Origin of the sequence: Paraburkholderia haematera (genome assembly GCF_905220975.1) — a bacterium.
Classification (GTDB): Bacteria; Pseudomonadota; Gammaproteobacteria; order Burkholderiales; family Burkholderiaceae; genus Paraburkholderia; species Paraburkholderia haematera.
Window position 1 is genome coordinate 1 of sequence record NZ_CAJNBK010000021.1, and the last position, 56,458, is coordinate 56,458.

Below are 56,458 nucleotides of genomic sequence, written 5' to 3' on the forward strand. Positions count from 1 at the left end.
AGCTCAGGATCGGGTTTCACTCGTTTGTTGCGTTTCGCTACGGTCATCGTCGCTCCTGTTACTGACAGTCTCCTGCCAAATGACCGTTTACACAAAACTAATTACACCCTCGTGCCGCCCCGCACAGGGGCAACGCTAATAAACCACTAACAAAGCAAGGAAAGGCCAAAAAATCAAAGCAAGGAAAGGCCAAAAAATCCAGATCAAGAAAAACCCTTGCCTGCAAGGCACCCAACCCCACCGAGCGCCGCACAGGCAAAAACCCAAATCACTTCCGCATGGAATCCACATCAACCACAAACCGATACTTAACATCACTCTTCAGCATCCGTTCGAAAGCCTCATTGATCCCCTGCATAGGAATCACTTCAATATCCGAAGTAATCCCATGCTCCCCACAGAAATCGAGCATCTCCTGCGTCTCGGCAATCCCGCCAATCAACGAACCAGCCAGCCGGCGACGCTTGAAAATCAGATTGAACACCTGCGGCGACGGATGATCGTGCTCCGGCGCACCGACCAGCGTCATCGTCCCATCACGCTTCAGCAGATTCAAAAACGGATTCAAATCATGCTGCGCAGCAACGGTATTCAAAATGAAATCGAAGCTGTTGACATGGGCTCCCATTTCTTCAGCATTCTTCGAAATGACAACCTCATGCGCACCAAGCCGCTTCGCATCTTCAATCTTCGACGGCGACGTCGTAAACAACACGACATGCGCGCCCATCGCGCGAGCCAATTTCACGCCCATGTGACCCAGGCCGCCAAGACCGACAATCCCGACCTTCTTGCCAGGACCCGCACCCCACGTGCGCAGCGGCGAATACGTCGTGATACCCGCGCAGAGCAAAGGCGCCACACCCGCCGGGTCGAGATTCTCCGGCACCCGCAGCGTGAATTCTTCATCCACCACCAGCTGCGTCGAATAACCGCCGTAAGTGTTTTGACCGTCAACCCGGTCCGCACCGTTGTACGTGCCGACAAAACCGTTCTCGCAATACTGCTCGAGACCCTCTTCGCAACTGGCACACGTACGGCACGAATCGACCAGGCAGCCCACGCCCACCAGATCGCCTACCTTGTACTTCGTCACGTCTGGACCAACCGCCGTGACGCGGCCGACAATTTCATGACCCGGCACCACCGGAAACACCGTGTTCTTCCATTCATTGCGCGCCTGATGCAAGTCGGAATGGCACACGCCGCAAAAGAGGACGTCCATCTGCACGTCATGGGCGCGTAACGCGCGGCGCTGGATTTCGAATGGGGCGAGCGGCGCGGTAGCGTCAGTCGCTGCATAGGCATAAGTCGTGCTCATGGGTAGCTCCAGCAAAGAGGGTGATGTCGCAAGGCGCCGACGATTGGCGACGCGTGTCGCCAATACGGCTAAACCCTGTTGTGAACCGGGATCACGGCGCAAGCGGTGGTCGACGTATTCACCGAAAAAGTGAACGGACAACCGAGCCCGGCGCGGCGCGGAAAATGTTGATCCGGCAGGGTTCCCATAGTAGAAGCCGGGAGCGAACCGGGGAATACCCGAAAGTCTTGAAGATTTGCCTAAAACTCCTGGCGGTGAGCGCAGTAGGTCGTTTGATGCTAAATTTCAAGCATTATTCTCTTGCGCGTCACTATACCGTCATGTCAACCCGTTCCGTTGAACCCACATCGATCGATGGCGACCCAGTCGATGGAAAGCCCGTCGATCGCGCTCCATTCGATCCTGCCCAGCAACGTCTGCTCGAATTGTTCGACGCGCTCGCGCCCAACCCCGGCATCACGCGTTCGAGCGTGGAAGGCGTCAATCTGATGCGGGCCAATACTCCGATGCCGCGTCTGCCCGTGATGTACGAGCCGAGCATCGTGATCGTCTGCCAGGGACGCAAGCGCGGTTATCTCGGTGATCAGGTGTTCCAGTACGACGCGCAGCAGTACCTGGTGCTGTCGGTGCCGCTGCCCTTCGAATGCGAAACCGAGGCGAGCCCGGAAGTGCCGTTCCTCGGCATCTCGGTGCGTATCGATCTGACCATGGTGGCCGAGTTGCTGATGGCGCTGAATGAAACGCAGGGCGCCGCGCAGAAGGAGCCGCTCGGCATCTATTCGACGCCGCTCGATCCGGCCTTGAGCAATGCCGTGCAGCGTTTGATAGAGACGTTAGCCTCTCCGCTCGACGCGCGCATTCTCGCGCCTGGCGTGGTGCGCGAAATCTGTTATCGGGTGTTGACGGGCGAGCAGGGCGACGCGATTCGCGCGGCGCTCACGCATCAGAATCATTTCGGCCGCATCGCCAAGGCGCTACGGCGAATCCACGCCGACTATCACGGCCAGCTCGATGTCGATACGCTCGCTTCTGAAGCGGGCATGAGCCTCGCCGTCTTTCATGCGCAATTCAAGGCCGTAACGGCAACTTCGCCGATGCAATACGTGAAGACCACGCGTTTGCATCACGCGCGTTTGCTGATGGTGCAGGACGGTTTGAATGCCGGCGCGGCCGCGGCGCGCGTCGGTTACGAAAGCGCCTCGCAATTCAGCCGCGAGTTCAAGCGGCTGTTCGGCCTGAGCCCGGTCGATGAAGTCAAGCGCATGCGCAGCTTGTACGATGCGCCGCCGCCACGGGTAGTCAAACCGGTCGCGCGTTACGTGACCGCGGTCTAGGCGCACGCGTGCCGGCAGCGTTATCGACGCGTCATAACCCGCTGAACCAGTTGTACCCCTGGTCTTCCCAATAGCCGCCGGGGTTCGTGTTGGTCACGAAAATTGCCGCGATGTGCTTCGGATTCTTGAAGCCCAGTTTGGTCGGCACGCGCAGCTTCAGCGGGTAGCCATATTTGGCCGGCAGCGGCGCGTCGCGGAAATCGAGCGTCAGTTGGGTTTGCGGATGCAAGGCCGTCGCCATGTCGAGGCTCGAGTAGTAACGGTCCGCGCATTTGAAGCCGACATAGCGGGCGCTCAGATCGGCGCCAATGCGTTCGAGGAACGTGCGAAACGGCACGCCTCGCCATTGCCCGATCGCACTCCATCCTTCAATGCAGATATGCCGCGTAATCTGTGAAGCCTGTGGCAAGGCGCGCAGTTGATCGAGCGTCCACGTGCGCTTGTCCGACACCAAACCGGACACTTCCAGTTGATACGTCGAACCGTCGATATCCGGCGCGTCGAACTCCGGATAGAACGCGTTGAAGGGGAACGGGTCGGTGATCTCGCTCGCCGAATAAGTGGGCGCGAGCTTGTTGCGATCGAACAGCCATCCTTGCACGCGATCGTTCCAGCGTGACATGGCCCACAACACCTTGTCGACTGAATCGCCGTCCTGCATGTTGCAACCCGAGAGCATCGCCAGCGCGCCGATCGAAAGCGATGAGCGCAGGAACAGGCGCCGCTGCAGGCGTTCGATTTGCGGTTTGTGGTCGGCGAGAACAATGTGTGTGCTGCGCGAGTCCTTGCGTTCTGGTTCGCTCATGCCTCGCTCCTGTCGTGCGTGGCGAATCGGGCGCGGCCGGTCAACATCGGCAGAAGCGTGCGCGGCACCAGCAGCACCAGCGCCAGATGCACGACAACAAAACCGACCATACCCGCCATCGCGACAAAATGCACGCGGCGCGCGAAATCAAAGCCGCCGAATAGCGCGGTAAGCCACGAGAATTGCACCGGTTTCCAGATCGAGAGTCCCGAGGCGACCAGCAGCACGCCAAGAAACAACACGAACAGATAGAGCGCGCGCTGCACCGCGTTGTATTTGCCGGTATCGTGCGGCAGCTTGAACCGCATCGCCAATGCGGCATCGTGTACGACATCGCGCGGATAGACGGGCAGGAGCTTGCGCCGAAAATGCCCACGTCCGATGCCATACGCCAGATACAGCAGGCCGTTCGCGCACAGCAGCCACATCGCTGCGAAATGCCATGCGATCGAACCGCCCAGCCAGCCGCCGACAGTCGCCCACACCGGAAATTTGAATGGAAAGAAGGGCGATGCGTTGTAGATCGCCCAGCCGCTCATCACCATGCAGACCATCGCAAAAGCGTTGATCCAGTGCGTGATTCGTACGACGAATGGGTGGACGATAAAGGGCGCTTGCGGTTCGGGCATGGTGAGCGGTGATGAGACAAAGAAAAATCGGACGACCGCGCCATCGAGGCACGCGGCTGTCCGAGCGGCTGAAACGCGAACGGTTGAAACGCGCCGTATTACATCGGCGGCGTTAAACCGTGCTCGCCGGCCGAGATGAAATTCGCCGCCATGGTGCCGTCGGCTTCTTTATGGGCGAACAGCACGACCTTCGCGCCCGGCACCAGCAGCGAGCGGTCACCCGGTTCGAGGGCGACGATAGGCACGTCTTGCGGAATCACGATCTTCTTTTCGCCGTCCTTGTACTTGACGGTGATCGTGCGGCCGTTGCTGACCACGAGAGAACCCACCGTGCCGTTGGTCATTGTGCTGTTCGAGCCGAGGTCCCACGGGCGATGACCTTCGCCGGAGCCACGCATGCTGGCCGGGAAGACGTGCACTTCGAGCGCTTTCAGCGTGCCGTCAGGCTGCGGGATCGCGGCGGTGCCGACGTAGCTGTCCGGCTTGATGTCGTTCACATTGGCGAGCGCGACGCCGCGAATCGGCGTGTCGTTGGCGAGCTTCACGTCGACGTCCCGGCCGTCGCGCGTGTGGACTTTGAGCACGTCGCCCGAAAGCGCCGTCACCGTGCCGCGTACGCCCGTGGGCGGGGCGCTCTGGGCTTGTGCGGCGGATGCTGCGGCAAACAGCGAGGCAGCGACGAGCGCGGGGGCGACGATGGCGCGCATCGCGTTAGCGGAAACAATCTTCATGAGTCTGCTCTGGGTGGGTGAAGGATAGGGGCAGATTAGGCGCGCGAGTGGCTCCGCAAAGTGACGGACGGATGACAAAAACGTCATGAACGGAGCGGCGCGGCCACGTAGAATGGCCCGCATATCCACGTCCACATTCATGACCCGCGCCCACGGCGGCGCCCGGGTTGGAAAGAACAGATCCATGAGCATCCTCGTCATCGAAGACGATCCGAAAACCGGCGACTACCTGAAAAAGGGGCTGCGCGAAAGCGGCTACGCGGTCGACCTCGCGCGCACCGGCACGGACGGCCTGCATATGGCGCTCGAACACGCTTACGACCTCGTGGTGCTGGACGTGATGCTGCCCGGCATCGACGGTTGGGAAATCATGCGTGCGTTGCGGGCGCGGCGCGATCTGCCTGTCATATTCCTGACCGCGCGCGATCACGTCAGCGACCGCATCCGCGGCCTCGAACTCGGCGCCGACGATTACCTCGTCAAACCGTTCTCTTTCACCGAGCTGGTATTGCGCATCCGCACGTTGCTGCGTCGTGGCGTGATCCGCGAGAGCGACGTGTTCGAGATTGCCGACCTCAAGCTGGACGTTTTGCGCCGCAAGGTCACGCGCGAAGGCGTCGAGATTCCGCTGACCAACAAGGAATTCATGCTGCTGCATCTGCTGGTGCGCCGGCAGGGCGAAGCGCTATCGCGCACGCAGATCGCCTCGGAAGTGTGGGATATGAACTTCGACAGCGACACCAATGTGGTCGATGTCGCCATCAAACGGCTGCGCGCCAAGATTGATCATCCGTTTGAAAAGAAGCTGATTCATACGGTGCGCAGCATCGGCTATACCTTCGGCGACAGCTCATGAAACTGTGGACTGACCGTTCGTTGACGGCTCGCACCACTGTGCTGTTCGCCGCGATCGCGTGCGTGGTGATCGGCACGCTGGGCGCGTATTTCTATCACTCCGCGCAGCTGTCTTTGCAGCGCCGCGCGGACGTGGTACTCACGGGCCGTGTCGAGCATTTCAGCCGCATCGTGCGCGATCTTTATTCGGTGAGCGAATTGAAGAGCAGGCCTTTGCTGTTCGAGGGCATGCTCGGCGCGGAGGCGGACGTGCTGCTGTTTCGCCGTCCAGGCGAGGCACCGTTTATCGACGTGAATCCTGGAAACATCGCGGTGCCTGCTCTGGAGGCCGGCGCGGAGAACCGGTTGCCGACGCTCCCGGATATCCGCGAGACCCGGTTGCCGGACGGCGTGCCGGTTCATTGGGCGATCGCCACCGTCAAAGCACGCGAGGACGGTAGCGAGGTGGAAGTGATTGCCGCGCACCCGATGACGCAGGAAGTGCGGATGCTGGCCGCGTATCGCAATCGCATCGTGTTGGCTACGCTCATCGGCATGCTGGCCGCGACGCTGCTCGCCTACTACGTGTTGCGCCGCGCGTTACGGCCGGTGCGCGAGATCGCCACGCGGGCGGCGCAGATCAGTCCGGCGAGTTTGTCGGTGCGTCTCGACAGCGAGGCCGCGCCGGTTGAATTGCGCCAGCTCACGCACGCCTTCAACGCCATGCTCGACCGTCTTGCCGACGGCTATCAGCGCCTCTCGCAATTTTCCGCCGATCTGGCGCACGAGATTCGTACGCCTGTGGGAGCCTTGATCGGTCAGACGCAGGTGACGCTCGCCAAACCGCGCGACGTCGACGAATATCAGCAATTGCTCGAATCGAATCTCGAAGAGCTGGGCCGTTTGAGCCACATCGCGGAAAACATTCTGTTTCTCGCGCATGCGGATCATGCGGCGCTGTCCATCGACCGTGAGCCGGTCGATCTGCACGACGAACTCGTCAGGATCGCAGACTATTTTGAAGGCCCTGCCGACGAGCGCGGTATGCGCTTTACCGTTGAAGCTCAGGGTGTGGTGTCGGTCAATCCGATGCTGTGCCGGCGGGCGATCAACAATCTCGTCGTCAATGCGGTGCGGTACGGCACGAACGATACGGTTGTGCGTTTGAGCGGCACACAGGACGAACGGGGCGCGACGGTGGTGGTGGAAAACGACGGCGCGCCGATTCCCGACGAGCAACTGAACCGCCTGTTCGACCGCTTCTACCGCGCGGATGCGGCGCGCAGCGCGTTCACGGAATCGAGCGGGCTGGGGCTCGCAATCGTCAGCGCGATCATGCAACTGCACGGCGGCACCGCGCGCGTGGTGTGCCCGGTGCCGGGCGTGGTGCGCTTCGAATTGCGCTTTCCGGGCGCTTGATTGTCCGCGCGTCCGCGCGGGTTCAATGCGCGGTCAATCCCGGCCGCTTCAAACCTTCTTCAGATACTCGGCCTTCAGCATGAAGTTGCCTGCGTCCATCTTGCAGTCCACTTCATGATCGCCGCCCACGAGGCGAATGCTCTTCACCTTGGTGCCCATTTTCAGCGTGATCGACGAGCCTTTCACTTTCAGGTCCTTGATCAGCACCACCGCGTCGCCGTCGGCCAGCGGATTGCCGTTGGCGTCCTTGACGATGCGTTCGTCGGCCTCGTCAGCGCTTGCGGCGGCGGCTATCGGCCATTCGTGCGCGCAATCGGGGCAGACGTAATTTTCACCGTCCGGGTATGTATTTTCCATCGCGCATTGCGGGCAGGCGGGAATCGTCGACATGATTTTCTTTCCAGACCGCGGCGCACCGCGGAAAACGTCAGGGATAAATTCAGGGCCGGCGAGTATAGCGGACGTTGACCAAGCAGCAGTCACCCTGTGAACGGGAAGCTGTTTTAGCGCAAACCGGTAATGGCGATACCGGGATGATTGCGCAACTGGTTGCGGCGGCGCTTCGCCGATACGATGAAAGCCTCTCATCCCAACCGCCAGGACAACCGCTATGAAACGCTTCCATATCGCTTTGGCCGTCACCAGCCTCGAAGCTTCCATCGAAGATTACACCCGCCGTCTCGATCAACCGCCCACCGCGGTCGTACCCGGCCGTTACGCGATGTGGCGCACCGATCTGCTCAACTTTTCGATCAACGAGATGCCGGATAAGGGTGGGCAGCTTCGGCACGTCGGCTTCGAGGACGATGCGGTAGAAGGGTACTCGAGCAGCAAGGACGTGAATGGGCTCGAATGGGAGCTGTTTTCGGTAGAGGAGCAGGACCGGCGTATCGTCAGCACATACGGCGAGGCGGTGCGGACCGACAAAGGCTGACGCGCCTTTCTGCCTGGATGCAGCCCGAATGCCGGTATTTGAGGCTGCCGGGTGCGGCCCTATGCGGCCCGGATGCACACGGGCGCGGCTTCCCGAACACCGCCCTATACTTGCAGAGTGCCTGACGAGCAAATGCCCTTCACAACGCTTTGTCGGCCGCTGCAAAGCGGATCCGGTGTCCCCACTTCACCCAAGGAGTCGCGCCATGGTCAAACTTGCCCTGTACGTTCGTCTTGAAGCCAAACCCGGCAAGGAAAAGGATGTCGAGGCCTTTTTGCTGAGCGGCTTGCCGCTCGTCGAGGAGGAGCCCGCCACTACGGCATGGTTTGGTCTGAAGCTGGGCGCGTCCACGTACGGCATCTTCGACGCCTTCCCGGACGAAGCGGGCCGTGAGGCGCATCTGAACGGCAAGGTGGCCGCCGCGCTGATGGCGAAGGCCGGTGAGTTGTTCGCCACGCCGCCCAGCATCCAGAAGGTCGACGTGCTGGCGTCCAAACTGCCGGGCTGATTGAGCGCCTAATCCTCCGAAACGGCGCGGCCCTTTCAACTATCTTCAACAGTCGAAAACCGCCGCGCCCCGGCGTCAGTCGCCCGGCGCGCCCGCGGCCGGACGGTTCGCGTAGTGCGCGCGCTTTTCCTCATACATCAGCAGATCGGCGCGTTGCACACCGGCTTCGAGGCGATCGCCGCGCTGGCAGGTCGCCGCACCCATCGAAAAACTCAGCAGCGAACCCGGATAAAACTGGTTGTTCAGATCGACCAGCTGGCGGATCGCATCGACCATTGCGGCGCCGCCGCGTTCGTCGGTGTCCGGCAACAGGATCGCGAACTCGTCGCCACCGATGCGCGCCGCGTGAAAGGGCGCGTCCGTCGCCTTGGCAAGGACTTCGCCGGCGCGCCGTAACAACGCGTCGCCGGCCGCATGCCCAAGCTGATCGTTCACGCGTTTGAGGCCGTTCAGATCGGCCATGATGATCGTCACCGGCCACGGACCTTTGCGCTCCAGCCGGTTCAGTTCATCGACGTAGAACGAGCGATTGCGCAGCTTGGTCAACACGTCGTGCTTGCCGAGGAACTCCAGGTACGCTTCGGCCTTCTTGCGCGCCGTGATGTCGGTGAGGGCCACCAGCACCAGGTCCCAATTGCGCTCATGGCCCGGTAGTACGGAAAATTGCAGGTGCACGTGCACCTCGTTGCCATCGAGCGAATAGTTGAGCACTTCGCGCTGCTGAAACAGCTTGCCGTCCCAGAGATCGATCAGCTGTTCGCGGAAATGCGGCCGCATGTCGTCGCGGAAAACGTCCGGCAGGCGCGCCAGCAGCGTTTTTTTGTCTTCCGCCGCGAACATGTCGAGCGTGTGCTGGTTCACGTCGAGCACGTGAATTTCCTGCATGCAGCGCTCGACAAACTCGGGATGCACGTCGGTGAACACCCGGAAATCGCTGATGCCGGCTGAGCGCGCGTCGTCGAGCAGACGCTTGACCGCGCTGAAATCTTCTACCCACAACGATACCGGCGAATGTTCGAACAGGCCGCGCACATACTGTTCCGCGAGCGTTACGCGATGCCGCGCGCCTTCGAGTTCGGTAATGTCTTCGACCGAGACGAGCACGCGGTCCCAGCGGTCTTCATGGCCGGGCAGGACGGCGCCTTTGAGCAACACGTCGAGGCGCCGCCCGCCGAGCGTGTAGTTGACCGTCTGGCTCGTGAATTGCGCCTGGCCCGCCCACAATTGGCATAACTCTTCGAGGTGGGTCTTGAGCATGTCGTCGCGGAACACGGCGGCGAGATTGCTGGTGAGCGCTTCGAAATCGGCGGCCTCGAATTGCGTCAGCGTTTTCTGATTGACCTTGATGACGCGGATACTGTGCGCGCATTCGGCGACAAGGGCCGGATAGGCGGCGAAATGGGCACGCAGATCCGTCACACCTTGCGCTCTCCACGCGTCGAAAAGCGCGCGCACGCCGCTAAAGTCTTCCAGCCAGAGCGAGACAGGCGCGAGTTCGAACATTTCGGAATCGTCCCCCGATCCTCCAAGGGGATGTCCTTCGGGGCGGGGGGCTTCCTGCGGGGCGTCGTTGGCGGGCGCTGAGCCGCGCGGGAGGGTATCCAGCATGAGATTTCCGTGGTCGGCGTTCGGGCTAGTTTAAAGCGGCTTGGTTCGGCTCAAAAGAAAGACGCATGACGCATAGAATTCGGGCCGGTCCATTCATGAAGATAACGGCGTGGTTCGGATGGACTTTAGTCTGCGTGGCAGCAGGTTTGCAACAGGGCGTTTCGCTCACGCCGGTTTTGGGCCGTCCAGGGCCGCTTCCGATCGCCTGTGACCGCCTGTGATCGCTTGCCAGCAGCGCTGCGGGCGGCTTGTTACACTCACTCGTCGTGTCTCCCCTCCGTCACCGTCTTAAGAAAAAAAGCCCGTCATGAAGCCCTCCCTGCTGGTTTTGATCCCCTTGAAAGACGCAAGCCGCGGCAGTGTCGAGGCCGCTTTCGACATCGTTTATGCACCTGATGCCACTCAGCGAGCCGCCGCGATCGCCACGCATGGCGAGACGATCCGCGCCGTGCTGACCAACGGCACGAACGGTCTGACGGCCGCCGAAATCGACCGCATGCCGCAGCTCGAGTTTGTCAGCGCGCTCGGCGCCGGCTATGAAAACCTCGCCATCGACCATGCCCGCTCGCGCGGCATCGTGCTCGTCAACGGCGCGGGCACCAACGATCACTGCGTGGCCGATCACGCGTTCGCTTTACTGCTGGCGGTGGTGCGCGATGTGCCGCAACTCGATCAGGCCACCCGCGAAGGCGCCTGGCGCGACACGTTGCCGATGCGCCCGAACGTGTCCGGTAAGCGGCTAGGCATTGTCGGGCTCGGCAATATTGGCGAGAAGGTCGCGCGGCGCGGCGCCGGGTTCGATATGGAAGTCGGTTATCACAATCGCAAACCGCGTGACGGCTCGCCGCTGCGCTATTTCGACAGCGTGCGGGGCCTCGCGCAGTGGTGCGATTTTCTGGTGGTGGCGACGCCCGGCGGTGCCGGTACGCGTCACCTGATCGGCGAAGCGGTCCTGGAAGCGCTCGGGCCGGACGGCTTCGTGGTCAACGTCTCTCGCGGCAGTGTGGTGGATACCGCTGCGTTAGCCGCAGCGCTCACTGCCGGCGCGATCGCCGGTGCGGCACTCGACGTCTACGAAGGCGAGCCGCATCCGCCCGAACCCTTGCTGACGCTACGCAACGTGGTCCTGACGCCGCACGTGGGCGGCCGCTCGCCGGAGGCGATCACGGCTTCGGTCGACAATTTTCTGGCCAATGCGGCGCGGCATTTTTCCGGTGAAGCGGTGCTCACGCCGATCTGACGTGTGAAGGCTAATTGAAACTATCAGCCCAGCGGATAGTTTCTCTCGAAAATCACGATTTCCCTTGTGGGCCTGCGGCGAATAGGATGGTCGGTATCGAACCCACACCGCTTCGACACAACCGGAGCAGCGACGGAGATCCCGTATGGAACACCACGCCCGGACGCAGGACGAACGGCTCGAGATCAAGACGACCACCTGCTACATGTGTGCCTGCCGCTGCGGTATTCGCGTGCATCTGCGCGAAGGCGAAGTGCGCTATATCGACGGCAACCCTGAACATCCGCTGAACCAGGGGGTGATCTGTGCCAAGGGTGCCTCCGGCATCATGAAGCAGTACTCGCCCGCGCGCCTGACCCAGCCATTGATGCGCAAGGCGGGCGCGGAGCGCGGCAGTGCGCAGTTCGAGCCGGTGTCGTGGGAGGTCGCGTTCGACGTGCTCGAAAAGCGCCTTGCCACGATTCGCGCCACGGACCCCAAGAAATTTGCATTGTTCACCGGCCGCGACCAGATGCAGGCGCTCACCGGCCTCTTCGCCAAACAGTTCGGCACGCCTAATTATGCGGCCCATGGCGGCTTCTGTTCGGCGAATATGGCGGCCGGCATGATCTACACGATCGGCGGCTCGTTCTGGGAGTTCGGCGGCCCCGATCTCGACAGTGCCAAACTCTTCTTCATGATCGGCACGGCGGAAGATCATCATTCGAATCCGCTCAAGATCGCCATTTCGAAGTTCAAGCGCGCGGGTGGCCGCTTCATCGCCATCAATCCGATCCGCACCGGCTATGCGGCGATTGCCGACGAGTGGGTGCCGATCAAGCCGGGCACCGACGGCGCACTGTTCATGGCGTTTTTGCACGAACTGATTGCCGCGAACGCCTGGGATCACGAGTTCGTGCAGCGCTATACGAACGCGGCGGAACTCGTCGATCTGGATGAAGCCAGCGAGAATTTCGGCCTGTTCGTGCGTGACCCCGACCGGCCGGCCGGCAATCCGCTGTTTCCGCAGAATCATCTCTGGTGGGACGCCGCCTCCGCGCGCGCCGTGCCGCATCATGCGCCGGGCGTGACACCCGCGTTGGACGGCCGCTATACGCTTGCCGACGGAACGCCGGTCACGCCGTCGTTCGCGTTGCTGCGCGAACGCGTGGCCGACTGCACACCCGAGTGGGCCGCCGGGATCACCGGGATCGCGGCGGATACGATTCGCCGCCTTGCCGGCGAAATGATCCAGACGAGCCGCGACCACCGGATCACGCTGCCGATCCGTTGGACCGATGCGTGGGGCGAGACGCACGAAACGGTGACCGGCAACCCGGTCGCCTTTCACGCCATGCGCGGGCTGGCCGCGCATTCCAACGGCTTCCAGTCGATTCGCGCACTGGCGGTGCTGATGTCGCTGCTCGGCACGATCGACCGCCCAGGCGGCTTTCGCCATAAGTCGCCGTTTCCCCGCGCGGTGCCGCCGTCGGCCAAACCGCCGAACAGCCCCGACGCCGTCAAGCCGAACACGCCGCTCGCCACCGGGCCGCTCGGCTGGCCCGCCGCACCCGAAGATCTGTTCATCGACGAGAACGGCGGCCCGGTGCGGATCGACAAGGCGTTCTCCTGGGAATATCCGCTCGCCGTTCACGGCCTGATGCATAGCGTGATTACCAATGCCTGGCGCGGCGATCCGTATCCTATCGACACGTTGCTGATTTTCATGGCCAACATGGCCTGGAATTCGTCGATGAATACGATGAAGGTGCGCGAGATGCTCGCGGACAAGCATGCGAACGGCGAGTACAAGATTCCGTTTCTGGTGGTGTGCGATGCGTTCCAGTCGGAGATGACGGCGTTCGCCGATCTGATCCTGCCGGACACGACCTATCTCGAGCGGCACGACGCGATGTCGATGCTCGACCGGCCGATCTCCGAATTCGACGGTCCGGTGGATTCCGTGCGCGTGCCGGTCGTGCCGCCGACGGGCGAGTGCAAGCCGTTCCAGGAAGTGCTGATCGAACTCGCTTCGCGGCTCAAGTTTCCCGCTTTCACCACGGCCGAAGGCACGCGCAAGTTTCGCGACTATCCCGACTTCATCATCAATCACACGACTGCGCCCGGTTCCGGCGTGGGTTTTCTGATCGGCTGGCGCGGTAAGGACGGCGACAAGGCGCTAGTGGGCGAGCCGAATCCGCAGCAGTGGGAACAGTATGCAAAGAACAACTGCGTGTTCCACTATCGCTTGCCAGAGACGCTTCAATACATGCGCAACTGCAACGGGCCGTATCTCGACTGGGCGGTGAAAAACGGTTTTCGTAAATTCAACGAGCCGATCCTGATCCAGTTGTACTCCGACGTCATGCAGAAGTTCCGGCTTGCCGCGCAAGGACGCACCAGCGGCAGGCAACCGCCGGAGCACTTGCGCGCGCGCGTCGAGAAGTACTTCGACCCGTTGCCGTTCTGGTATGCGCCGCTCGAAAGCGATTCCACCGATGTGGTGCGCTTTCCGCTCGCCGCCGTGACGCAGCGGCCGATGGCGATGTATCACTCGTGGGACTCGCAGAACGCGTGGCTGCGGCAGATTCACGGTGAGAACTATCTCTACATGAATCCGCTGATGGCGGCCGAAAACGGCATCGCCGACGGCAGCTGGATCTATGCCGAATCGCAATGGGGCCGCGTGCGCTGCATGGCGCGCTTTAGCGAGACCGTCGAACCGGGCACGGTATGGACGTGGAACGCGATTGGCAAGGCCGCGGGCGCGTGGAATCTCGGCGCCGGCGCGAACGAATCGCAGCGCGGCTTCCTGCTCAATCACCTCATTACCGATGAGTTACCCGGCGGTGATGAAGGGGCGGCGCGCCTCTCGAACTCCGACCCCGTGACAGGCCAGGCCGCATGGTACGACGTGCGCGTGCGCATCTATCCGGCGGAAGCGGACGCGCGTCATACGCTGCCGCAGTTCGACGCGATGCCCGCGTTGCCGGGATCGAACGGGGTGATCTCGCGGATCGTGCAGACCTACTTCGCGGGGCGCGGCGAGTTCGCGGCGCGGCTGCGCGGCGCGACCGGGCGCAAGTGACGCGCGATTCACACTCGGGCAACAGCGCGACGAAGGCGCAATGAAGCGTGCAAGCAACGCAATAAAGCAGTAAGGAGCCTTTGATGACTCAGATGGCATTGGTAATCGACCTGAACGTATGCGTGGGATGCCAGGCTTGCGTGACGAGTTGCAAGGAGTGGAATACGTCGGGCGAATCGGGCAGTCTCGCCGACCTGAATCCCTACGACGCGGACCCGTCCGGCACATTCTTCAACCGCGTGCAGAGCTTCGAGGCCGGCAGCTTTCCGAACGCCGAGACGATCCATTTCCCGAAGTCGTGCCTGCACTGCGAGGACCCGCCGTGCGTGCCGGTCTGTCCGACCGGCGCGAGCTACAAGCGCAAGGAAGACGGCCTCGTGCTGGTCGATTTCGACAAATGCATCGGCTGCAAATATTGCGCGTGGGCCTGCCCTTACGGCGCGCGCGAACTCGACGAAGCGCGTAAGGAGATGACAAAGTGCACGTTGTGCGTCGATCGCATTCATGATGAAAACCTCTCCGAGCGCGATCGCCAACCGGCTTGCGTGCTCGCGTGTCCGACCTCCGCGCGGCTGTTTGGCGATATCCACGATCCGGAGTCGGTGGTGTCGAAGGCGATCGAGGAACGCGGGGGTTATCAGTTGATGCCCGAATGGAACACGAAGCCGGCGAATCACTATTTGCCGCGCGTCACCACGTCGGCCTCGGGCTGCGGCAGCGATGGCTGCTCGTGCAAATCGACCGGCTCGGCAATGGATTTGCCGGACTCGTTCGACGAGAAGCTTGAGCGCGGCGAACTGCATCTGGCGTCGATGGCGACGCGCATCGAAGGGACCTCACGATGAATCCTGCTTTCTCCGTGGTTTTTCTCACGACATTGAGCGGCGCGGCTCAAGGGCTGCTGATCGCGCTCGTTGGCGTGGAGGCGGCCGCGCATCTGGGGCTGATCGCCGCGCCAACCGATGCGTTCTATGTCACCGGCGCGGCGCTGTCGGTCGTGCTGGGCGGCTTGGGACTGATCGCGTCGTTCTTCCATCTCGGGCATCCGGAGCGCGCGTGGCGCGCGGTCGCGATGTGGCGAACCTCGTGGTTGTCGCGCGAATGTTTATGCCTGCCGGCGTTCCTCGCCTGTGCGTTTTTCTATGGCGTCGCGCACGGGATCGGCTCGCCGTGGTCGCTCGCGATAGGCGCGCTCGGCGTGCTGGCGAGCGCAGCGCTATTCGTCTGTTCAGCAATGATTTACGCGTGCCTGCGCTTTCTGCAGGAATGGGCCACGCCGCTCACGCTCGTCAATTTTGTGCTGCTCGGTTGTGCCTCCGGGTTCACGCTGGCTACCGCGCTGACCGCCTGGTTCGCGCCCGCGCTGACGGCGGGGCTGGCGCTCTGTGCCTGTGTGCTCACACTCGCCGGTTGCGCGAGCCGTTCGGCATCGCTCATGCGCAATGCCAGGCTGCGGCCGAAGTCCACCGTGCAGAGCGCGACCGGCATCCACAATCCGAAGCTCGTGCAGGTCTCGCGGGGCTTTACCGCCGGCGCGTTCAATCTGCGTGAGTTCTTTCACGGCAAATCGGCCGGGACGTTGCGGGGCGTCAAATGGGGTTTCCTCGTGGCCGCGTTTGTCGTGCCTGTTTTGCTGATGGCGCTGGGCGCAGGCCTTCACCCAATCGGCATTTCGCTCGGCTTGCTGGCCGCCGCGTGCCTCGTGCAATACGCCGGCCTCGTGGCGGAACGCTGGTTCTTTTTCGCCGAAGCAAAGCATCCGCAGAATCTGTATTACGCGAGAGTCGGCTGATCGGCGAGCTGCGCAGTTGGCAGGTCGCGCAGTTGAGCACGATCAACCAGCCACGCAGCCGTTCCAGGCGGTCTTTGCTAGCGACTCACCCGCACGCACCCACTTCGCCACACGCCGTGCAAAAGTCGCAGCCATCCTTGCGGATCACCGCATTCGCACCGCACGAGCCGCATTTGCGTCCAAGCATGGTATGCAACCCTTGCGCACCGCCGGCTTGCATCAACGCTGCCTCGCCAGCCTCACCAGCGTCACCCGGATTCGGACGGATACCGAAATCCGCCGTCAAGGCTGTCTCTGCCTTCATCTGCCCGCGCGGCAAACGCGCCAGCATGCGCGAGGGCACCTGGTTGCCTTCCGCGTCGAGAAAGCCGCGCCGGTGCAGAATCTGCTGGATCGCAAAGGCCAGCGCCGCCACTTCGGAATCGTGCCAGCGCGGCGTGCGATGACCGTCGAGACGCTGCACCTCACCGAGCCGCACTTGCCCGCGATCCCACGACACCTTGCGCATATCCTGCAAGTTGCGCGCGACAAAACCGCCGCGAGCCGCGAGCGACAGCGAACGCATCGTCGCCGTGATCCATTGCTGCGATTCGTCGCGCTGACCGGTCGGAATGAAGAACTCGATAGGGCGCTCGATCGTGACGTCTTCGCCGCCGAGCCGTCCCGTCACTTCGATAAACGACACTGCGACGTAAAGCGACTTCTTGCCGGCTTGCGTCAGGTACTCGACTTTCTCGATGATTGCCGGCAACTCGCCCTTGGGCCGATGATCGATCGCGATCCGCAGCGGGTCCTGATCGGTCTCGGCCAGCGTGTCGTCGGCTTGCGGCGGGCTCACGCTCAGCACCGCGCCCAGCGTTTCATTCGGGCGGTATGTGGCGAGACCCTTGAGACCGTTCTTCCACGCGTCGAAGTAGAGGCTTTCGAAGGCTTCGAACGGATAGTCCGCCGGCACGTTGACCGTCTTCGAGATCGAGGTGTCCACGTACGGCTGCACGGCGGCCATCATGTCGAGGTGGTCGCGCGCCGACATCTCGAGCGCGCTGACAAAGTAGTCCGGCAGCTTGTTCACATCGCCGCCAAGTTCGCGATAGAGGCGATACGCGTAGTCTTCGACGTCGAACGATTCGCGGCCGCCGTCGGCCATCACCTTCATGCGTGTGTAGGTCCAGGAGAAGGCCGGCTCGATGCCGTTCGACGCGTTGTCGGCGAACGCGAGGCTGACAGTGCCGGTCGGCGCGATCGACAGCAAATGACTATTGCGGATGCCGTCCTGACGGATTGCATCCTTGATGTCGTCGGGCAGGCGCGAGGCGAACGTGCCTTCTTCCAGATAACGCCCGGCGTCGAACAATTCGAACGCGCCGCGCTCGCGCGCCAGTTCCACCGACGCCCGATAGGCTTCGTCGCGCATCAGCCGGGCAATGCGCACCGCGAAGTCGCGGCCCTCCTGCGAGTTGTAGCGCAGACCGAGCATCACCAGCGTATCGCCGAGGCCGGTGAAGCCGACGCCGATGCGCCGCTTGGCGCGCGACTCGTCATATTGCTGCTGCAGCGGCCATAAGGTGACGTCGAGCACGTCGTCGAGAAAACGCACCTGGATGCGGGTGCGTTTGGCGAGACCGTCCCAGTCGAATGAAGGCTTGCGGCCTTTCAACTGCGCGAACGGGTCGAGCACGAAACGGGTGAGGTTCAACGGTCCGAGGTTGCAGCAGCCGTAGGCCGGCAGCGGTTGTTCACCGCACGGATTGGTGGCGCGGATGGTTTCGACCGCGCGTAGGTTGTTGTCTTCGTTCATGCGCGAGATGAACACGATGCCGGGCTCGGCGACGTCGTAGGTGGAGCGCATGATGCGGTCCCAGATCTCGCGTGCGGGCCGTTCGCTGTAGACCCACAGGCCGTCTTCGCGTTGCCGTACATCGCCTGCCGCGCGCAGCGCGGGCGACGGCTCGGCGCGGTGCACGAGCGGCCAGGGCTGATCTTCTTCGACGGCGCGCATGAATTCGTCGGTCACGCCCACCGACACGTTGAAGTTGTTCCAGCGGCCCTTCGAATGCTTCGCCTCGATGAACTCGATCAGGTCGGGGTGATTGCAGTCGAGCACGGCCATCTGCGCGCCGCGCCGCGAGCCCGCGCTTTCCACGGTGCGGCATGAGGCGTCGAATACGTCCATGTAGCTGCACGGTCCGGACGCCGACGAACTGGTGGTGTGAACGCGGGCCCCCTTGGGCCGGATCGCGGAAAAGTTGTAGCCGACGCCACCGCCGCGGCGCATCGTTTCAGCGGCTTGCAGCAGCGCCACATAGATGCCGGGCAGGCCTTGTTCGTCGACGTCTTGAATCGCGTCGCCGACCGGTTGCACGAAGCAATTGATCAGCGTAGCGGCGATGCCGGTGCCGGCCGCGCTCATGATCCGCCCGGCACCCAACGCGCCATGCCGCAGATTGTCGACGAAGAGCGCTTCGACCGACTCGCGCAGCGCCTCCGGCTCCGCCTGAGCGACGCCGCGGGCAACGCGGTTGAACACGTCGTCGGCCGATTGCTCGTCGCCTTTCGCGTATTTCTCGAGCAGAACGTCCAGAGAGAATTGTTGCGGTGCAACTAACTGGCTGGGGAGAGTCTCTGCGGCGCGGGTTTCCGGGGTGTCTTCTGCCATGGTGTCGCCTCTCGTTTGCCGCGAGACGGGCTGCGGCGCGTTCGAATGGGTGCGGGGCATTCATTAAACGGTGCGCGTCTGGCAGGCGTGGTGACCTGGCGCAACGTGGAACACCTTAACGCACGTGGCGAAGCGCCGCAATCGGGCTTTTGGGGCGGGGACGCGGAGAGGCTTGGGACGGCAGGCGCCGTAAGCGCACGGCAGCAGCGCGCCGTCGAGGCAAAAAATTCAGGCTTCAGCCAGCTCGCAGAACACCTCGGCACAGATCATCGCGGAAGCATTCGAAGGGGCCGGCCGTTCAGCCGGTTTAAACACCGCGTCACCGCGGCGGATCTTGCGCCGCGTGACCGCGCACGTTCCCGACGTATGCGCCGAGCGCCGCCGCCACCGCTGCTCGCCATAATGACAGCGCCCCGGTTCGACCCAGCGGATCACCAGCGTGTTGTCGGAGCGCTCGAGAATTTCGATACGTACGCCATTGGTACCGTCAAGGGGGATGGACTCGAGGGTCATCATCGTCGGCTCCGTATTGTGGTGTGCCGAATTTAGTCCCGTGCGCGCCGGATAGCCATTGTGCCGCGGTTGAAACACTGTTCTCCAAATAGCAACAATGAAACTTGACATTCACGCTTGCCCGAAACGGCGGGGCTTTGCGGGGCTTATGCGTTATGAATTTGCGATAGCGTGGATTTTTGCAACGCAGTGTTGTACGCAGCGCGACGAGAATGCCGCCTGCAAAGGGCGCCGGTGCTTCCTTTAAGATGTCGTTATTGATGAGCGACCGTGCGATGCAAGTGTAGCGGGTTTGCATTTTTCTGGACGGCTCGCGCGCACATCCACAAGACCCTTAGAGCCTTCATGACTTCACGCCCTCCCGTAACGCCGCCCGAATCACCCGAACTGCCCGAATCACCCGAATCCCCGGTGCCGCCTGCTTGCCTGAAAAAGCAGAAACCGGCCTCACTCGTTCTATACATCGCACTCGTGTTGCTGGCGTTGTGGGTCGTGCGCGATTTCATTGCGGTCATGGCCTGGTCCGGCGTCATCGCGATCGCGCTGTGGCCGCTTCTGAAAAAGATGGACGGCATCCGCTGGTGCACGGGCCGCACGACGCTGATCGCCGCGCTGCTGACACTCGTCATCGCATTGCTGGTGGTGCTGCCGGTCGGTATCGGCATTACGCAGGCGCTGCGCGAAGCCCACGACATGAGTGAATGGTTCAAGGCCGCGCAGGAAAACGGAATTCCGCTGCCGGGCATCATTGAGCGCTTGCCGTTCGGCGTGCAACAGATTTCAGCCTGGTGGCAAGCCAATCTCGCTCAGCCGCTGCGCGACTCGGCGGCCATGAAGGGACTGCACAGCACCACGGTGATGACGCTCGGCCGCCACTTCGGCGCGCGCGCGGCGCACGGCGTGATGGTGTTCGCGTTCATGCTGATCACGCTGTTTGTGATCTTCCAGGCGGGGCCGCGTCTGTCCGGCTCGCTGATGAAAGGCGCGCGGCGGGGTTTCGGCGACGACGGCGCGCAGTTGCTCGAGCGCATGGCCGCGGCGGTGCGCGGCACGGTGTCCGGCCTCGTGGTGGTGGGGCTCGGCGAGGGCGTGTTGCTGGGTGTCGCCTATTTCGTGACCGGCTTGCCGCATGTCGCGCTGCTCGCGTCCATCACGGCGATCGCCGCGATGCTGCCGTTCTGCGCACCGCTCACGTTCGGCCTCGCGGCCTTGTGGCTGTTCTCGCAAGGCTCGGTGGCCGGGGCGATCGGGCTCGTGGTGTTCGGTTCGGTCGTGGTGTTCGTCGCCGAGCATTTCGTGCGGCCGGTGCTGATCGGCAACTCGACGCGATTGCCTTTCCTGCTGGTGCTGTTCGGCATTCTCGGCGGGGCGGAGACGTTCGGTTTGCTCGGCCTGTTCATCGGGCCCGCGCTCATGACCGTGCTGGTGGTGCTGTGGGCTGACATCGTGCAATAGTTGCACGCAATTTGCCGGCGTAATCAGGATTGCTGAATCGCCGGGTTGGCGGAACTGGCGAGCTTACTTTTCCTGATCGCGTGCAGGTTGTTTGACGCAGCCCAGCGTATATTTCAGCGCGGCGGGCAGCAGCGCGCTCCAGACATCCCAGGTATGGCCACCGTCGATGATGCGTAACGCCGCGGGATTTCCCGCCAGCCGAAGATGCGTGTAAAGCGACGACGCATCGGCCTGGATCGCGAGGTCGTCGTCGCCGGCGGCGATGAACATCGGCAGGCGATACGGCTGGCTCATGTACCGCTCCCATTGCGCCGGATAATTGAGCGCATGCCAGACGTGCGGGTCGAACTGCCGGTCGCCGAACACGCCGACGCGGCGCGCCGCCGAAGCGAGCGGCGGCTCGTTCGGATAGATCGCAGGACTGAGCAGGAGTGCGCCGCAAAAGAGCTCGGGTTGCGTGATGGCGTAGCGCAGCGCGCCGAAACCGCCCATCGAAACGCCGCCGATCATCCGGCCGCCGCGCTGCGTTGCGACCGCGTAGCGCGTTTCGATCTCAGGCAACAGATCGTCGAAGAACGCGGTCTCCATCTTCTCCTTGCGATCGACATACCAGTCCGTGCCGCCTTGCGGCATCACGATCACAACCGGCGGCATCTCCTTGCGCTCGATCAGTGCGTCCGCGCTCGCCTGCAGGTGGCCCTGCGTGAGCCAGTCGTTGGCGTCGCCGTTGTTGCCGTGCAGGAGGTAGAGCACCGGAATGCGTGCGGCGTCGTGGCGATAGCCGGTGGGCAGATAGATCATGTAGGCCCAGTCCCGGCCGAGCGCTTCGGAATGGAAGCTTCGGCTGATGATGGTGCTGGCGCTCGCCGGCGCGCCGACAGCAGCGCATAGCGCGAGGAGTGCGGAATGTAGGAATAGACGCATGTCAGTGTAAGAGGCGGCCGCGCGGGTCGGGCGCGGTCGTCATGCTAGCAGTATCGGCAGTGGAAATCGGAAAGCGGCAAGCGGCAAGCGGGAGCGCGGCAACTGGTTGGGCAGGCAAGCGGCAAACAGCAACAAGGCAAACGGCTTCACAGCAAAAGCTCACGCGCGCATACGCACGCCGCTCGCTCAGGGCGACGTTCTGAGGCGCAAGCTCCAGATGCGCGCGGTGAAGCGCTTGAGCGGCTCGGATGCCCTCGCGACGGCGAACAGTGCGCCGACGGCACAGGTATCCGCCACCAGTCCAAGGGGATAGTTCAGATAGCCGTCGGTCGCGGCATACAGCAGAGAATCGACGACTAGCGAAATCACGGCGCCCGCGATAAAGCACAGCAGGCCTTTGCGGCCGATCATGCCGACCCACGGCATCCATTGCGCGAGCTTTCTTGCCCAGCCGAGTTCGATCAGGTTTGCGACGAGCCAGGCGATCGCAAGAAAATTGACTGCGCGCAGGTACGAGAGGTTTTGCTTGAAGCTGCCGTCGAGCGGCTCGCGTTCGATAAACAGCTTGTAGTAGGCCGCGGCGGCGACCACGGCGAGCGCCAGCGCGCTGACCAGCCAGCCAAGACGATGCGCGCTGATCCGCTGATAAATGGGCTGGCAACGTGCCAGCACGCCGAGCACGAACAGCAACTGCCAGGCAAACGGGTTGAAATCCCAGTGCATGTCCGGCGCGGCGGGCAGATAGGCGTCGATAGCCGGTGCGCCCGCCCACAAGGCAACGCTGCCGGCCAGCAGCAGCCACGGCTTGCTGCGCGCGAGCGGCAGGATCATGGGTACCAGCAGCGCGAAGAACGTGTACATCGGCAACACGGAAGCGAGATACGGCTGACGGCGGAACAGGAGGATGTCACGCAGGGCGGACACGGGGGCGTCCATCAGATCGTCGAGATCGGTGGTGGCCAGATTCGGACCGTCGATACTGAATGCGCTTAGCACCGCGCTGACCAGCAGCATCAAGCCGGCCGTGATGAGGAACGCACGATAGATTTCGAGCGAGCGCCGCAGGAAGCGGCTGCGCGCGGTCGCCTCGTTACGCCGTTCGGCGAGCGCGGCATAGGCTGTCGCCGTGGCGAAGCCGCCAAGGAACACGAAGACCTCGGCCGCGTCGCACAGCGCATACGCATGCAGCGTGACGCGCGACAGAATGCTGCCGCCGATGTGATCGACGACGATGATCAGGAGAACCAGCCCGCGGAAAAAATCGAGCTCTATCAGGCGGGATTGCGACTTTTGCATTGTGTAGCGCCAAAAGCAGCCCCGTGCGACGGCGCGCTAGTCCAGCGCGTCAGGCGTCTCACAAAGCTTTTTGAAATTGGATTGGTGTTGCGGCGGGCGACCAACCGCGGGGCGGTCATACGCGGATGGCCGCACCGCGTCGCCGCTTGAACCGGCCATGCGAGGCTCGGTGCAGAGGCCAGTAAAAATGACCCGTTTGACGGCGCCGAGTTCCGCTGCAGCGCCGCAAAAGCTTTCGATTATATTTCTTTCCATGACAAAGCCGCTACGAGAAGTGCGGAGCGGGGCGGCCAATCGGCCAGCCGGCTTAAGTCCGCTCGGCGCGGCGCCGTTTACCTGAATAAGCGCGGCGAAAGAAGAGGCTGATGCATGCAGTGGAGATTTCGCAACGTTTTGAGATATGCGCGCGACACCCGATGGACGGCGACGTAACGGCGTGTGAGGATTTCCTGAAAGCGCGTCGGGGTCGATAACGCCTCAAGAAGCGTTAAAAAAAGCGGTCGGATCGAGTTGTCCCATTGCTCGAGCTCAGGGAGATCTTCATGAACAAGCAAGTGTTCGCGCTGGCTGTCTCCACCGTTTTGTCCGCCGCTTCGTTAGCGATTTTCTCCCCCCCTGCTTTTGCCCAGACGAGTGTGACGCTGTATGGCGTGCTCGATGAAGGCATCAACTACACCAATAATGTCGGGCGCGGCCATGTCTATGAACTCGCGAGCGGCTATGCGCAAGGCAGCCGCTGGGGCTTGAAAGGCGCCGAGGAACTGGGCGGTGGCCTGAAGGCGATCTTCCAGCTGGAAAACGGCTTCGACGTCAGTTCCGGGCGGCTCAACCAGGGTGGCCGGATGTTCGGCCGCCAGGCGTTCGTCGGTTTAAGCTCGCAGCCGTACGGCACATTGACGTTCGGCCGCCAGTACGACTCCGTGGTCGACTTTCTGGCGCAAACGACAGCCAACGGCAACTGGGCCGGCTATCTGTTCTCGCATCCGTACGATAACGACAACACCGACAACTCATTCCGCCTCGACAACAGCGTCAAGTACACCAGCCCGTCGATCTCGGGCTTCCAGTTCGGCGGCGTCTACAGCTTCAGCAACGACACCGGCTTCGCTAACAATCGCGCGTACAGTTTCGGCGGCCAATACGCCTATGGCGGACTGCTGGTGGCCGCGGCGTATCTGCAGGCCGACAACCCCGGCAACGGCTCAAACGGCGCGATCACGGCGAACGATGCCAGCTTTATCGCCGCCCGCATGCGCGTGTTCGGCGGCGGCATCACGTACACCTTTGGCCCGGCCACTGCCGGTTTCGTGTACACCAACTCGAACTACCTGGACCCCACCGGCAACGGCTATCTCGGCGTGACGCCGCTCGTGCCGCCGGGTGTGTTGTTGAACTCGCTGAAGTATCAGAATTTCGAGGTGAACGGCAAGTATCAGATTTCGCCGACGCTGTTCGTCGGCGCGCAGTATGTGTACACGATGGAAACCTACGACGCCTCGAGCGGCGGCGTGAAACCGAGAATTCATTCGTTCGGTTTGATGGCGGACTACAACCTGTCCAAGCGCACCGATGTGTACATTCAGGGCGAATATCAGCAGGTGACAGGCGACCCCACCTATTCGATTCTGGACGATGCCTTTACGCCCGGCACCCAGGCGCCGTCATCGACGTCGAAGCAGGTCGTGGTGCGCGCGGCAATACGGCACAAGTTCTAGGGACGGCGGCAGGGCGAGGCGGGGGGACTCCCGGCGGGGCACGGCAGATTCAGTTCATGACATAGTTCTGAATCAGAATACCGATGACCACGCCGGCGGGAATGCCGAAGGTTCTGCCGCGAATCGTCGCGCTCAGATCTTCGTCGAGTACGAAGCTGCAGCGGCGCTCACGCCAGACGGTTTTATAGGCCAATGGCTTTGCGTCGACAATAACGAGGGAAATGAGCGCGGTCAGGATGACCTGCTCGAGAGCGTGCAGCTTCGCAATAAACGGCGAAAATTCACCGGCATTGCAGAGCAGCACCATCACGACCGCAGCGACCAGGGCGCCGAAAAAGAAACCACCCATGAATCTGTTCGCTGAATTAAGAGAATCCACTTAAACCTCAAATCATCCGCCGGCTTTATCGAACCGGCGGAAGTAAAAAAATATGCTGACGGAAATGACTTTCCGTTTAAAGACTTGCCTCGCTTTGGCAGCAAGGCTGACAGGCTTTAAAAGGACCCGTAAGGATATTTTTTTGACGCTCTTCGGCCTATCGTCCTTTTCCTAAAGTCGTGTGGGATCAGTCTGAACTGGCTGGCGCGCGGCCAGGCCGCTGACAGAACAACCGTAGCGGTGGCAGGGCGCTCGCCACGGTGTGCGTCAGCGCCCATGCCTGTCACGGTGACCGTGGCGGGCCACCGGCGAGCTGCCGCTTACGCACCGAACAGATTCAACTTTGCGTACTGCAGCAGCATGATGGTCTTCCCGTCGACGATCTCGCCGCGCTCGACCATCGCCAGCGCTTCATCCACCGGCAACTCCAGCACCTCGATATCTTCGCCTTCGTCGGCAATCCCGCCGCCCGCGCCGACTTTTGCCACCGCATCGTATTCAGCGACAAAAAAATGCAGCTTTTCCGTCACCGAACCCGGGCTCATGAAGGCTTCGAATACCTTGCGCACTTCATGCACCCGGTAGCCGGTTTCCTCTTCGACTTCGGCGCGAATGCGTTCCTCGGGCGAGGCCGCCTCCAGCAGGCCCGCCGGCGCCTCGATCAGCATGCCGTGATGGCCGTTGACGAATGCCGGCAGGCGGAACTGCCGCGTCAGCACCACCGTGCGGCGGTGCGCGTCGTACAGCAGCAAGGTCGCCCCGTTGCCGCGGTCATAGGTTTCGCGGCTCTGGCGCTGCCAGCTGCCGTCCGCGCGTTGGTAGTCGAAGGTGGTTTTCTTCAGCACGTACCAGTCGTCCGATAGCACTTTCACGTCGACAATCCGCACCCGCCCGGCAATTTCGTTCATGACTCGCATCCTGTCCTCGCATCTGGTCCTGTTGGGAAACGCGGTCTGCACCGCATGCGATTCATGGTATCGTGCAGTATCGTGCAAAAACAAGAAAATTCGTGCAAATTCTCAACTTGCTGACAGGACCGCCGCCGTGCTCACATCGCAAAGAAAACAGTTGATTCTTGAAGCGCTCAAGCGTGACGGCCAGGTAATCGCCAAAACCTTGAGCGCGGCGTTCGACGTCTCCGAGGACACCGTCCGGCGCGATTTGCGCGAACTCGCCGCTGAGGGGCAGCTTCAGCGCGTGCATGGCGGGGCCTTGCCGGCGTCGCTGGCGGCGGTGGATTTTGCCGGGCGCGAGCAGATCGAATCGGCGTCGAAAGCGGCGATCGGCCGGGCGGCGGCGGGCCTGATCGGGCGCGGCCAGATTGCGTTCGTCGACGGCGGCACGACAGCCGTGCAACTGGCGCGTCATCTGCCGCGCGACTTGCGGGCGACGATCGTCACGCACAGCCCGAGCATCGCAGTCGAGCTCGCGGAGCACACGGAACTCGAGGTCATCATGATCGGCGGGCGCCTGTTCCGGCATTCAATGGTCAACGTGGGTGCGGCGGCCATCGAATCACTCAGTCACATTCGCGCCGACCTCTATTTCATGGGCGCAACCGGCGTGCATCCGCAAGCGGGTCTGAGCACCGGCGATATGGAGGAGGCCTGCGTTAAACGCGCACTCGCGGAACATGCGGCGGAAACGGTGGTGCTGGCGTCGGCGGAAAAACTCAATGCGGCGTCGGCGTACCGGATTGCGGACGTGTCGGCGGCCAGCACGATCGTCGTCGAGCGGCATACGCCAGAGGCGCTCACCGCGCCGTTCGAGGCATTGGGTATCACGATCTTGCGTGCCTAGTTAAGCGTCATAAACCCGCTGCCATAACGGTCCATACCCAATCTCTTATCTGCGAGATAACGGACAAAAATTAACGCACCGTGTGTCCAAACAGCGCGATAATCCCGGCCCTTGCCCTCGGTAGGGCAGGGAAAAAGGCAACTCACGGTAGTTCAAGGTCAATCAGATCGACTGCGGCATGGCCGAAGGTGTGGCCGCTGCACGTCGCCGGTACGTTCTGGCGCGCGCAAGTGCCCGCGCTTCGAATGCCTCCCTCGTGGTTTACCGCCGTTCAGCGCAGGTCCACCGCGTGTAAGCTGGTATGCGGCCGCGCCGCGCCGGCCTGTGTTCCGCGTTCGTCCTGCCATCGGGTTGCCGCTGTGTTCACTAAAGGAGAAGTCCATGGGGAAACTCGACCTTTCGCGTCGTAGTTTTCTGAAGGCCAGCGTGTTGGCGGGTGTGTCGGTGTATATCGCGCCGATGGGCAGCCGCGCATTCGCTGCGTTGTTCGAAGAAAAAATTCTGACACCGGTTCAGTGGGACGCCGCCAACGGCCAGGCGAAATTCCGGATCGACGGGATCGCCAAGGTGACCGGCTCGAAAGTGTTCGCGCGCGACATCCGCGCCGCCGACATGCCGCACTGGCCGCAGCAGCAGTCGCACGCCTTCATCCTGCGCACGACGCAAGCCGACCGCAGCTACGAAGGCTTCGACCTGACGCTGCTCGGCGACGAACTGAAGCCTGACCGTGTGGTCACGGCGGCCGATCTGACGCGCGACGGCCTGATCTTCCCGGCCTTCTACGGCGACGACATGTTGCTACCGCCCGGCAAGACGCCCGCGTATCTCGGCCAGGCGGTTGCGATCCTGATCTATCACGACTTCGCGCGCTTCCGTTTCGCGAAAGACAAACTGAAGTTCCAGGATCAGATCATCCGTTATGGCGCGCAAACGGGGCCGCTCGAACGCGATCCGTGGGGCACGTTCCGCTTCGTGCGCGTCGGCGGCAAGACGCCCTATGACGAGGACATCTTCTCGAGTCTGAAAGACGCGCCGGTGTTCCCGAGCATGATGCGCAAGCACCAGCCGGTGTGGCCGGACGGCGTCGAACACGGCAAGCTCGACGAACAGGGCATGTTCCATGCCGGGCAGATCCAGCAGGAGCTTGATCATCCGTCGGCGGACTGGCTCGTGCTGGAACGCGAGTACAACACGCAGTCGATCGACACGGCCGCGCTTGAACCCGACAACGCGAACTGCTGGTACGACGCGGCGACGCAATCGCTGCATATGGTCGTGCCGACCCAGGCGCCGTCGGAAGTCGCCGACAGCGCCGCCGGCATGGTGGCGAAGTGCGCGTTCCCGGTGAAGAACCTGTTCATTCACCCGTGCTATACGGTCGGCTACGGTTCGAAGGACCACTTCAACGTGCCGTTCTACGGCCTCGTCTGCGCGATGTATGCGGAGGGCCGCCCGGTGCGTCTTGCCAACGATCGCTACGAGCAGTTCCAGACGTCGTTGAAACGCCACGCGTTCAAGATGCACTACCGGATCGCCGTCGACAAGAACACCGGTCTGATGCAATCGTTCAAGGCCGAGATGGAAGCGGACGGCGGCGGACGCTGTAACTTTTCGCCGTCGGTGGCAATGGTCGGCGCGACGGCTGCGCAATCGATCTATTACTTCCCGAAGAACGATCTCTCGGCGGTGGCCATCGCCTCGCGCGCGATCGACGCCGGTTCGGCGCGCGGCTACGGCACGCTGCAAAGCATGGCCGCGACCGAGATGATGGTCGACGAAATCGCCGCGCAACTGAATGTCGACCCGATCGACTTCCGCCTGAAAAACGCGCTGCGTTCGGGCATGAAAAACACGCAGGGCGCGGTGCCCGCCGGCGCGATTCGTGTCGACGACGTATTGCAGAAAGCGAAGCTTCATCCGCTGTGGGTGAATCGCACGAAGCGTAAGGCCGAGTTCGAAGCCGCGCATCCGGGCAAGCGTTATGGCGTTGGCTTTGCGTGTGTGCAGAAGGACTTCGGCACGGGTGCGGAAACCTCGTTCGCGAAGGTCGAGTTCAGCGCGGACGGCAAGATCAGCCTGCAACATACGGCTGCCGAAATCGGCACGGGCATGTCGACCTCGCAGGCGATCGCGGTCGCGAAGTGGCTCGGCATGCCGGCTACCGACGTGCACGTCGCGATCACCGACTGGCCGGACCTGCCGGTCGTCACGAGCGGCGATCCCTACATGATGTCGCAAGCGGACCAGGACAAACTGGCCGCGAATCCGCGCTGGTCGCCGGGTTATGCGTCGCCGTCGAGCGCGACGAATTCGGCGTTCTACTTTACGCACAGCACGCGCGAGGCGGCACGCGTTGTGTTCGCGCACGGCTTGTGGCCGGCGGCCATGGCGATCTGGAGCCAGGGCGGCGGCGGCGGTCAAGCGGCGCCGCTGGTGGTGCGCATCGAAGACGCGCGTTGGGTCGACGGCAAGCTGTCCGCGGCGGGACTCGAGGCGCTGCCGTTCGAGCAGCTCGCGAAGAAAGCGCACGAGCTGGGTCTGGTCACCGGCGCGACCGTGCACGTGTTCAATCGCTGGCAGTGGACCGAGTCGGACTTCGAGATCGACGGCAGCGTCGAGCGCCTGCCGCTCGACGGGCTTGCGCTTCGTTACGGCGACAACGCTTCGGTCGATAAAAAGAAACTGCAAACCACGCCGAACCATTACCGCGTGCTCGATCGTCAGCGTGTGTTCATTCCGCCGGTTCAGCGCAACAACGCGGCCGTTACGTACTACAGCGCAGTTGGAACGCTGGTCGAGTTGTCGGTGCATGAAGCGAGCGGCAAGGTGGACTTGCTCGCGCATCACTCCATCATGGAATGCGGTAATCAGCTCTCGCCGCAACTCGTGTCGGGCCAGTTGCAAGGCGGCCTCGCAATGGGTATCGGCCATGCACTGCACGAGTATTTGCCGCTCTACGAGGACGGCCCGGGCAACGGCACGTGGAACTTCAATCGCTACCACTTGCCGTGCGCAACCGACGTCGCCGTCTGGACCCAGACCGGTGAGGTACTGCCGCCGCTGACCGAGACCGACCCGCCGAAGGGCATCGCCGAAGTGGTGATGATTCCGGTGGTCGGCGCGATCGTGAACGGTATCGCGCACGCAATCGGCCATCGCTTTACCGACCTGCCGGTTACCCCGCAACGTATTCAGAAGGTGCTCGCATGACGGCCCCCATTCAAACTTCCGCCAATGCGGCGAGCGGCGCCGTTGCCTCGGGCAAAGCCTTTGGCGCCTCCGCTGCATCCGCTACGGCTGGCGCCTCGGGCGCTGCCGCCGCCAATCCGGCTTCTGCTGCCTCGGGTGCGGCGGTGTCTGCCGGCGTTTCCGCCAGCGCGCCGGCCGCGGCTGTGGTCGAGCGTCCATTGACGCATTTCCGCACGCTGCCGGTTTCGGTCAAGGTGAACGGCGAGATTGTCGGCCCGACCGACGTGCCCGCCGGTCTGATGATGATCGATTTCCTGCACGAGTATCTGCATCTGACCGGCTCGCGCCTCGGTTGCGGGCAGGGCATCTGCCACGCGTGTGTCGTGATCGTCGACAAGCCGGACGGCACCAGCGAAGAAGTGCGCACCTGCATCACGGGCGCGAATTTCTTCCATGGCAAGACCATTCGCACGATCGAAGGCCACGCGAAGCGCAATGAAGCAGGCGAGGTCGTCGAACTCTCGCCGATCCAGCAGAAGTTTCTCGAGCACTTCAGTTTTCAGTGCGGCTACTGCACGCCCGGTTTCGTCAATGCGGCGACCGTGCTGATCGAACGTCTGAAGCGTCAGCCGATCGGCAAAGACCAGGTCGAGCAAACCATTACCGAAGCGCTGAACGATCATATCTGCCGTTGCACGGGCTACGTGCGCTACTACGAGGCCGTGAAGGAGGTTGTGATGACCACGCCTGGCCTCGTAAAGGAAGCCGCATGATGCGCCCCTCGATGAATGTGCGTCGTGCGCTACTGTTGCTCGGCACGGCCGCTTTGCTGAGTGCTTGCGGCAAGCATGACGACTCCGCTGCCGCGATGCAGGCCGCCGCCGCATTGGGTCCGCAATCCACCGCCGCCGATCCGCTCGCACGCGGCCGTTACCTCGTGAAAGCCGCCGACTGTGCCGCCTGCCACACTACGGCGGACGGCGCGCCGTTTGCTGGCGGCGTGAAGCTGGCTTCGCCTTTCGGCACGTTCTACGGCACCAACATCACGCCGGACAAGGATCACGGCATTGGCAACTGGAGCGCGGACGATTTCTACGGGGCGCTGCACGACGGCGTCACGCCGACCAAGCAGCTGTATCCGGCCATGCCGTACACGTCCTACCGGCAGTTGTCGCGTGCGGATAGCGACGCCATCTATAAGTATCTGATGGCGCAGAAACCGGCCGCCGTAGCGAACCACGAACCCGAGCTGTCGTTCCCGTTCAACATGCGTTTTGGCGTGCGCTTCTGGAACTGGGTGTTCCTGAAGGACACGTTGCCGGACGCATCGAAAGGGCAGGCCGCCGACTGGAATCGCGGACGTTATCTGGCGAACGCGCTTGGCCATTGCGCCGAATGCCATACGCCGCGCGGCAAGTTCGGGCAGCTCGACGATGCGAAGCCGCTGACGGGCGCGGCACTCGGCCGGATCGCCGCGCCGGACATCACGCCGCATGGTTTGGCGGCGCGTGGCTGGACGGCTGCGGACCTGCAGACGTTCTTCGCTACGGGCATCGCGCCGCAAGGCTCGGCCTTCGGCGAGATGTATCCGGTTGTGCATCTGAGCAGTCAGTACATGACGCATGACGATCTGCGCGCGATGTCGACCTATCTGCTCGGCGATCAGGCACCGGCGCCGCAACCGTTGCAATCGATTTCCGCGGATGCCGCGCAACTCGAGGCGGGACGCAATGTGTATCTTGGCGTGTGTGCGGGCTGTCACGGCCTTGGCGGCGAGGGCAAGCCGCACGTCGCGGTGCCGATGCACGGCAACTCGACAGTGCGTCAAGGCGATGCGCATAACCTGATCGTGGCGATGCTCGACGGTATTGGCGCACAGGACTTCCCGGGCCTCGAACGGATGCAGGATATGCCGGGCTTCGCTGCGCAACTGAGCGACACGGAACTCGCGCAGCTCGCGAATTATCTGCGTGCGACGTACGGCGGCCAGGCTGCCGACGTGACGGCCGACGCGGTGAAAGCGTTGCGATGAAACATGCCGTGCGTCGGGGCGCTGCAGGTGTGGCGTCAGGCGTTATGTAAGGAGGAGCCGGTGCCGTCAAAGGTGCCGGTTTTTTTTTGCGTGTCAAGCGTGAACGGCGAGGTGAAAGATCATCTCGCCGCCTGCGCATGGCGTGCAATGAACTCGCGCGTCATGCGCTGCTCAAATGGTATCGCGCCGCTGCCGCCCGGCGGCGCGGCTACGTTTCGCCGTAGATCAATCTGATTCCCGTTCTGGAGACTTCATGAGTAATCGCGCGACGCAAACCGCACCTCAACATCCTTCCGCCCAGTCGCTGGGCGCGCCGCTGGCTTGCGTGCAAGGCACGATCAGCAAGGTGTTCTTAAGCCCCGAGTTTCACAACAACGCCAATCACCAGCACTTCGTCGTGAGGATCGACAAGGTGTTGAAATTCGAAGGCGGTACGCAAAACCTGATCGGCACCGAGGTATTCGTCGCCGTGCGTTTCGGCGACAGCGAGGGGCTGGCGCAGCAAATTCCCGGATTGCAGGCGGGCCAGCCGATCGAGGTTCAAGGCGAATATATCTCCGACGCCAGCGCCTATCCGACCGAAGACAACTCCAACCCCGTTCTGCCGGTACTGCACTTCACGCATCATCCGGTCGGCTATGTGAAGTATCAGGGCCAGTCCTACAGCTAACCGACCTTGCTCTTATCGAGTTGGATGGGCCTTGCGCCCGTCCGCTCGCCCACCCATTTTTTCCCCTTGACGCTCACCGTCGGGCGACCGGACATTCAAGTTTTTGCGGCGTTTTGCCGTTAAAGCACCCGTTGCCGTCCGGTCGTCCGGCGGCGCAGTCGTTTGCGGGTCATTGCGACCGTGCGCGTGGAGGCGTGAGGCCAACACGACGCATGAGGCGCGGACCGACCTGGTGTACCGGGTCAGGCAGCCACGACGGCGCTGAGCTGACCTGCACGGAGCCGAGGTTGCTCGCTGGCTTGCGGTGCCGGGCTGGTTGCGCACGCAACGGTATCTGCAACACCGTGCGTAAGGTTTGTATCAAAACGTGTGGGGCGCGACGTTTTTTGCAAAACGCACTTTACAATTCCGCGTGAATTTTAATCGGCAATCTGGCCCTTTTCGCGGAAGATCGCCTGTTATCGGACATTTGGGCATCCGGTGTCCGGGTTTCCGGGAAGGCGAAAAGGATTAGGTTGGATGGCAGGGCACGAGTGGGCGCCGCACGAGGCGGCCTCGCTGTGTCGCGAAAGAAAGCAGCGCGTCGACAGAACGCGCGCATCGCACGCGACAGGGCAACACCCGGCGCGCCAATAAGAAAGCAGGAGTCGAATATGTTGGGAAAGCGTTTCGACAGAACAATGATGGCCAGTCTGGCTGGCGTGTGGGTCGCGCTGGCGGTCAGCGGTTGTGCGAATGTGGGACAGCAGGGCGCGACGCCGGACGCATCGGCTGCGTCCGGGGTGCCGGCAGCGGCTGCAGCGCCAGCTTCCGATGCGCTCGCAAGCCCGTCGGTCAAGCTGACCGCTGACGACGGTGCGCCGCTTAAGAAGGCGCCGCCTTTGGAGTATCGCGTCAAGCGTGGCGACACGTTGGCGCGCATCGCGCAGGACAATCATTGCAGTGTCAAGCAGTTGCAGGCGTGGAATGGCCTGAAGCCTTCCTCGCGATTGAAGCGCGGGCAGGTGCTGCACGTGGCCTCGCCGGAAACGGTGCGGGAAGTGAATGCAGCCGCCGCCGCTGCGAAAACGACTGCGGCGTCCGCGCCGGCTGTTGCGCTCGCCGCGCAGCAGACGTCGACGGCAACCACCGCGCAAGCAACGTCGTCAGCATCAGCGCAATCCACCCCGCGATCGCCCGCGCCTAGCGCGGCCGAGGCGCGCGAAGTCGCGCAGCAGACTGCCCGGCATGCGAACCGCGTGTCGCTGGCATGGCCTGCGGGTGGCCGCGTCGTCGAGGCTTTCCAGCCGGGCGAAACGCGCGGCATCGAAATCGGCGGCAAGGCGGGCGATCCGGTGCGGGCCGCGGCCGACGGCAAGGTGATGTACGCCGGCACGGGTCTGAATAGCTATGGCAGTCTGATCATCGTCCAGCACAACAAGGACTTTTTGACTGCCTACTCGCATAACCGCAAGCTGCTGGTGAAAATCGGCGACATCGTGCGGCAGGGGCAGCAGATTGCCGAGATGGGCGACGAAAATAACTCGCGCGTCTCGGTCGGGTTCGAGTTGCGCCACGACGGCAAGCCGATCGATCCGATGCCGTATTTGCCGCAGGGCCGCGGCTAGACATCAGCGGGCGTTTATTCGGCGATTATTCGCCATCTCCAGACAGGCAGCGATCCCAGGCAATCATTTGCCGAGTTCGCTGCTTCGTCACGTCCATCCGTCCAGATCCGCTACCCGGCAGATCGGCTAACGGCTCGGCGCCTTCAATCGAGCCAGCGCAGCGCCGCCGCGACAATCGTTTCAGGTGGCATCGTCCATCATCAGATGACCGGTCTTCGGCATTGACTGAAAGCGCTCGGTTTGATCGCGGAACGTAAAAGCTTTCGGGAAGCGGCTAGTGTTGCATAGCGGTGAGCATGGCGAAAAAGTCTGCATGCCTCAGCAGGGCGCAGCGAGGCGTGCTGACCAGCTTGTCATCGTATGCTCTGAAGGTCTCCCGCAAAATCTCACCTTTATTTTATTCAGCAAAGCCAGGCAAATTCACAAGATGCTAGCTCTCGGCATCGCCGTGTCGATCGGTGAACGGCGCAGACACAGCGCACTATTACAAAATGCGCATAAATCACCTTGAAATAAGGTGTCGTTGTGTTGGCTGGATTCGGAAAGCCTGGTAATCGTCGAGGACACGTCGAATTTGTATTCGACGAAATAACGCGTGATCGACCGAAATGCGTGCGAGGCAAGGGTGAGGATATTCGGGAGCCGAACGCTCAATCCGAACCGGACGCCGTGCTGCCGCATTCAACCACGGCGACGACGTCCGCCCAACGCCAGCGAAGCCCATGCGAAGAAGTAACGCGCCGCAGGCTACTTCGCTTCAGTGCCGCGCAGCAATTGCGAAACCTGGCCGTGGTGATGCAGGATCGCCGGGTCGGCTTGCAGGAGCGGCAAGTAGCGCGGAAGGAATGCGTTGTCGGGCTGATCGGGAGAAAAGAGACCGCGGACCGCTTCGGCCGCGGCCAGCCGATCGGCGGCGTCCGCTTCCTTGTCGTCGAGAATCTCGTCGACGTTCGCGATCACCGTGGAGAGCGGCGTGAGCCAGCGGAACGCCGAGCCGTTGATGAGCACCTGCAGGAAGGCCGCCGGCGTCACGGGGCCGAATTCCTTTTCGTAAGACGCGCGCTCGTGATCGAGAATCGACTTATGCAGCGCCAATAGCGGTCTGCGAATTTCCGAGAGGAATTGAATGCATTGCTGGTCGTTCATCTTGCAGCTCCTTCGGATAGTCATGCCGGATCAAGCCGGGCGATTGGATCAAACCAGATCCATGCTAACAAAATCACTCGATGATGCATCGACAAGAATGTTGCGCGACCACGAAGCGCGTCACATCAAGCCAATGCGGTAATGGTAACGCATTGATTTTCATATCGTTTCACTTCCGGCGTGGGGCAGCGGCAAGTCTTTTTCGTCTCGTGGATACCCTGCGCACATGCACACCCTGTCTGCGAACTTCTTAATCCACGTCTACAATTTCCGGGTCTCCTCCGGCGCACTCGCGCTGCGTATCATCTTCTGCACGCATTGGTCTGTAGCCGCATCGCGTATTAGCACGGCGTGTCGAATAAACACGGCAAGTCTTTGCGGTTTGGTTCGAGGTCTCTGCCTAAACAGCCTGACAAACAATAAGCCCCACCCGGAGCCGCCCATGACAACGTTCAACATCAACGGCCAGACTCATACTGTCGACGCACCCCCGGACATGCCCCTGTTGTGGGTGTTGCGCGACCTCGTCGGCTTGACCGGCACCAAGTTCGGTTGCGGCATCGCTCAATGCGGCGCCTGTACCGTGCATCTCGATGGCGTCGCGGTGCGCTCGTGCGTGCTGCCGGCGGCGGCTGTCGGCGACAAGAAAATCACCACCATCGAAGCGGTCGGCAGCACGCCGGCCGGGCAGAAGGTCCAGCAGGCATGGCGTCAGCTGGACGTCGTGCAATGCGGCTACTGTCAGTCGGGGCAGGTGATGTCGGCGGCCTCGCTGATCGCGAGCAACCCCAATCCGACCGATGCGGACATCGACGCCGCCATGGCCGGCAACATCTGCCGCTGTGGGACGTACAACCGCATCCGCGCGGCGATCAAGCAAGCCGCGAAGGGAGCCTGACATGTCCCGGGGATTGCTCGATGCACAAAACGGCGCGGAGTTGGCGAAGGACGGCAAGGGTGGAATCACACGCCGCACGTTCCTGAAATTCAGCGTCACGGTGGGCGCGGCAACGGGCGGCGGCTTGCTGCTCGGCTTCAGCATGCCGGCCGCCAGTCAGGATCAGAAAGCCGGCAAATCGGTGATCGGCGGCGATGCTGACGAGGCGCCGCAGAATGGCGTGTTCGCGCCGAACGCCTTCATCCAGATCGACACGGCGGGCAAAGTCACGCTGGTGATTCCGAAGGTCGAAATGGGGCAAGGCGTCTACACGTCGATCCCGATGCTGATCGCCGAAGAACTCGAAGTGCCGCTCGGCTCCGTCACGCTCGACCACGCGCCGCCGAATGAAAAGCTCTTCATGGACCCACTTCTCGGTGGCCAGCTCACCGGTGGTTCGACATCGATCCGCTATGCGTGGGAGCCGATGCGCCGTGCCGGTGCGGCCGCGCGCACCGTCCTGATCAGCGCCGCCGCACAGCAATGGCAAGTCGATCCGGCAAGCTGTCACGCACAAGCCGGGCAGGTGATTCATGCGGCGAGCAATCGCAGCATCGGTTACGGACAGTTGGTGAACGCCGCGGCGAAGCTGCCCGCGCCGCAGAACGTGCCCTTGAAAGACCCGAAAGATTTCAAGCTGATCGGCACGGCGGTGAAGCGTCTCGATTCGCCCGAGAAGGTCGACGGTACCGCCATGTTCGGACTGGACGTGCGGGTACCCGACATGGCCTACGCGGCCATCGCGAATTGTCCGGTATTCGGCGGCACGCTTGCCAGCGTCGACGATACCCATGCGAAGAAAATTCCCGGCGTGCGCCAGGTCGTCAAAGTCGATAACGCGGTCGCCGTGATCGGCGATCACACGTGGGCCGCCAAACGCGGTTTGCAGGCGCTGGAGATCAGATGGAACGAAGGCGCGGGCGCGCAGATCGGGATGAAACAGATCGTCGACGATCTTGCCAATGCAGCGCAACGCAATGGCGCGGTGGCGCGTAAAGACGGCGACGTGAACAACGCGTTTTCAAACGCGAAGACCCGCGTCGACGCCGTGTATCAGCAACCGTTCCTCGCGCATGCCACGATGGAGCCGATCAACTGCACAGTGCACGTACGGCCCGACGGCTGCGAAATCTGGATCGGCTCGCAAGTGCCGACGCGGGTGGTGGACGCGGCGGTTGCCGTCACCGGTTTGCCCGCGGACAAGATCGTCGTGCATAACCATCTGATTGGTGGCGGTTTTGGCCGGCGGCTCGAATTCGACATGGTCACGCAGGCGGTCAAGATCGGCAAACAGGTGTCGACGCCGGTGAAGGTGCTGTGGACCCGCGAAGAAGACATCCAGCACGACATGTACCGGCCGTACTACTACGACAAGATCTCCGCCGGGCTCGACGCGAACGGCAAGCCAATCGCGTGGCAGCATCGGATTGTCGGCTCGTCGATCCTGGCGCGTTTCGCGCCGCCCGCGTTCAAGGACGGTATCGATCCGGATGCGGTGGAAGTCGCCTCCGATCTGCCGTACGACCTGCCCAATCAACTGATCGACTATGTGCGCCAGGAACCGCATGCCGTTCCCACCGCGTTCTGGCGCGGCGTGGGACCGACGCGCGGCACCTTCGTGGTCGAGAGTTTCATCGACGAACTCGCCGCGCAGGCGAAAGTCGATCCGGTCAAATACCGCCAGGATCTGCTGGGCAAAACACCGCGCGCGCTGAACGTGCTCAACACCGCCACGCAGGCGGCGAACTGGGGCAGTGCGGTGCCGAAGGGCCAGGGGCGCGGTGTGTCGGTGATGCATGCGTTCGGCAGCTTCTTCTCGATCGTCGTCGATGTAGCAGTCGATCAGGGCGAGGTGGCCGTCAAGCGCGTGGTGTGCGCGGTCGATTGCGGGATGGTGGTGAATCCGAACACGATCGAAGCGCAGGTGCAAGGCGGCATCATCTTCGGCATCACGGCCGCGCTCTATAGCGAGATCACGATCAAGGACGGCCGCGTGGAGCAGAACAACTTCACCGACTACCGGATGCTGCGGATCGATCAAACGCCGCCTATCGAGGTGCATATCGTGAAGAGCAGCGAGGCGCCAGGCGGCATCGGCGAGCCGGGCACGGCGGCGCTCGCGCCCGCGCTGACGAACGCGATTTACGCGGCTACTGGCAAGCGGCTCCGGCAATTGCCGGTCGGCAGTCAACTGCAAACCGCCTGACTAGAGACCACCATGAACAACACACTCAAGGGTTTCGGCGCGGCATTGTGCGTGGCGTTGCCGTTCCTGACGCAATCCCCGGCGCAAGCTGCGGATCAGGCACTGGTGCAGCGCGGCGCCTATCTGGCGAAGGTTGGCGATTGCGTCGCCTGTCATACGGCGCCGAAGGGCAAACCGTTCGCGGGCGGCTTGCCGATGACCACGCCGATGGGCCAGATCTACACCACCAACATCACGCCGGACCAGCAAACCGGCATCGGCAATTACACGGAAGAGGACTTTGCGAAAGCGATGCGCGAAGGCGTCGCGAAAGACGGCCACAACCTGTATCCGGCGATGCCGTATCCATCGTATGCGAAGGTCAACGACGACGACATGAAAGCGCTGTACGCGTACTTCATGAGCGGCGTGGCGCCGGTGCAGCAGGCGAACCGCGAGCCGGACATCAAATGGCCGTTGAACATGCGCTGGCCGTTGAAGTTCTGGAACATGGTGTTCCTCGAGAAGGGCGCCTACCAGGATAAACCGGGCAAAGACGTGGCGTGGAATCGTGGCGCGTACCTCATTCAGGGACTGGGGCATTGCGGCTCGTGCCATACGCCGCGCGGCATTGCGTTCCAGGAGAAGGCGCTGGATGAAAACGGCACCGCGTTCCTGACCGGCGGCCTCCTCGACGGCTGGTTCGCGGCGAACCTGACCGGCGAGCACAACGTTGGCCTCGGTCGCTGGAACGATCAGGATCTGCAAGCGTTCCTGAAGACCGGCGCCAATCGCCATGCATCGGCATTCGGTTCGATGACCAGTGTGATCAACAACAGCACACAGGCCATGAACGACACCGACATCGCCGCGATGTCCGCGTACCTGAAGTCGCTTCCGCCGGCGGGTGGCAGTGGCGCGCCGCCTTATACGTATGATCTACAAACGACGAAGGTGTCGTTGAACCGTCCCGCGAACAATGCCGGTGCGCGCGTTTATACGGCGTATTGCATGCACTGCCATGGCGTCGACGGACGCGGCTTTGCGCCGATGCTGGCGCCGTTGGCGGGCAATCCGAACGTGCTGGAGAAGGATCCGTCGTCGCTGATCAACGTGACGCTGAACGGCACGGAGGATCTGGTGATCGGCGGGATTCCCGCACCGTATCCGATGCCGAAGTACGCGCCGGTGCTCAACGACCAGCAGATCGCCGATGTCCTGAGTTTCGTGCGCGCCGGGTGGAATAACGGTGGGTCGGCGGTCACGGCGGCCGACGTGGCGAAGTTGCGCAAGTCGACCCAGGCGGCGCGATAGAAACATCGGGCTGACAACGAAAAAAGCGGCAACCGTGCAAAACGGTTGCCACTTTTTTATGGACCTGCAGAAAGCGTTAGCGGTGCTGCCCGACCTTCGCACGTTTCTCCAGCACCCGCGCATACCACGTCAACGGGAAGCACATCGCGAAGTAAATCATCGCGACCATGCCGTAGATCGGGAACGGGCGAAACGCGGCGTTCGTGATCATCGTGCCGGTCTTGGTCAATTCCGTGAAGCCGATGATCGACGCGAGCGCCGTGCTCTTCACCACCTGCACGAGGAAGCCGACTGTCGGCGCCACGGCGATCTTCAGCGCCTGCGGCCAGATGATGTAGCGCAGTTGCTGGCTGAACGTCATGCCCAGACTCGCCCCGGCGGCCCACTGGCCACGCGGCACGGCTTCCACGCAGCCGCGCCAGATATCGACCAGATAGGCGCTCGTATAAAGCGTCAGCGTGACGGCCGCTGCAACCCACGGCGAGACGTCGACACCCAGCAGCGGCAGGCCGAAGAACGCCAGAAACAACTGCATCAGCAGCGGCGTGCCCTGAAACACTTCCACATACACCACAACGATCCGCCGCAGCCACGGCAACGGCGACACGCGCATCGCGAGCAGGATCAGCCCGACAATGCCGCCGCCGACAAACGCGATCAACGACAACAGCACCGTCCAGCGGGCGGCGAGCAGCAGATTGCGGGCGATGTCCCACAGGGTGAATTCGACCATGATCAACGCTCCGTCGGCAGAGTGCGGGCGCCGCGCCACATCAGGCGATTGCGCCAGTTACGCGGCGCGCTGTTGCTGCTGCCGCGTGCCGCGCGGCCCGCGAAGAGGCCGCGGCCGAGCCGGTTCATGAGTTGCCGCAACACGATCGACAACACCAGATACGTCGCGGTGATGATCAGGTAGCTTTCGAACGAGCGGAAGTTGCGCGACTGGATGAAGTTGGCCGCGTAGGTCAGATCGGGCACCGAGATTTGCGAGACCACCGCCGAGCCGAGCATCACGATCAGCACCTGGCTTAGCAATGCGGGAAACACGTTGGCGATCGCTTGCGGCAGCACGACATAGCGAAACACTTGCCGCTCATGCAGACCGAGCGCTTGCGCCGCCTGCGACTGGCCGCGCGGAATCGAGTCGATACCGGCGCGCACGATTTCGATCGCGTACGCGCCGAGATTGACGGTCATTGCCAGAATCGCGGCTTGTACTTCGTCGATATGAATGCCGAGGCTCGGCAAGCCAAAGAAGATGAAGAACAACTGCACGATGAAGGGTGTATTGCGGATCAACTCGACGTATGTCGCGATCACCCAGCGCGCCCACTTCGGCCCGGCCACCGCGATGCTCGCGCCGCCAATGCCGACGAGGCCGCCGAGCAACGTGGATACGGCGGTGAGCCCCAGCGTGACGGCGACGCCGCGCGCGAGCAGCCCTGCGTAGAGGCCGAAGCCGCTGAAATCGAACGCATAGGTCATGAGGTGGCGCTCATCGTGAGGTCAAACTCCAGCGGGCGCCTCGAAGGAAATCACCTTGGGGGCGCCCGCGCAAAAAAGATTTAGAGGTCGGCCGGCAGCGGCGCACGCAGCCATTTCTGCGCAATCGAGTTCATCGTGCCGTCCTTGCGAGCCTTGGCAATCGTTTCGTCGACTTTCTGCTTCAGGCGCGGTTCGTTCTTGTTCAAACCGACGTGATCCGGCGAGCTGAACAGCGAGAACTTCTGCTCCGGATCGTTCGCCGGATGACGCGCGAGAATGGTTGCGCCAACGTCGTTGCCGACTACCATCAACTGTACCTGACCAGAAAGAAACGCCGAAATTGCGCCGTTAGGATCGTCGAATCTTTTGATGTTCGCGCTGGGCGGCGCGATCTTGGTGACGCTCAGGTCTTCCAGCGTGCCGCGCGCAACCGAAATCGACTTGCCGGCGAGGTCGGCGGCGTTTTTCACGGGCAGCGTTTTCGGACCGAACACGGCGAGGTAGTAGGGCGCGTAGGGCTGCGAGAAGTCGATCACCTTTTCGCGCTCCGGCGTCTGGCCGACTGAAAGCAGCATGTCAGCCTTGTGGTCGGCGAGGTAGGCCATGCGGTTGTCGCCCGTCACCTGCACCAGTTCGACTTTCGCGTTGAGCGCTTTGCCAATCAGGTTGGCGACGTCGATGTCGTAACCCATCGGCTTCATGTCCGGGCCAATCGAGCCGAACGGCGGGTAGTCCTCGAATACGCCGATGCGTACCGTGCCGGACTTGGCGATAGTGTCGAGCGCGTCGGCATGGGCGGCCGACGAAAAGGCGCACAGTGCGCCGAGGCCGGTGAAGGCGAGCGTCGCGGCGAGCGTGGCGAAGACGCGGCGTGTGTTCGATTGGGCAACTTGCGGCTGATTCATGGTCTTTCCTCTGTCGAAAACTCGGTATTGGAATGGGCTTCAGTGTGAGTGTTTCAATGTGCCGCGCGGGCAGCGATCAGTTTGCACGCATGCGGTGGCAATTCTGCGAGCACCGGCATGCCGAGCGTCAGCCCCGGCGTTTCGCGCGGGGTGGTCGCGGCGGTCAGGGTGAAACCCGTGCAATCGATCGTTGCTTCGAGCGACGCCCCCACGTCGCGGATAAACGTCACCGTGCCCGCGAGCCGGTTTTGCCCGGCATTGTCGGACGCCAATTTGACACACACATCTTCCGGCCGGATCAGCAGGCGAATATCGCTGCTGGACGACGGCACGCGCGCGGGTTGCGCAACGGCAATGCGCCTTCCGCCCGGCAGACTCACGGCGCCCGCGCCGTCGTAAGTGACCGGCAGGATGTTGCCGAGCCCGATGAAGTCAGCCACGAATTCGCTGACCGGGTCGCGATAAATATCGAGCGGTTTGCCGACTTGCGCGATCCGGCCTTTCTCCATGACCACGATCTCGTCGGCCATCGTCATCGCCTCGCGCTGATCGTGCGTCACCATGATCGTCGTGATGCCGAGACGCTGTTGCAGCAGGCGGATTTCGACCTGCATCGCTTCGCGCAGTTTGGCGTCGAGCGCGGAGAGCGGCTCGTCGAGCAACAGCAGTTTCGGTTGCGACGCGATGGCGCGCGCAATCGCCACGCGTTGACGCTGGCCGCCGGAGAGTTGCGTGACCGGCCGGTTCGCCATATGCGGCAACTGGATCAGCTCCAGCAATTCAGCAACGCGGCGCGCTTGCGCGTCTTTCGCGGTCTTGCGTAGCTTGAGCGGATACGCGACGTTCTGCGCGACCGTCATGTGCGGAAACAGCGCGAGCGACTGAAACACCATGCCGAAGTCGCGCTGATTGGCGGGCAGATGCGTGATGTTGCGGCCGGCGAAGTTGATGCTGCCCGAGCTCGGCGTCTCTAGCCCGGCGATCATCCGCAAGAGCGTGGTCTTGCCGCAGCCGGACGGCCCGAGAAAGCACACCAGCTTGCCGTCGGGCACGCTCAGATCGACGCTGTCGACGGCATAGGCCGCGTTGAACCGTTTGGTCACGGCCTGCAAGGTCAGATGGGTCATCGAATGCTCCAGCAAAAAGGCATCGGCACAGCGCGAATCGGAAGGGTGGCCAAAGCGGTGATCAAAGCGCCACCCCTTCGTCGCCGATCAGCTTTTCGAGCAGCCAGATCAGCGCGAAGTCGATCGCGACGATAAAGACGGCGAAACAGAACACGGTCGGATCGAGCGACGACACCGTGCGGCTATAGAGCCACACCGGCAGCGTCATCGTGTCGATGCCATATAGAAAGAACGTCACCGTGAATTCGTTGAACGAGACAATGAACGCGAACAGCATGCCCGCGAGAATGCCGGGGCGCATGAGCGGCAGGATCACGTCGATCAGCGCGCGGCTCGGGCTCGCGCCCATCACGCAGGCCGCTTCCTCGAACTCCGGGCCGATCGAGGCCACCGAGGCCGCGCAATTTTTCACGGTGAACGGCAGCGCCAGAATCACATGCGCGATGATCAGGCGGAATACGCCGAGTTCGACCGGCAGCACGTTGAACACCAGCAGCAGCGACAAGCCGAGCATCACGAGCGGATAGACGAGCGGCAACGCCACCAGTTGTTCGACCGCCGGTTTGCCGCGAAAGCGATAGCGGCTCAGCGCGTAGGCGGCGGGCACCGAGACGAGCGTGGCGATGACCATTGTCGAGAGCGCGACGATCAGGCTCGTGCTGAGCGCGCCGCCCATCGAGAGGGTGTCGCTCGCGTCCGGCGAGACGAAGCTGTGCCACGCCGCGCGATACCAGTGCAAACCGTAGGCGTGCGGCGGGAATTCGAGCGTGTCGGCCGCGCTGAATGACATCGTGATCATCGTCAGAATCGGCAGCGCGGCGAGAAACAATACGACCGCGGCGAGCAGCGCGGTGGCCTTGCCGAGCTGGCCGGGCATGGTCGTGGGCAAACGCGGCAGGCGTGGTGAACTTGGAAGGCGCGGAGTCTGGATCGGCGTGCTCATGCGTGAGGCTCCTCGGCGAGACGTTGCGTACGGCGCACGAGGCGCTGCGACAGTGCCATCACGGTGAGCGTCGCGATCATCAATACGACGCCCGATGCCGAAGCGGCGGGCCAGTTCAAGAGGGGCGCGACCTGGTCGTGGACCAGCACGGCGAGCATCGGCACGCGGCGTCCGCCGAGCAGCAGGGGCACGGCGAAAGCGCTGGCGTTGTAGGCGAACACGAGCAGCGCGCCGGACACGAGCCCCGGCATGGCAAGCGGCAGCAACACATGACGCAGTGTTTGCCAACGCGTCGCGCCGAGCGTGGCCGCGGCTTCTTCATACGAGCTGGAGACCGCGCGCATCGCGCTCGATAACGGCAGCACGGCCAGCGGAAACGCCGTCTGAATCAAACCGAGCAGCACACCGTGTTCGCGATACAGCCACATCACCGGACGCTCCACGAGGCCGCTGCCGAGCAGCGCGTGATTGAGCAGGCCGGCCGGCCCGAGAATGATCAGCCACCCGTAACCTTGCAGCAGCAGATTGACGAGTAGGGGCAGCAGCACGCCGGCCAGCAACAGCCGCCGCGCGAGCCGCGACTTGGTGCGCGCCATTGCCAGGGCGACGGGAATGGCCAGCAGCACGGCGCAGATCATGCTTTGGAACGCGAGCTTCAACGTGAGCCACAACGACTTGAGGAAATAACCGTCGAGGAGATCCGCATAGTTCTGCAGCGTGAAGCCGTGCCATTCGTTGCCCTGGGTGCCGAAACTCATACGCAGCACGACGAGCGCGGCCGCGCAGAGTATGGCGAGAAACAGCAGGATTGGCGTGAGCAGAAGCCAGGGGCGTGCTTTCGCGAGCGTCGTGGACGCCTGTTCGTCCGGTGTGCGGGATGCGGTGCCGGGCGAGCCGGAAGCCGCACCCGGCGCATCACCCTGTGCCGGGTCAGATGCAGCGCCCGGCACCGATGAGACACGCCGCGAAAAGCGCGTAAGCATCGCGCTCATGCCGAGAAAATCTCGGTGTAGCGCTTGATCCACGCCGGCTGCACAACAGCGAGCGCCTTGTCGTCATGCAGGATGGCTTTCTCGGCGATCTGCTGCGGGCTTGGCACGAACGCGCGGCTCTCCGCCGGGATTACCGCCTTCGAATTGACGGGGCCGTTCAGCACGTCGGCGGCCATGCGGCCTTGCACGCCGGCGTCGAGCGAATGGTTGATGAAGGCGTGGATCAGATCGCTATCGGCCGGGTGCGACTTCGGGATCACCGTGAACATAAGCTGCGTGGCGAAGCCTTCCTTCATGCCGTACGTCACGCCCATCTTGTACTCGGGCTTGCGGATCTGGTCGGGGAAAAAGGCCGGCGAATAAATGCCGCCGATATCGAGTGAGCCGGTGCGGAACAGATCGGCCACCTGATTCGGGTTCTCGCCGAGCGTCATGACGTGGTCTTTCAACTGCATCAGCTTCTTGAAACCCGGGTCGATATTCTGTTGCGAGCCGCCGTTCATCTTGGCGGCGATGATCGCGAGGTCAACCGCTTCGGCCCATTCGGGCGGCGGCAGGAACAGGCGTCCGGCGTACTTCGGGTCCCACAGCGCTTCGTACGTGGTTGGCGCCGTCTTGACCGTCGACGTGTTGTAGATCAACCCGTCCGACCACAGCAGATAGCCGATGCCGAAGCCGTTCGCGCCCGTGCGGTATTGCGGCGCGACGTCCTTCAGGTTCGGCAGCTTGTCGAGATCGGGCTTCATCAGGAGACCCGCGTCGCCGAGACCCGCCGCGCCGACGCCGGCCAGCGTGATGACGTCGTATGTGGGGCGATCGCCCGCGGCCTTGACCTTGGCGACCATGCCGGAGGTGCCGTCGGCGCGGTCGGCGATGACCTTCGCGCCGGTCTTCGCCGTGAACGTGGCGGCGATGTTGCGCAAGGCGGCAGCACCTGTGTCGTCCGACCAGGTCAGCAGGCGCAGCGTCTTGCCGGAGAAATTGTGCTCCTGTGCTCGCAGATTGATAAACGGCATCGGCAATGCGGACGCCGCGAGCGCCGCGCCGATCGTCTTGATGGCCTGCCTTCTACCCCGTTTGATCTCTTGCATGGCGGTCTCCTGTGTTGAACGCCTGTTGCCTGGTGATATTCGCTCTGACCGCTGCTGCTGCACCGCTCATTTGCGCTGCCTGCTGTACCCAACCTCGGAACCCAACCTCACGCGATACCGGATGCGTTGCGTGTGGATGCACTCTAGGTTTGCCAAAATCCCCCAACAAACGAAATATGCGCATGGAGCGCATGACGGAATCTCATGGGCTGGCCGTTGCGCGACGCTAGCGGCGGCTTCGCTGCGATCCATGGGAACGCCAATCCAGTGGCTTATCCGGGTTAACGTCCATGATTATTTGGCGTGAGCGAGCAGGCGGGAGGTATGAGGAAAGCTCGGTTCTGGTGCGGTGTCCGGCAGGCTGCGCCCTGAGTCGGTGCAAGCCGTGGCATTCAGACCTGAATTGACAGCCGGGTCATGAGCGAAACGCATGCACGTTCGCCTCTGCGCAATTCGTCTGGAAGCTTCTGATCGCGTATCCTGTGGGCTGAATGAGCGTGGGGGCAGGCAATGCCGTATGCCCACCGCAATGATTTTTTCTGATCCCGGACAGGACTACTCCGATGCGACGTCTCCCGCCGCTCAACGCGCTGCAGATTTTCGAAACTGTCGCGCGGCATCGCAGCTTCACGCGCGCCGCGGATCACCTATGCCTGACGCAAGGCGCGGTGAGCCGGCAGATCATCGCGCTCGAGGACTATTACAAGTTCCCGCTCTTCAAACGCCATGCAAAAGGTCTCACGCTGACCGCCGAAGGCGAATTGCTGCTGCCGGCAGTGAAGGAGAGCTTCGCGCGTATCGAGGAGATATCGCTGCGCCTCACGCGTCAACGCACCGATCTCGCACTGAAAGTGCCGACCTGCGTGATGCGCTGGATGTTGCCGAAGATCATGCGCTTCCAGTCGGAGTATCCCGAGCTGCACGTGCAGATCACCACGACCTGGCAGCACGACGTCGACTTCCAGCTGGAGCCGTTCGATGCGGCGATCATCTATGGCTCGTCGCCGGGTGTGGACGTGCAGGCGGTGCCCTTGTTCGAGGAGCGTCTGACGCCGGTGTGCGCGCCCGATCTGCTGAAAGACAAACCGCTCGACGAGGTGGCCGATCTGGCGCGTCACACGCTGCTGCATCCGACGCGCGACCATCGCGACTGGAAGATGTGGCTCGCCAAGGTGACCGAAGTGGATGCGGCGAATACACAAGGTATCGACGCCGGACACGGCCCGAGTTTCGACACGCTCGACATGGCAACCAACGCCGCCTTGCAAGGCTTCGGCGTGGCGATCAGCGACCTTGCCTTGATCGACGAAGACGTCGCGGCCAAGCGCCTCGTGCGGCCGTTCGATACGGTGCTCAAGACGGGCTGGCGCTATTACTTCGTGTATCCGGATTCAGTCGCGCATCAGCAGAAGCTGAATCTGTTTCGCGACTGGATCGCGGAGCATTGGGAAGAGTAGGCGGCGCCCGTGGTTTGAAAGCGCGCGGGCGCGAGGCCGATCGTCAGGGCGCGAAAGAGAGAAACAGATACGCCGCGAACAAGGACAGATGCACGGCGCCTTGCAGAATCGTCGTGCGTCCGGAACTCAGCGTCAGGGTGCCGACCACCAGCGTGAGCATCAGCAGCACGGTTTCCTTGCCGTCGATACCGAGGATGAGCGGCTGACCGGTCCACAAAAACACCGCGGCGACCGTTGGAATGGTCAGCCCGATACTGGCCAGCGCCGAACCGAGCGCGAGATTCATGCTGTTTTGCAAGCGATCGGCCCGCGCCGCGCGCACGGCGGCGAGCCCTTCCGGCAACAGCACCAGCGCGGCGATGATAATGCCGACCACCGCCGGCGGCGCGCCCGCGTTCTTCACCGCGGTTTCGACCACCGGTGAGAGCACTTTCGCCAGCAACACCACGGCGACCAGGCACACCAGCAGCAAGCCGCCGCTTGCCAGCGCGACGCCGATACTCGGCGGGGCGGCATGGACGTCCTCGTCGGGGACGCCGGCAAGAAAGTAGTCGCGATGCCGCACGGTCTGCACGAACACGAACACCCCATACAGCACCAGCGACGACACCCCGGCGAACGCCAGTTGCGACGAAGACAGAAGCGGGCCGGCGCTGGTCGTCGTGTAGTTCGGCATGACCAGCGTCAGCACGGACAACGAGGCGAGCACCGCCAGCGCCGCCGCGGCGCCACGACTTTGAAAGTCCTGCTCGCGATGCCGGATGCCGCCCACCAGCAGGCAAATGCCCACGATTCCATTGCAGACGATCATCACCGCAGCGAACACCGTATCGCGCGCGAGGCCGGCCTTTTCCGGCCCGGACGTCAACATGACCGAAACGATCAGCGCGACCTCGATCACCGTTACGGCTATGGCCAGGACCAGCGTGCCGAACGGCTCGCCGACGCGATGCGCGACCACTTCGGCATGGTGCACCGCTGTGAACACGGCTGCGCACAGTGCTACCCCGATCAACGCGAGCAGCAGCCCGTTGCCCGGTAAGGCATACGCAACGCCCAGCACGATCCAGGCGACGAAGGGCGCGGCAATGGTCCAGCGAGGCAAAACGGTCGCGGGCGTGGTCATTCAGGGCTTCCTTTCATTGCGTGTTCTGGTTCTGGTTGCTGGTGCCGGCGGGGCATCGGCGAGACCTGAGGGCGACGGTGAATGCTAAACCATTCTGTCAATAAAACGCCCTAACATATTAAATTATAAAGGATAGTTAAAAACGGACGAGGATTTGTCAGTCCGCTCGACGGATCGTGGCTGGTGCAGTGGCCAAGCCGTGAGGCAACCGGTGGCTGTTTTGCATCTGAAGGAATGAGTCACGCAGGATTGCGCGGAGAATGCGGTGCGGTTTCGATGGGTGAAACACCCTCGGTCCACAACTGCCGGATCGGCAGTTTCAGGAAAAAAACGCGATGTTTCGGTCCGGGCGCACCGCCTCGCGATGAAGCGTTGCGCCCGGGTGAAGCGCTACGGCTGGCTGACGCGGTTTACTGGCCGACCGGACGGATCGTCAGTGCGTTCTTGACCGACGTCACGCCCGGCACGGCTTGCGCTGTCTGGGTTGCCAGGTCGACTTGCGGCTGCTCGGGCACAGTGCCGGCCAGCGTCACTGCGCCGCTACGCGCGCGCACGGTGATGTTGGTCACGCTCAGGCCCTTGGTCTTCGACAGCGCGGCGCGCACCTTGCGTCCCATTGCACGATCGGCTTTCTTGACCGACTTGGCGTTAGGTGCCGACGAAGCAGCCATCGGGGCGGCCGTAGCTGCAGCATCGCTGCTTTGCGCGTACGCATTGATGGATGCCAGAACGATCAGCGCGCCGCCGACCATCTTGATTGCCTGGAATGCTTTCATTCAACTCTCTCCTATTGTCATGAATACGACGGCCCTTGGATGGGGCCGGTGTACTGCGCCAGCGGTACTTCGGGATCAAATCTGAGTGGAGCGTTGCTGCGGGTCGTGCGACTTCTTGCAAACTGTAAGTTGATCAGGCGCGCTTAAACACACGCATGCCGGCAAAGGCTGTGCTGCAGGCCGGAAACACACGATACTCCAATTAGTGCCATGGTGAATGCGTCCGTGCCAGGAAATGAGGTTTTGGTACAACGAATGGGCCGATGAACGCAGGCCGATGGCGCTTTACCGCTTGATGCGGCACGGGTGGCACGCCCGTTGACGTATCGGCTGCGCGCGCAGGTCGCGCATTCATCGAATCCCGCGCTTTGCGCTTAACGACTCGTCCGGAACGCATGCCGAATCAGCCGCTGCCCATCCTCCCATTACTTCGTGACGATTTGCCGCTCGATGCGGTCGCGCTCGCGCGCTTCATGGTCGGCAAATACCTGGTACACGACCTCCCCGAAGGCCGTATCAGCGGCCGGATTGTCGAAACTGAGGCGTATCCGCTCGGCGATTCGACCAGCCACGCGTTCTTAGGCCGCCGCCCCTATAACGGCTCGATGTTTCTCGCCCCCGGCCACGCTTATATCCGGCTCACCTACGGGCTTTCGTACATGCTGAATATTTCCGCGGAAGCGGAAGAGATCGGCGCCGGCATTCTGCTGCGCGCCATCGAGCCGCTGGAGGGCTTGCCCCTGATGGAAGCGCGGCGGCCCGGCGTGCCGCTGCGCGACCTCGCGCGCGGTCCCGGCCGGCTCACCATGGCCTTAGGCATCGGTCAACCGTTCGACGGTCGCGATCTTTGCACCGGTCGCGACCTGTGGATCGGCGTGATAGAGACGGGGGAGGTGTCGATAGGCGTAACGACGCGCATCGGCTTGTCGCGCGAGATGCATCGGCCGCTACGGTTTTTCGAGCCCGGTAGCGCATTCGTCAGCGGGCCGCGAAAACTGTTGCTGCCGCCGCATGCCGAAGCTGCGACGCGTGCGCGAAACTGACCTTCGGCCCATTGGCCATTGGCCATTGGCTATTGGCCATTGTCGACCAACGAACAGATGCGATGCGGCAAAACACGCGCAGTGTGGGCGCATTGTCGAAACATCAGACAGAAAGGTTACGATTCCGACAATTATTACGGTACCGCGATGACGTTATTCATGCGCGGTGGGAAGTTTCACCACTTTGTTGCGATTTGAACAATTATATATCTCGCAATTAAGGGTTTTCCCTTGACGATTGGGTGACTAGACTGAACTCAATCGCTTCTCACATGGTGTGGCAAGCGAAGCAAAAAAATCAGATCTGGAGGTAAGTCATCATGAAATCGCTTATCAAGGCAGTCGCCATTGCAGCCATTCTGGTCGCTCCCGTCGCTTCGTTCGCGCAATCGAGCCAACAACCCGTGACCCGCGCGGACGTCCGCAATCAATTGATCCAGCTGGAACAAGCCGGCTACAACCCGGCCACGACCAACGACACGAATTATCCGTCTAACGTTCAAGCTGCCGAAAGCCGTGTGCAGGCGCAAAACCCGGCTGTCGCGCAGACGCAGGAACCGGTCGCCAATACGAGCGGTTACGGTGGCGTGGTCAGCGGTTCGTCACAATCGGGTGGTGTGATCCAACCGACGTCGGGCCCGAAGTCGGTTTATTTCGGCAACTGATTTGGGCGGCTGCCGGCGGTATAGCCGGCAGTTGAACAGCGCGCGGCGTGCGCGAATCATCTGGGCACGCTTGCGATCAACGAACAGTCAGCAGTTTGATGTGGGTATGACAATGCGCGCCTCATGCGGCGCGCATTGAAGAACGTTGTGTTTTGCCAGCAGCGGCACGTCCGTCGAGGTGCGCCGCCAGACTGACGAAGCCGCCGCGCCGCGCAGTGTCGCGCTCGACAATGCAAGAACCTCCGCTGCCGCAAGGTAGCTTCGCCCAACCTTTTTCAAGGATTGGGCTTTTTTTGCGCGCTGCTTTTTTTTGCGCCCTATTCGGCAGCTTGCGACGCATGATTGGCGGCTGACCTCAGGGCCGTTCGCCGTGGATATAGAACTCGAGTTGCTGAATCGTGAATTGCTGCTCGGCGATGATGTTCTTCACCAGGTCGCCGATCGATACCATGCCCACCAGACGGTCGTTTTCGATCACCGGCAGGTGGCGCATGCGCCGTTCGGTCATCAGGGCCATGCAGTCTTCGGTGGTCTGATCGGGACGGACGAATCGCACGGCTTTGCTCATGATGTCGCGCACCGGCGTGGCCTTCGACGAGCGGTCCATCAGCACGACTTTGCGCGCGTAGTCGCGCTCCGTCACGATTCCGGCGATGCTGTCGCCCTCTGTCACGACCAATGCGCCGATGCCTTTTTCGGCCATCAGCTTGATTGCCTCGTAGACGGAATCGTCGGCCTCGACCGTGAAAACGGTCGTGTTGTTCGGTTTCGTTTTAAGAAGCTGTGCAACGCTTGTCATGGAGCGGCTCCGTTTCGCAGTGCAGCACGCCGATATGGCGCGCTGTCGTCAGGGACAGGCTATTCCAGTATAGGCCTGGCGCGCGGCCGAAGTACTTCGGGAATACCTGTGGCGCGGCATATCCGGCCGGGTTTAGCCCCGCGAGCGGCCCGATGGCGCAGCGGTTCCTTGCGCGGCGCATGGACATCCGGGTGCAATCCGGGTGCATTAGGCCGATTAGCGGTAAACTCCCAGTCCATACCTTATCCCCGGATTGCTCGGGTTCATGTCAGCCCCATTGTCCAACGCCATGCTCACGTCTCACGATCCGTCGCAAGCTGCTGACGGCGCAATCAACGGCGAGTGCGTCGTCCTCGACGCCACCGCCACGCTCCCCACGCGCTACGGCACGTTCACCTCTTACGTGTTTCGTGTGTGCGAAAGCGGCGCCGAACATCTCGCGCTCGTAATGGGCGATGTCGCAAACCAGTCGTCCGTGTTGACGCGCCTGCACTCCGAGTGTCTGACGGGCGACGTGCTCGGCTCGTATCGCTGCGATTGCGGCGAACAGCTCGATCTGGCGCTGCGCTATATCGCAGCCGAAGGCTGCGGTGTGCTGCTCTATCTGCGCGGCCACGAAGGGCGCGGCATTGGCCTGTCGAACAAGATTCGCGCCTATGCGCTGCAGGAGCAGGGCCGCGACACCGTCGAGGCCAATCTCGATCTCGGCTTGCCCGACGACTCGCGCGAATACGATTCGGCAGCGGGCATTCTGCGCACGCTCAAGGTCACCTCGGTGCGCCTGATGAGCAACAATCCGGAAAAATTCGACACGCTGTCGAAGCATGGCATTCCGGTATGCGAGCGGGTCGCGCTGGCGATTCCGATGCGCGAGGAAAACGAGCGCTATATCCGCACCAAACAGTTGAAGTTTGGGCACTACTTCGACGAAAACGAATAAGCGGCGCATGAGCGCCGGCCGCGTTTTGCAAACGGCGGCCGGTGCTATGGCGTCGATTTCGTCAATCTATTGTGTCGTTATGCTGGTGGGCTTCGGCGTATTTCAGGCGCAACGCTTGACGCCAGGTCAAGGTGTAGCTCTGGCTGGCAACACGATCTCGAAACGCATCGGTCGTTAGTCTTTTGGCGCCTCTTTACTGCCTCGCTTGAACGAACTTTGCAAAATTGTTCAAGATGGATTGCCACCCTTGTTTCTGCTGTTCGATGGGATTTTCCGATTCAGCATCAAACACGACACGAACCGTCACGCCCTTTGCTCCCGCTATGAACTCCACGGATGCAGTGCGGTCGCCAAACGAGAACTCAAGCAATTCCTGAGGTACCACCTTGGTGTAGGTTCCTTCGAAATCAAAGCCGACGCTACCGTCCTTGGCCTCCATGCGTGATGAGAAAATGCCGCCGACGCGTAGATCGACAGTCGATTGGGTTGTGTGCCAATCGTCAGACGCCGTGTTCCACTGCTTGATATCGCTCGGCGTTGTGTAAGCATTCCAGACCTTGGCGACAGGAGCATTGATGAGCGTTTCGACGGTGATTTTCGTGGGCATGTTTTAGTCTTTCGTTTGCTGTTGCGAATAGGGTGTCCAGATAATGCCGCAAAACTGCCGCGCTTGAACCGAGATGCTTCAATCCGAGCCGAGTTGCAGCGAATCAGAATAAGCCAAAATCGTCGTTGCTATCGGGAATAGCGTTGAGCGTATCCCGAAGCGCTCGCCAGCCGATCAGTCCCGCAAGATAATCCGAGATCGCAAGGATCGCTGTCCAGTTACGAGTGCTCGTAGTTCCGCGCGCTTGCAGGGGGCGATGCGCCACGATTTTCCGCGATTTCATCGATGCGCGCAGCAAGGGGCAGGTATGCATGCCGTTTCTCCTATCACGCGTGCCGTTCAGCGCGCCGCCGTGGTTGCTGTTGAAGTTGCAGTTGAAGTAGCAGTTGAGGCTGCACCGGCGCGCGCGAGGATCGCCGCGAACACGTCCGCTATCGCGGTCGCGCCGAAGCGCCGTTCGCTGATCTCGCTTTCGACGTCAATGCGACCCGCGTTGTGCGCGTCGTACAGATCCGTGATGAGACGCGCGTGGTTTTCGCCGAGTCCTGCGCCGTGGAGCATGGCGGCCCATTCGCCACGCGGCACTTCATGGGCCTCGATCTGACGGTGCGCCAGTTCACCGAGTATGCGTGCGACGTCTAACGCACTGACGCGCGCTTCACCTTCAATACTCACTACCCGTGGCGACACCTTCGCCGGTCTGTCGTCGAGCAATAGTTCGGCGGCCAGCAAGCCGACATCCTGTGCGGCGACCGTCGGAAACTGCTTGCTCAATGGATGATGCAGACTTGGCAGCACGCCTCTGGCGAGCGCGATCGGCAGCACGCGACCCCAGTTGTGCATGTGTTCGGCCGCTCGCAGAAACGTCAACTGCGAGGCGACGGGCGCAAGCTGGGTTTCGAGGTAGTGAAACAGCGTCGTGATGCCGGTGCCGCTCGCGTGTTCCGCGCCGTAGTCGGAGAGCGCGAGCAGGCGTTGCGGCGGGTTGGCGCGCAACGCGTCCGCGCTCACGTCGATCATGCGCCGCATTGTGGTTACGGGATCGGCATCTGCATGCGGCACCGGGCACAGCATCTGTACCGCGTAGGCTCCTTCGATAGCGCGCGCTACCGAGGTTGGGTCGAGCAGATCGGCAATGGCGATTTCGCAGCCGATGTCCGCTAACACGGCGCCCTGCCTGTTGTTACGCACCACCGCGCGCACTTCACGGCCTGCCCGGCGCAAAGCCGCGGCGCTCACTCTGCCTACATTGCCTGCTGCTCCAAAGATCACAAACACGTTGAGCTCCTTCCTGGGTCGGTATGTCGCCATCTTAGGGAGGCGGGGAAACGGAAACGCGCGGGCACGGATCGTCGTGCGCAGATTCGGATGATTGTTTTGCTTTGTGGCGGCGCAGCATGCAAGCTGATGCGGTGCGAGCCCAAGCAAAGCCACAAAAAACGCAGGACAATGCACGCATGTTGGCTGTTATCCACAAGGAGACGCAATGAACGCCGTGACACCGATACCGCAGCCGCACAGCGGTTCCCGCATCGCATTGCGCTCCAGCAAGGCACTCGGGTGGCGGGGCTTCGGCGCGGAACTGGTCAACGTGTCGGCCGGCCTGCACCGGATTCCGGCGCTCAAGCATCATCGCGTGGGGGTGCATGTCGGTGCGCCGGTCAGGGCGCGTTGCCTGTGCAACGAGCGGCGCTACTCGCGGATTCAGGCGCATGGCGATGCGGATGTGATTCCCGCAGGCCTCGACGGGCAGTGGACCGATGAATCCGCCTGCACGATTTTCAGTGTGTGGATCGACGAAGACTTCGCACAGCGGACCGTCGAACAGTTGGAGTTGAAGACGAGCGAAGCGCGGCTTCGCCCGCAGTTCCAGATGCGCGACCCGCGCTTTCAGCATCTGGCGTGGGCATTGCGCGCCGAACTCGAAGCCGACGATGCATCAGATCCGCTTTATGCCGAAAGTCTGTGTACGGCGATGGTGGTGCGGCTGATCGGCAGCGCGCCGGTGCTTGACAAACTCGAGGACAAACGCCGCACGCTTGCGCCGAAGACCGCCGCGCGCGTGATCGAGTTTATCGAAGCGCACCTGGATCAACGCCTCACGCTCGACGAACTGGCTGAGCACGCCGAATTGAGCGTGCCGCATTTCAAGGTGCTGTTTCGCGAAACGCTCGGCATGCCGGTGCATCAGTATGTGGTGCAGCGGCGGGTGGAGCGGGCGAGAGCGCTTTTGCTTCACGGCCGGCTGAGCGCGAGTCAGATCGCGTTGGAGACGGGCTTTGCGCATCAGAGTCATATGGCGCATTGGATGGGGCGGTTGTTGGGGGTGACGCCGCGGGAGCTGGTCAAGGCGAGTGGCAATCCAGGCAGCATTATCGACCTCGATCCCTTCAATGCCCGCCGCATCGCCACACCCCGCTAATCCTTGAAACCGCACCGCAGCATAACCCGTTTGGAGTTCT

General features: G+C 62.3%; 52 protein-coding genes. 25 read left to right on the forward strand and 27 right to left on the reverse strand.

The features are described from left to right. Window positions 1-268: 268 nt before the first annotated feature. Window positions 269-1,321 (reverse strand): NAD(P)-dependent alcohol dehydrogenase, encoded by a 1,053-nt coding sequence (locus KHO23_RS26675; RefSeq protein ID WP_211614644.1) that lies wholly within the window; start codon window positions 1,319-1,321, stop codon window positions 269-271. A gap of 320 nt (window positions 1,322-1,641) precedes the next feature. On the opposite strand from KHO23_RS26675, the gene KHO23_RS26680 reads away from it, so the two are divergent. After that, on the forward strand, window positions 1,642-2,655 hold the full coding sequence (locus tag KHO23_RS26680) for an AraC family transcriptional regulator (RefSeq protein WP_236066999.1): 1,014 nt from the start codon (window positions 1,642-1,644) through the stop codon (window positions 2,653-2,655). A gap of 31 nt (window positions 2,656-2,686) precedes the next feature. Here KHO23_RS26680 and KHO23_RS26685 read toward each other — a convergent pair whose 3' ends face one another. From KHO23_RS26685 to KHO23_RS26695, 3 genes are all read right to left on the reverse strand, one after another. Further along, window positions 2,687-3,460 carry a molybdopterin-dependent oxidoreductase gene (locus tag KHO23_RS26685; RefSeq protein WP_211614646.1) on the reverse strand — a complete coding sequence of 258 codons (774 nt, stop codon included), beginning with the start codon at window positions 3,458-3,460 and terminating at the stop codon, window positions 2,687-2,689. Beyond that, complete coding sequence (locus KHO23_RS26690) at window positions 3,457-4,089, reverse strand: cytochrome b/b6 domain-containing protein (protein WP_211614648.1); 633 nt, start codon at window positions 4,087-4,089, stop codon at window positions 3,457-3,459. Before KHO23_RS26690 ends, KHO23_RS26685 begins: the two co-directional genes overlap by 4 nt. A gap of 98 nt (window positions 4,090-4,187) precedes the next feature. Beyond that, on the reverse strand, window positions 4,188-4,820 hold the full coding sequence (locus KHO23_RS26695; protein WP_211614650.1) for a hypothetical protein: 633 nt from the start codon (window positions 4,818-4,820) through the stop codon (window positions 4,188-4,190). Between the two features lie 184 nt (window positions 4,821-5,004). Here KHO23_RS26695 and KHO23_RS26700 point away from each other — a divergent pair, with 184 nt between their 5' ends. Together KHO23_RS26700 and KHO23_RS26705 are read left to right on the forward strand one after the other, a co-directional pair. Beyond that, window positions 5,005-5,676, forward strand: a complete 672-nt coding sequence (locus KHO23_RS26700) for a heavy metal response regulator transcription factor (RefSeq protein ID WP_211614652.1) — start codon at window positions 5,005-5,007, stop codon at window positions 5,674-5,676. After that, a complete protein-coding gene (locus KHO23_RS26705) occupies window positions 5,673-7,073 on the forward strand; it encodes a heavy metal sensor histidine kinase (RefSeq protein ID WP_211614654.1) in 1,401 nt (466 codons plus the stop codon). Before KHO23_RS26700 ends, KHO23_RS26705 begins: the two co-directional genes overlap by 4 nt. 48 nt (window positions 7,074-7,121) lie before the next feature. On the opposite strand, the gene KHO23_RS26710 is transcribed toward KHO23_RS26705, so the two are convergent. Further along, window positions 7,122-7,463, reverse strand: coding sequence for a zinc ribbon domain-containing protein YjdM (locus KHO23_RS26710; protein WP_211614656.1), 342 nt, complete (start codon window positions 7,461-7,463; stop codon window positions 7,122-7,124). 220 nt (window positions 7,464-7,683) lie between these two features. Between KHO23_RS26710 and KHO23_RS26715 the strand changes: the two genes are divergently transcribed. Further along, window positions 7,684-8,007, forward strand: coding sequence for a VOC family protein (locus KHO23_RS26715; RefSeq protein ID WP_211614658.1), 324 nt, complete (start codon window positions 7,684-7,686; stop codon window positions 8,005-8,007). Window positions 8,008-8,212: 205 nt separating this feature from the next. Next, window positions 8,213-8,515 (forward strand): putative quinol monooxygenase, encoded by a 303-nt coding sequence (locus KHO23_RS26720; protein WP_211614659.1) that lies wholly within the window; start codon window positions 8,213-8,215, stop codon window positions 8,513-8,515. A 75-nt stretch (window positions 8,516-8,590) separates the two neighbouring features. Here the strand turns inward: KHO23_RS26720 and KHO23_RS26725 are convergent, their stop codons facing one another. Further along, window positions 8,591-10,123, reverse strand: a complete 1,533-nt coding sequence (locus KHO23_RS26725) for a sensor domain-containing diguanylate cyclase (RefSeq protein WP_211614662.1) — start codon at window positions 10,121-10,123, stop codon at window positions 8,591-8,593. A 307-nt stretch (window positions 10,124-10,430) separates the two neighbouring features. Here KHO23_RS26725 and KHO23_RS26730 point away from each other — a divergent pair, with 307 nt between their 5' ends. The 4 genes from KHO23_RS26730 to KHO23_RS26745 all read left to right on the forward strand — a co-directional run bounded on the left by KHO23_RS26730 (window position 10,431) and on the right by KHO23_RS26745 (window position 16,222). Beyond that, on the forward strand, window positions 10,431-11,363 hold the full coding sequence (locus KHO23_RS26730; RefSeq protein WP_211614664.1) for a 2-hydroxyacid dehydrogenase: 933 nt from the start codon (window positions 10,431-10,433) through the stop codon (window positions 11,361-11,363). Window positions 11,364-11,508: 145 nt separating this feature from the next. Beyond that, window positions 11,509-14,430, forward strand: coding sequence for a molybdopterin-dependent oxidoreductase (locus tag KHO23_RS26735; RefSeq protein ID WP_211614666.1), 2,922 nt, complete (start codon window positions 11,509-11,511; stop codon window positions 14,428-14,430). 83 nt (window positions 14,431-14,513) lie between these two features. Then, entirely contained in the window at window positions 14,514-15,275 is a 762-nt protein-coding gene (locus KHO23_RS26740; RefSeq protein WP_211614668.1) for a 4Fe-4S dicluster domain-containing protein, read from the forward strand. After that, window positions 15,272-16,222 carry a dimethyl sulfoxide reductase anchor subunit family protein gene (locus tag KHO23_RS26745; protein ID WP_211614670.1) on the forward strand — a complete coding sequence of 317 codons (951 nt, stop codon included), beginning with the start codon at window positions 15,272-15,274 and terminating at the stop codon, window positions 16,220-16,222. The genes KHO23_RS26740 and KHO23_RS26745 overlap by 4 nt, the downstream gene beginning before the upstream one ends. A gap of 85 nt (window positions 16,223-16,307) precedes the next feature. On the opposite strand, the gene KHO23_RS26750 is transcribed toward KHO23_RS26745, so the two are convergent. Further along, entirely contained in the window at window positions 16,308-18,878 is a 2,571-nt protein-coding gene (locus KHO23_RS26750) for an adenosylcobalamin-dependent ribonucleoside-diphosphate reductase (protein ID WP_211614672.1), read from the reverse strand. 228 nt (window positions 18,879-19,106) lie between these two features. After that, window positions 19,107-19,391 (reverse strand): DUF3331 domain-containing protein, encoded by a 285-nt coding sequence (locus KHO23_RS26755; protein WP_211614852.1) that lies wholly within the window; start codon window positions 19,389-19,391, stop codon window positions 19,107-19,109. Between the two features lie 345 nt (window positions 19,392-19,736). Between KHO23_RS26755 and KHO23_RS26760 the strand changes: the two genes are divergently transcribed. Then, the gene (locus KHO23_RS26760; RefSeq protein WP_211614684.1) at window positions 19,737-20,846 is read left to right on the forward strand and encodes an AI-2E family transporter; all 1,110 of its coding nucleotides are present in this window, start codon (window positions 19,737-19,739) and stop codon (window positions 20,844-20,846) included. 63 nt (window positions 20,847-20,909) lie between these two features. On the opposite strand, the gene KHO23_RS26765 is transcribed toward KHO23_RS26760, so the two are convergent. Together KHO23_RS26765 and KHO23_RS26770 are read right to left on the reverse strand one after the other, a co-directional pair. Continuing rightward, a complete protein-coding gene (locus tag KHO23_RS26765) occupies window positions 20,910-21,770 on the reverse strand; it encodes an alpha/beta hydrolase (protein ID WP_211614686.1) in 861 nt (286 codons plus the stop codon). A gap of 186 nt (window positions 21,771-21,956) precedes the next feature. Next, the gene (locus KHO23_RS26770; protein ID WP_211614688.1) at window positions 21,957-23,066 is read right to left on the reverse strand and encodes an OpgC domain-containing protein; all 1,110 of its coding nucleotides are present in this window, start codon (window positions 23,064-23,066) and stop codon (window positions 21,957-21,959) included. A gap of 542 nt (window positions 23,067-23,608) precedes the next feature. On the opposite strand from KHO23_RS26770, the gene KHO23_RS26775 reads away from it, so the two are divergent. Then, window positions 23,609-24,781, forward strand: a complete 1,173-nt coding sequence (locus tag KHO23_RS26775; RefSeq protein WP_211614690.1) for a porin — start codon at window positions 23,609-23,611, stop codon at window positions 24,779-24,781. Between the two features lie 49 nt (window positions 24,782-24,830). On the opposite strand, the gene KHO23_RS26780 is transcribed toward KHO23_RS26775, so the two are convergent. Together KHO23_RS26780 and KHO23_RS26785 are read right to left on the reverse strand one after the other, a co-directional pair. Next, the gene (locus KHO23_RS26780) at window positions 24,831-25,130 is read right to left on the reverse strand and encodes a hypothetical protein (protein ID WP_236067000.1); all 300 of its coding nucleotides are present in this window, start codon (window positions 25,128-25,130) and stop codon (window positions 24,831-24,833) included. A gap of 350 nt (window positions 25,131-25,480) precedes the next feature. Continuing rightward, a complete protein-coding gene (locus tag KHO23_RS26785; protein WP_211614693.1) occupies window positions 25,481-26,068 on the reverse strand; it encodes an NUDIX domain-containing protein in 588 nt (195 codons plus the stop codon). Window positions 26,069-26,204: 136 nt separating this feature from the next. Between KHO23_RS26785 and KHO23_RS26790 the strand changes: the two genes are divergently transcribed. The 6 genes from KHO23_RS26790 to KHO23_RS26815 all read left to right on the forward strand — a co-directional run bounded on the left by KHO23_RS26790 (window position 26,205) and on the right by KHO23_RS26815 (window position 34,458). Further along, the gene (locus KHO23_RS26790; protein WP_211614695.1) at window positions 26,205-26,960 is read left to right on the forward strand and encodes a DeoR/GlpR family DNA-binding transcription regulator; all 756 of its coding nucleotides are present in this window, start codon (window positions 26,205-26,207) and stop codon (window positions 26,958-26,960) included. A gap of 381 nt (window positions 26,961-27,341) precedes the next feature. Next, window positions 27,342-30,170: a xanthine dehydrogenase family protein molybdopterin-binding subunit gene (locus tag KHO23_RS26795; protein ID WP_211614697.1), complete on the forward strand. Its 2,829-nt coding sequence runs from the start codon at window positions 27,342-27,344 to the stop codon at window positions 30,168-30,170. After that, the gene (locus tag KHO23_RS26800) at window positions 30,167-30,922 is read left to right on the forward strand and encodes a (2Fe-2S)-binding protein (protein WP_211614699.1); all 756 of its coding nucleotides are present in this window, start codon (window positions 30,167-30,169) and stop codon (window positions 30,920-30,922) included. The genes KHO23_RS26795 and KHO23_RS26800 overlap by 4 nt, the downstream gene beginning before the upstream one ends. Then, window positions 30,919-32,181, forward strand: coding sequence for a c-type cytochrome (locus KHO23_RS26805; RefSeq protein WP_211614701.1), 1,263 nt, complete (start codon window positions 30,919-30,921; stop codon window positions 32,179-32,181). The genes KHO23_RS26800 and KHO23_RS26805 overlap by 4 nt, the downstream gene beginning before the upstream one ends. Before the next feature lie 253 nt (window positions 32,182-32,434). Beyond that, window positions 32,435-32,851, forward strand: coding sequence for a hypothetical protein (locus KHO23_RS26810; protein WP_211614703.1), 417 nt, complete (start codon window positions 32,435-32,437; stop codon window positions 32,849-32,851). A 656-nt stretch (window positions 32,852-33,507) separates the two neighbouring features. Continuing rightward, window positions 33,508-34,458, forward strand: a complete 951-nt coding sequence (locus KHO23_RS26815; RefSeq protein WP_407946075.1) for a peptidoglycan DD-metalloendopeptidase family protein — start codon at window positions 33,508-33,510, stop codon at window positions 34,456-34,458. 747 nt (window positions 34,459-35,205) lie between these two features. Here the strand turns inward: KHO23_RS26815 and KHO23_RS26820 are convergent. Continuing rightward, complete coding sequence (locus KHO23_RS26820) at window positions 35,206-35,604, reverse strand: hypothetical protein (protein ID WP_211614707.1); 399 nt, start codon at window positions 35,602-35,604, stop codon at window positions 35,206-35,208. Between the two features lie 442 nt (window positions 35,605-36,046). On the opposite strand from KHO23_RS26820, the gene KHO23_RS26825 reads away from it, so the two are divergent. The 3 genes from KHO23_RS26825 to KHO23_RS26835 are packed head-to-tail and all read left to right on the forward strand — an operon-like array spanning window position 36,047 to window position 40,040. Further along, window positions 36,047-36,502 carry a (2Fe-2S)-binding protein gene (locus tag KHO23_RS26825; RefSeq protein WP_054036421.1) on the forward strand — a complete coding sequence of 152 codons (456 nt, stop codon included), beginning with the start codon at window positions 36,047-36,049 and terminating at the stop codon, window positions 36,500-36,502. A 1-nt stretch (window position 36,503) separates the two neighbouring features. Beyond that, window positions 36,504-38,747, forward strand: a complete 2,244-nt coding sequence (locus KHO23_RS26830) for a xanthine dehydrogenase family protein molybdopterin-binding subunit (protein ID WP_211614709.1) — start codon at window positions 36,504-36,506, stop codon at window positions 38,745-38,747. A 12-nt stretch (window positions 38,748-38,759) separates the two neighbouring features. Beyond that, window positions 38,760-40,040, forward strand: coding sequence for a c-type cytochrome (locus tag KHO23_RS26835; protein WP_211614712.1), 1,281 nt, complete (start codon window positions 38,760-38,762; stop codon window positions 40,038-40,040). A 76-nt stretch (window positions 40,041-40,116) separates the two neighbouring features. Here KHO23_RS26835 and KHO23_RS26840 read toward each other — a convergent pair whose 3' ends face one another. The 7 genes from KHO23_RS26840 to KHO23_RS26870 form a co-directional block, all read right to left on the reverse strand. Further along, on the reverse strand, window positions 40,117-40,773 hold the full coding sequence (locus KHO23_RS26840; protein ID WP_211614714.1) for an amino acid ABC transporter permease: 657 nt from the start codon (window positions 40,771-40,773) through the stop codon (window positions 40,117-40,119). Between the two features lie 2 nt (window positions 40,774-40,775). Next, window positions 40,776-41,525 carry an amino acid ABC transporter permease gene (locus tag KHO23_RS26845; RefSeq protein WP_211614716.1) on the reverse strand — a complete coding sequence of 250 codons (750 nt, stop codon included), beginning with the start codon at window positions 41,523-41,525 and terminating at the stop codon, window positions 40,776-40,778. An 80-nt stretch (window positions 41,526-41,605) separates the two neighbouring features. Next, complete coding sequence (locus KHO23_RS26850; RefSeq protein ID WP_211614718.1) at window positions 41,606-42,430, reverse strand: transporter substrate-binding domain-containing protein; 825 nt, start codon at window positions 42,428-42,430, stop codon at window positions 41,606-41,608. A gap of 53 nt (window positions 42,431-42,483) precedes the next feature. After that, window positions 42,484-43,557, reverse strand: coding sequence for an ABC transporter ATP-binding protein (locus tag KHO23_RS26855; RefSeq protein ID WP_211614720.1), 1,074 nt, complete (start codon window positions 43,555-43,557; stop codon window positions 42,484-42,486). 61 nt (window positions 43,558-43,618) lie between these two features. Continuing rightward, a complete protein-coding gene (locus KHO23_RS26860) occupies window positions 43,619-44,500 on the reverse strand; it encodes an ABC transporter permease (RefSeq protein ID WP_211614722.1) in 882 nt (293 codons plus the stop codon). Continuing rightward, a complete protein-coding gene (locus KHO23_RS26865) occupies window positions 44,497-45,483 on the reverse strand; it encodes an ABC transporter permease (RefSeq protein WP_407946076.1) in 987 nt (328 codons plus the stop codon). Before KHO23_RS26865 ends, KHO23_RS26860 begins: the two co-directional genes overlap by 4 nt. Window positions 45,484-45,488: 5 nt before the next feature. Then, window positions 45,489-46,583, reverse strand: coding sequence for an ABC transporter substrate-binding protein (locus KHO23_RS26870; RefSeq protein ID WP_211614726.1), 1,095 nt, complete (start codon window positions 46,581-46,583; stop codon window positions 45,489-45,491). Between the two features lie 563 nt (window positions 46,584-47,146). Between KHO23_RS26870 and KHO23_RS26875 the strand changes: the two genes are divergently transcribed. Then, window positions 47,147-48,040, forward strand: coding sequence for a LysR substrate-binding domain-containing protein (locus KHO23_RS26875; protein ID WP_211614728.1), 894 nt, complete (start codon window positions 47,147-47,149; stop codon window positions 48,038-48,040). Between the two features lie 43 nt (window positions 48,041-48,083). Here the strand turns inward: KHO23_RS26875 and KHO23_RS26880 are convergent, their stop codons facing one another. Both KHO23_RS26880 and KHO23_RS26885 read right to left on the reverse strand, forming a co-directional pair. Next, on the reverse strand, window positions 48,084-49,166 hold the full coding sequence (locus tag KHO23_RS26880) for a calcium:proton antiporter (protein WP_211614730.1): 1,083 nt from the start codon (window positions 49,164-49,166) through the stop codon (window positions 48,084-48,086). Window positions 49,167-49,576: 410 nt separating this feature from the next. After that, the gene (locus tag KHO23_RS26885) at window positions 49,577-49,942 is read right to left on the reverse strand and encodes a BON domain-containing protein (RefSeq protein WP_211614732.1); all 366 of its coding nucleotides are present in this window, start codon (window positions 49,940-49,942) and stop codon (window positions 49,577-49,579) included. A gap of 395 nt (window positions 49,943-50,337) precedes the next feature. Between KHO23_RS26885 and KHO23_RS26890 the strand changes: the two genes are divergently transcribed. After that, window positions 50,338-50,985, forward strand: a complete 648-nt coding sequence (locus KHO23_RS26890; RefSeq protein WP_211614734.1) for a DNA-3-methyladenine glycosylase — start codon at window positions 50,338-50,340, stop codon at window positions 50,983-50,985. 320 nt (window positions 50,986-51,305) lie between these two features. Further along, window positions 51,306-51,650, forward strand: coding sequence for a DUF4148 domain-containing protein (locus KHO23_RS26895; protein ID WP_211614735.1), 345 nt, complete (start codon window positions 51,306-51,308; stop codon window positions 51,648-51,650). A gap of 121 nt (window positions 51,651-51,771) precedes the next feature. On the opposite strand, the gene KHO23_RS26900 is transcribed toward KHO23_RS26895, so the two are convergent. Both KHO23_RS26900 and KHO23_RS26905 read right to left on the reverse strand, forming a co-directional pair. After that, on the reverse strand, window positions 51,772-51,990 hold the full coding sequence (locus KHO23_RS26900; RefSeq protein WP_211614737.1) for a hypothetical protein: 219 nt from the start codon (window positions 51,988-51,990) through the stop codon (window positions 51,772-51,774). A 15-nt stretch (window positions 51,991-52,005) separates the two neighbouring features. Beyond that, complete coding sequence (locus tag KHO23_RS26905) at window positions 52,006-52,449, reverse strand: CBS domain-containing protein (RefSeq protein ID WP_211614739.1); 444 nt, start codon at window positions 52,447-52,449, stop codon at window positions 52,006-52,008. Window positions 52,450-52,738: 289 nt separating this feature from the next. Between KHO23_RS26905 and ribA the strand changes: the two genes are divergently transcribed. Continuing rightward, complete coding sequence (gene ribA / locus KHO23_RS26910; RefSeq protein WP_211614855.1) at window positions 52,739-53,389, forward strand: GTP cyclohydrolase II; 651 nt, start codon at window positions 52,739-52,741, stop codon at window positions 53,387-53,389. Between the two features lie 193 nt (window positions 53,390-53,582). On the opposite strand, the gene KHO23_RS26915 is transcribed toward ribA, so the two are convergent. From KHO23_RS26915 to KHO23_RS26925, 3 genes are all read right to left on the reverse strand, one after another. Continuing rightward, window positions 53,583-53,996, reverse strand: coding sequence for an SRPBCC family protein (locus tag KHO23_RS26915; RefSeq protein WP_211614741.1), 414 nt, complete (start codon window positions 53,994-53,996; stop codon window positions 53,583-53,585). A gap of 103 nt (window positions 53,997-54,099) precedes the next feature. Then, complete coding sequence (locus tag KHO23_RS26920; protein WP_211614743.1) at window positions 54,100-54,309, reverse strand: hypothetical protein; 210 nt, start codon at window positions 54,307-54,309, stop codon at window positions 54,100-54,102. Window positions 54,310-54,335: 26 nt separating this feature from the next. Further along, window positions 54,336-55,274, reverse strand: a complete 939-nt coding sequence (locus KHO23_RS26925; RefSeq protein WP_211614745.1) for an NmrA family NAD(P)-binding protein — start codon at window positions 55,272-55,274, stop codon at window positions 54,336-54,338. A 208-nt stretch (window positions 55,275-55,482) separates the two neighbouring features. Between KHO23_RS26925 and KHO23_RS26930 the strand changes: the two genes are divergently transcribed. Then, window positions 55,483-56,418 (forward strand): AraC family transcriptional regulator, encoded by a 936-nt coding sequence (locus tag KHO23_RS26930; RefSeq protein ID WP_211614747.1) that lies wholly within the window; start codon window positions 55,483-55,485, stop codon window positions 56,416-56,418. The last annotated feature ends 40 nt before the right edge of the window (window positions 56,419-56,458 follow it).

Excerpts from the sequence above, each read along its gene's own strand:
- KHO23_RS26825 (WP_054036421.1), top strand. The coding sequence starts at position 36,047 with ATGACAACGTTCAACATCAACGGCCAGACTCATACTGTCGACGCACCC.
- KHO23_RS26855 (WP_211614720.1), bottom strand. The coding sequence starts at position 43,557 with ATGACCCATCTGACCTTGCAGGCCGTGACCAAACGGTTCAACGCGGCC.
- KHO23_RS26795 (WP_211614697.1), top strand. The coding sequence starts at position 27,342 with ATGGGGAAACTCGACCTTTCGCGTCGTAGTTTTCTGAAGGCCAGCGTG.
- KHO23_RS26750 (WP_211614672.1), bottom strand. The coding sequence starts at position 18,878 with ATGGCAGAAGACACCCCGGAAACCCGCGCCGCAGAGACTCTCCCCAGC.
- KHO23_RS26685 (WP_211614646.1), bottom strand. The coding sequence starts at position 3,460 with ATGAGCGAACCAGAACGCAAGGACTCGCGCAGCACACACATTGTTCTC.
- KHO23_RS26930 (WP_211614747.1), top strand. The coding sequence starts at position 55,483 with ATGAACGCCGTGACACCGATACCGCAGCCGCACAGCGGTTCCCGCATC.
- KHO23_RS26715 (WP_211614658.1), top strand. The coding sequence starts at position 7,684 with ATGAAACGCTTCCATATCGCTTTGGCCGTCACCAGCCTCGAAGCTTCC.
- KHO23_RS26900 (WP_211614737.1), bottom strand. The coding sequence starts at position 51,990 with ATGCGTCGCAAGCTGCCGAATAGGGCGCAAAAAAAAGCAGCGCGCAAA.
- ribA (WP_211614855.1), top strand. The coding sequence starts at position 52,739 with ATGCTCACGTCTCACGATCCGTCGCAAGCTGCTGACGGCGCAATCAAC.
- KHO23_RS26695 (WP_211614650.1), bottom strand. The coding sequence starts at position 4,820 with ATGAAGATTGTTTCCGCTAACGCGATGCGCGCCATCGTCGCCCCCGCG.
- KHO23_RS26680 (WP_236066999.1), top strand. The coding sequence starts at position 1,642 with ATGTCAACCCGTTCCGTTGAACCCACATCGATCGATGGCGACCCAGTC.
- KHO23_RS26740 (WP_211614668.1), top strand. The coding sequence starts at position 14,514 with ATGACTCAGATGGCATTGGTAATCGACCTGAACGTATGCGTGGGATGC.
- KHO23_RS26805 (WP_211614701.1), top strand. The coding sequence starts at position 30,919 with ATGATGCGCCCCTCGATGAATGTGCGTCGTGCGCTACTGTTGCTCGGC.
- KHO23_RS26845 (WP_211614716.1), bottom strand. The coding sequence starts at position 41,525 with ATGACCTATGCGTTCGATTTCAGCGGCTTCGGCCTCTACGCAGGGCTG.
- KHO23_RS26890 (WP_211614734.1), top strand. The coding sequence starts at position 50,338 with ATGCCGAATCAGCCGCTGCCCATCCTCCCATTACTTCGTGACGATTTG.
- KHO23_RS26690 (WP_211614648.1), bottom strand. The coding sequence starts at position 4,089 with ATGCCCGAACCGCAAGCGCCCTTTATCGTCCACCCATTCGTCGTACGA.
- KHO23_RS26785 (WP_211614693.1), bottom strand. The coding sequence starts at position 26,068 with ATGAACGAAATTGCCGGGCGGGTGCGGATTGTCGACGTGAAAGTGCTA.
- KHO23_RS26725 (WP_211614662.1), bottom strand. The coding sequence starts at position 10,123 with ATGCTGGATACCCTCCCGCGCGGCTCAGCGCCCGCCAACGACGCCCCG.
- KHO23_RS26770 (WP_211614688.1), bottom strand. The coding sequence starts at position 23,066 with ATGCAAAAGTCGCAATCCCGCCTGATAGAGCTCGATTTTTTCCGCGGG.
- KHO23_RS26895 (WP_211614735.1), top strand. The coding sequence starts at position 51,306 with ATGAAATCGCTTATCAAGGCAGTCGCCATTGCAGCCATTCTGGTCGCT.
- KHO23_RS26875 (WP_211614728.1), top strand. The coding sequence starts at position 47,147 with ATGCGACGTCTCCCGCCGCTCAACGCGCTGCAGATTTTCGAAACTGTC.
- KHO23_RS26880 (WP_211614730.1), bottom strand. The coding sequence starts at position 49,166 with ATGACCACGCCCGCGACCGTTTTGCCTCGCTGGACCATTGCCGCGCCC.
- KHO23_RS26915 (WP_211614741.1), bottom strand. The coding sequence starts at position 53,996 with ATGCCCACGAAAATCACCGTCGAAACGCTCATCAATGCTCCTGTCGCC.
- KHO23_RS26860 (WP_211614722.1), bottom strand. The coding sequence starts at position 44,500 with ATGAGCACGCCGATCCAGACTCCGCGCCTTCCAAGTTCACCACGCCTG.
- KHO23_RS26675 (WP_211614644.1), bottom strand. The coding sequence starts at position 1,321 with ATGAGCACGACTTATGCCTATGCAGCGACTGACGCTACCGCGCCGCTC.
- KHO23_RS26735 (WP_211614666.1), top strand. The coding sequence starts at position 11,509 with ATGGAACACCACGCCCGGACGCAGGACGAACGGCTCGAGATCAAGACG.
- KHO23_RS26865 (WP_407946076.1), bottom strand. The coding sequence starts at position 45,483 with ATGCTTACGCGCTTTTCGCGGCGTGTCTCATCGGTGCCGGGCGCTGCA.
- KHO23_RS26760 (WP_211614684.1), top strand. The coding sequence starts at position 19,737 with ATGACTTCACGCCCTCCCGTAACGCCGCCCGAATCACCCGAACTGCCC.
- KHO23_RS26850 (WP_211614718.1), bottom strand. The coding sequence starts at position 42,430 with ATGAATCAGCCGCAAGTTGCCCAATCGAACACACGCCGCGTCTTCGCC.
- KHO23_RS26800 (WP_211614699.1), top strand. The coding sequence starts at position 30,167 with ATGACGGCCCCCATTCAAACTTCCGCCAATGCGGCGAGCGGCGCCGTT.
- KHO23_RS26745 (WP_211614670.1), top strand. The coding sequence starts at position 15,272 with ATGAATCCTGCTTTCTCCGTGGTTTTTCTCACGACATTGAGCGGCGCG.
- KHO23_RS26820 (WP_211614707.1), bottom strand. The coding sequence starts at position 35,604 with ATGAACGACCAGCAATGCATTCAATTCCTCTCGGAAATTCGCAGACCG.
- KHO23_RS26720 (WP_211614659.1), top strand. The coding sequence starts at position 8,213 with ATGGTCAAACTTGCCCTGTACGTTCGTCTTGAAGCCAAACCCGGCAAG.
- KHO23_RS26810 (WP_211614703.1), top strand. The coding sequence starts at position 32,435 with ATGAGTAATCGCGCGACGCAAACCGCACCTCAACATCCTTCCGCCCAG.
- KHO23_RS26835 (WP_211614712.1), top strand. The coding sequence starts at position 38,760 with ATGAACAACACACTCAAGGGTTTCGGCGCGGCATTGTGCGTGGCGTTG.
- KHO23_RS26765 (WP_211614686.1), bottom strand. The coding sequence starts at position 21,770 with ATGCGTCTATTCCTACATTCCGCACTCCTCGCGCTATGCGCTGCTGTC.
- KHO23_RS26705 (WP_211614654.1), top strand. The coding sequence starts at position 5,673 with ATGAAACTGTGGACTGACCGTTCGTTGACGGCTCGCACCACTGTGCTG.
- KHO23_RS26920 (WP_211614743.1), bottom strand. The coding sequence starts at position 54,309 with ATGCATACCTGCCCCTTGCTGCGCGCATCGATGAAATCGCGGAAAATC.
- KHO23_RS26710 (WP_211614656.1), bottom strand. The coding sequence starts at position 7,463 with ATGTCGACGATTCCCGCCTGCCCGCAATGCGCGATGGAAAATACATAC.
- KHO23_RS26905 (WP_211614739.1), bottom strand. The coding sequence starts at position 52,449 with ATGACAAGCGTTGCACAGCTTCTTAAAACGAAACCGAACAACACGACC.
- KHO23_RS26870 (WP_211614726.1), bottom strand. The coding sequence starts at position 46,583 with ATGCAAGAGATCAAACGGGGTAGAAGGCAGGCCATCAAGACGATCGGC.
- KHO23_RS26840 (WP_211614714.1), bottom strand. The coding sequence starts at position 40,773 with ATGGTCGAATTCACCCTGTGGGACATCGCCCGCAATCTGCTGCTCGCC.
- KHO23_RS26730 (WP_211614664.1), top strand. The coding sequence starts at position 10,431 with ATGAAGCCCTCCCTGCTGGTTTTGATCCCCTTGAAAGACGCAAGCCGC.
- KHO23_RS26780 (WP_236067000.1), bottom strand. The coding sequence starts at position 25,130 with ATGGGTGGTTTCTTTTTCGGCGCCCTGGTCGCTGCGGTCGTGATGGTG.
- KHO23_RS26775 (WP_211614690.1), top strand. The coding sequence starts at position 23,609 with ATGAACAAGCAAGTGTTCGCGCTGGCTGTCTCCACCGTTTTGTCCGCC.
- KHO23_RS26885 (WP_211614732.1), bottom strand. The coding sequence starts at position 49,942 with ATGAAAGCATTCCAGGCAATCAAGATGGTCGGCGGCGCGCTGATCGTT.
- KHO23_RS26700 (WP_211614652.1), top strand. The coding sequence starts at position 5,005 with ATGAGCATCCTCGTCATCGAAGACGATCCGAAAACCGGCGACTACCTG.
- KHO23_RS26830 (WP_211614709.1), top strand. The coding sequence starts at position 36,504 with ATGTCCCGGGGATTGCTCGATGCACAAAACGGCGCGGAGTTGGCGAAG.
- KHO23_RS26755 (WP_211614852.1), bottom strand. The coding sequence starts at position 19,391 with ATGACCCTCGAGTCCATCCCCCTTGACGGTACCAATGGCGTACGTATC.